At 68.5% G+C, this 57,671-nt stretch carries 54 protein-coding genes and 1 tRNA gene (1 of these 55 running past the window's edge); 28 read left to right on the top strand and 27 right to left on the bottom strand.

Going from position 1 to position 57,671, the window contains the following annotated elements:
* Window positions 1-390 carry the 3' portion of a Crp/Fnr family transcriptional regulator gene (locus ABD347_RS22460; protein WP_014046869.1) on the top strand. Its footprint begins 285 nt before the window's first position, so the window shows 390 of its 675 coding nt (coding positions 286-675); its start codon lies off the left edge, out of view; it ends in the stop codon at window positions 388-390.
* Between the two features lie 196 nt (window positions 391-586).
* Here the strand turns inward: ABD347_RS22460 and ABD347_RS22455 are convergent, their stop codons facing one another.
* From ABD347_RS22455 to sp36, 4 genes are all read right to left on the bottom strand, one after another.
* Window positions 587-1,417 carry an MBL fold metallo-hydrolase gene (locus ABD347_RS22455; RefSeq protein WP_344364198.1) on the bottom strand — a complete coding sequence of 277 codons (831 nt, stop codon included), beginning with the start codon at window positions 1,415-1,417 and terminating at the stop codon, window positions 587-589.
* On the bottom strand, window positions 1,414-2,283 hold the full coding sequence (locus tag ABD347_RS22450) for an NUDIX hydrolase (RefSeq protein WP_344364196.1): 870 nt from the start codon (window positions 2,281-2,283) through the stop codon (window positions 1,414-1,416). Before ABD347_RS22450 ends, ABD347_RS22455 begins: the two co-directional genes overlap by 4 nt.
* 106 nt (window positions 2,284-2,389) lie before the next feature.
* The gene (locus ABD347_RS22445) at window positions 2,390-2,860 is read right to left on the bottom strand and encodes a RidA family protein (protein ID WP_344364193.1); all 471 of its coding nucleotides are present in this window, start codon (window positions 2,858-2,860) and stop codon (window positions 2,390-2,392) included.
* Window positions 2,857-3,015 carry a Sp36 family protein gene (sp36, locus tag ABD347_RS22440; protein ID WP_019992579.1) on the bottom strand — a complete coding sequence of 53 codons (159 nt, stop codon included), beginning with the start codon at window positions 3,013-3,015 and terminating at the stop codon, window positions 2,857-2,859. The genes ABD347_RS22445 and sp36 overlap by 4 nt, the downstream gene beginning before the upstream one ends.
* 302 nt (window positions 3,016-3,317) lie before the next feature.
* Between sp36 and bagA the strand changes: the two genes are divergently transcribed.
* Window positions 3,318-4,292: an ATPase BagA gene (gene bagA, locus ABD347_RS22435; protein WP_344364190.1), complete on the top strand. Its 975-nt coding sequence runs from the start codon at window positions 3,318-3,320 to the stop codon at window positions 4,290-4,292.
* Entirely contained in the window at window positions 4,289-5,563 is a 1,275-nt protein-coding gene (bagB, locus tag ABD347_RS22430; protein ID WP_344364187.1) for an ATPase BagB, read from the top strand. The genes bagA and bagB overlap by 4 nt, the downstream gene beginning before the upstream one ends.
* Before the next feature lie 168 nt (window positions 5,564-5,731).
* Here the strand turns inward: bagB and ABD347_RS22425 are convergent, their stop codons facing one another.
* Window positions 5,732-6,076 (bottom strand): WhiB family transcriptional regulator, encoded by a 345-nt coding sequence (locus tag ABD347_RS22425; protein WP_344364184.1) that lies wholly within the window; start codon window positions 6,074-6,076, stop codon window positions 5,732-5,734.
* Between the two features lie 684 nt (window positions 6,077-6,760).
* On the opposite strand from ABD347_RS22425, the gene ABD347_RS22420 reads away from it, so the two are divergent.
* The gene (locus ABD347_RS22420; protein WP_344364182.1) at window positions 6,761-9,043 is read left to right on the top strand and encodes a transglycosylase domain-containing protein; all 2,283 of its coding nucleotides are present in this window, start codon (window positions 6,761-6,763) and stop codon (window positions 9,041-9,043) included.
* A gap of 312 nt (window positions 9,044-9,355) precedes the next feature.
* Here ABD347_RS22420 and ABD347_RS22415 read toward each other — a convergent pair whose 3' ends face one another.
* Window positions 9,356-9,820 carry a GatB/YqeY domain-containing protein gene (locus ABD347_RS22415; protein WP_344364181.1) on the bottom strand — a complete coding sequence of 155 codons (465 nt, stop codon included), beginning with the start codon at window positions 9,818-9,820 and terminating at the stop codon, window positions 9,356-9,358.
* 78 nt (window positions 9,821-9,898) lie between these two features.
* Here ABD347_RS22415 and ABD347_RS22410 point away from each other — a divergent pair, with 78 nt between their 5' ends.
* The 5 genes from ABD347_RS22410 to ABD347_RS22390 all read left to right on the top strand — a co-directional run bounded on the left by ABD347_RS22410 (window position 9,899) and on the right by ABD347_RS22390 (window position 17,114).
* Window positions 9,899-10,837, top strand: coding sequence for a metallophosphoesterase (locus tag ABD347_RS22410; RefSeq protein WP_344364178.1), 939 nt, complete (start codon window positions 9,899-9,901; stop codon window positions 10,835-10,837).
* 461 nt (window positions 10,838-11,298) lie between these two features.
* Window positions 11,299-11,372: transfer RNA gene (locus tag ABD347_RS22405), tRNA-Pro, on the top strand.
* Between the two features lie 417 nt (window positions 11,373-11,789).
* Window positions 11,790-12,689, top strand: coding sequence for a radical SAM protein (locus tag ABD347_RS22400; protein WP_344364176.1), 900 nt, complete (start codon window positions 11,790-11,792; stop codon window positions 12,687-12,689).
* Complete coding sequence (locus ABD347_RS22395) at window positions 12,686-13,120, top strand: DUF6375 family protein (RefSeq protein WP_344364173.1); 435 nt, start codon at window positions 12,686-12,688, stop codon at window positions 13,118-13,120. The genes ABD347_RS22400 and ABD347_RS22395 overlap by 4 nt, the downstream gene beginning before the upstream one ends.
* Entirely contained in the window at window positions 13,107-17,114 is a 4,008-nt protein-coding gene (locus ABD347_RS22390; RefSeq protein ID WP_344364170.1) for an NACHT domain-containing protein, read from the top strand. Before ABD347_RS22395 ends, ABD347_RS22390 begins: the two co-directional genes overlap by 14 nt.
* Window positions 17,115-17,279: 165 nt before the next feature.
* Here the strand turns inward: ABD347_RS22390 and ABD347_RS22385 are convergent, their stop codons facing one another.
* The 3 genes from ABD347_RS22385 to ABD347_RS22375 all read right to left on the bottom strand — a co-directional run bounded on the left by ABD347_RS22385 (window position 17,280) and on the right by ABD347_RS22375 (window position 19,662).
* Window positions 17,280-18,785, bottom strand: coding sequence for a LacI family DNA-binding transcriptional regulator (locus ABD347_RS22385; protein ID WP_344364168.1), 1,506 nt, complete (start codon window positions 18,783-18,785; stop codon window positions 17,280-17,282).
* 30 nt (window positions 18,786-18,815) lie between these two features.
* A complete protein-coding gene (locus ABD347_RS22380) occupies window positions 18,816-19,205 on the bottom strand; it encodes a helix-turn-helix domain-containing protein (RefSeq protein ID WP_425575737.1) in 390 nt (129 codons plus the stop codon).
* A 205-nt stretch (window positions 19,206-19,410) separates the two neighbouring features.
* Window positions 19,411-19,662: a helix-turn-helix domain-containing protein gene (locus tag ABD347_RS22375; RefSeq protein ID WP_344364166.1), complete on the bottom strand. Its 252-nt coding sequence runs from the start codon at window positions 19,660-19,662 to the stop codon at window positions 19,411-19,413.
* A 635-nt stretch (window positions 19,663-20,297) separates the two neighbouring features.
* On the opposite strand from ABD347_RS22375, the gene ABD347_RS22370 reads away from it, so the two are divergent.
* The 7 genes from ABD347_RS22370 to ABD347_RS22340 all read left to right on the top strand — a co-directional run bounded on the left by ABD347_RS22370 (window position 20,298) and on the right by ABD347_RS22340 (window position 26,979).
* The gene (locus tag ABD347_RS22370) at window positions 20,298-21,212 is read left to right on the top strand and encodes a hypothetical protein (RefSeq protein ID WP_344364165.1); all 915 of its coding nucleotides are present in this window, start codon (window positions 20,298-20,300) and stop codon (window positions 21,210-21,212) included.
* Complete coding sequence (locus tag ABD347_RS22365) at window positions 21,209-21,913, top strand: ATP-binding protein (RefSeq protein WP_344364163.1); 705 nt, start codon at window positions 21,209-21,211, stop codon at window positions 21,911-21,913. The genes ABD347_RS22370 and ABD347_RS22365 overlap by 4 nt, the downstream gene beginning before the upstream one ends.
* Window positions 21,914-22,007: 94 nt before the next feature.
* The gene (locus ABD347_RS22360) at window positions 22,008-23,366 is read left to right on the top strand and encodes a hypothetical protein (protein ID WP_344364162.1); all 1,359 of its coding nucleotides are present in this window, start codon (window positions 22,008-22,010) and stop codon (window positions 23,364-23,366) included.
* A gap of 205 nt (window positions 23,367-23,571) precedes the next feature.
* On the top strand, window positions 23,572-24,066 hold the full coding sequence (locus ABD347_RS22355) for a plasmid mobilization protein (RefSeq protein WP_425575738.1): 495 nt from the start codon (window positions 23,572-23,574) through the stop codon (window positions 24,064-24,066).
* On the top strand, window positions 24,063-25,796 hold the full coding sequence (locus ABD347_RS22350; protein ID WP_344364157.1) for a relaxase/mobilization nuclease domain-containing protein: 1,734 nt from the start codon (window positions 24,063-24,065) through the stop codon (window positions 25,794-25,796). The genes ABD347_RS22355 and ABD347_RS22350 overlap by 4 nt, the downstream gene beginning before the upstream one ends.
* A gap of 106 nt (window positions 25,797-25,902) precedes the next feature.
* Window positions 25,903-26,283 (top strand): hypothetical protein, encoded by a 381-nt coding sequence (locus ABD347_RS22345; protein WP_344364155.1) that lies wholly within the window; start codon window positions 25,903-25,905, stop codon window positions 26,281-26,283.
* A gap of 171 nt (window positions 26,284-26,454) precedes the next feature.
* Window positions 26,455-26,979, top strand: a complete 525-nt coding sequence (locus ABD347_RS22340) for a hypothetical protein (protein WP_344364152.1) — start codon at window positions 26,455-26,457, stop codon at window positions 26,977-26,979.
* Between the two features lie 105 nt (window positions 26,980-27,084).
* Here ABD347_RS22340 and ABD347_RS22335 read toward each other — a convergent pair whose 3' ends face one another.
* Both ABD347_RS22335 and ABD347_RS22330 read right to left on the bottom strand, forming a co-directional pair.
* Window positions 27,085-27,906, bottom strand: coding sequence for an SPDY domain-containing protein (locus ABD347_RS22335; RefSeq protein WP_344364150.1), 822 nt, complete (start codon window positions 27,904-27,906; stop codon window positions 27,085-27,087).
* Window positions 27,907-28,072: 166 nt separating this feature from the next.
* Complete coding sequence (locus ABD347_RS22330) at window positions 28,073-28,426, bottom strand: SPDY domain-containing protein (protein WP_344364147.1); 354 nt, start codon at window positions 28,424-28,426, stop codon at window positions 28,073-28,075.
* Between the two features lie 379 nt (window positions 28,427-28,805).
* Between ABD347_RS22330 and ABD347_RS22325 the strand changes: the two genes are divergently transcribed.
* Together ABD347_RS22325 and ABD347_RS22320 are read left to right on the top strand one after the other, a co-directional pair.
* On the top strand, window positions 28,806-29,510 hold the full coding sequence (locus ABD347_RS22325; protein ID WP_344364144.1) for a TIGR02391 family protein: 705 nt from the start codon (window positions 28,806-28,808) through the stop codon (window positions 29,508-29,510).
* A gap of 516 nt (window positions 29,511-30,026) precedes the next feature.
* Complete coding sequence (locus ABD347_RS22320; RefSeq protein WP_344364143.1) at window positions 30,027-30,884, top strand: hypothetical protein; 858 nt, start codon at window positions 30,027-30,029, stop codon at window positions 30,882-30,884.
* Here ABD347_RS22320 and ABD347_RS22315 read toward each other — a convergent pair.
* From ABD347_RS22315 to ABD347_RS22250, 14 genes are all read right to left on the bottom strand, one after another.
* Window positions 30,872-31,729, bottom strand: coding sequence for an aldo/keto reductase (locus tag ABD347_RS22315; RefSeq protein ID WP_344364140.1), 858 nt, complete (start codon window positions 31,727-31,729; stop codon window positions 30,872-30,874). The genes ABD347_RS22320 and ABD347_RS22315 overlap by 13 nt on opposite strands.
* The gene (locus ABD347_RS22310) at window positions 31,663-32,862 is read right to left on the bottom strand and encodes a JmjC domain-containing protein (RefSeq protein ID WP_344364138.1); all 1,200 of its coding nucleotides are present in this window, start codon (window positions 32,860-32,862) and stop codon (window positions 31,663-31,665) included. Before ABD347_RS22310 ends, ABD347_RS22315 begins: the two co-directional genes overlap by 67 nt.
* Before the next feature lie 97 nt (window positions 32,863-32,959).
* On the bottom strand, window positions 32,960-33,127 hold the full coding sequence (locus ABD347_RS22305; RefSeq protein WP_344364136.1) for a hypothetical protein: 168 nt from the start codon (window positions 33,125-33,127) through the stop codon (window positions 32,960-32,962).
* 147 nt (window positions 33,128-33,274) lie between these two features.
* Entirely contained in the window at window positions 33,275-33,592 is a 318-nt protein-coding gene (locus ABD347_RS22300) for a hypothetical protein (RefSeq protein ID WP_344364262.1), read from the bottom strand.
* A 168-nt stretch (window positions 33,593-33,760) separates the two neighbouring features.
* Entirely contained in the window at window positions 33,761-34,411 is a 651-nt protein-coding gene (locus ABD347_RS22295; RefSeq protein ID WP_344364133.1) for an L-threonylcarbamoyladenylate synthase, read from the bottom strand.
* 4 nt (window positions 34,412-34,415) lie between these two features.
* Window positions 34,416-35,183, bottom strand: coding sequence for a phytanoyl-CoA dioxygenase family protein (locus ABD347_RS22290; RefSeq protein WP_344364131.1), 768 nt, complete (start codon window positions 35,181-35,183; stop codon window positions 34,416-34,418).
* Entirely contained in the window at window positions 35,102-36,007 is a 906-nt protein-coding gene (locus ABD347_RS22285; protein ID WP_344364128.1) for a creatininase family protein, read from the bottom strand. The genes ABD347_RS22290 and ABD347_RS22285 overlap by 82 nt, the downstream gene beginning before the upstream one ends.
* Window positions 36,004-36,801 carry a class I SAM-dependent methyltransferase gene (locus ABD347_RS22280; protein ID WP_344364125.1) on the bottom strand — a complete coding sequence of 266 codons (798 nt, stop codon included), beginning with the start codon at window positions 36,799-36,801 and terminating at the stop codon, window positions 36,004-36,006. Before ABD347_RS22280 ends, ABD347_RS22285 begins: the two co-directional genes overlap by 4 nt.
* Window positions 36,798-37,289, bottom strand: coding sequence for an HAD family hydrolase (locus tag ABD347_RS22275; RefSeq protein WP_344364122.1), 492 nt, complete (start codon window positions 37,287-37,289; stop codon window positions 36,798-36,800). The genes ABD347_RS22280 and ABD347_RS22275 overlap by 4 nt, the downstream gene beginning before the upstream one ends.
* 173 nt (window positions 37,290-37,462) lie before the next feature.
* Window positions 37,463-37,909 carry a hypothetical protein gene (locus ABD347_RS22270; RefSeq protein ID WP_344364120.1) on the bottom strand — a complete coding sequence of 149 codons (447 nt, stop codon included), beginning with the start codon at window positions 37,907-37,909 and terminating at the stop codon, window positions 37,463-37,465.
* Entirely contained in the window at window positions 37,891-38,961 is a 1,071-nt protein-coding gene (locus ABD347_RS22265) for an enolase C-terminal domain-like protein (RefSeq protein ID WP_344364117.1), read from the bottom strand. The genes ABD347_RS22270 and ABD347_RS22265 overlap by 19 nt, the downstream gene beginning before the upstream one ends.
* Window positions 38,958-41,015: a phosphoketolase family protein gene (locus ABD347_RS22260; RefSeq protein ID WP_344364115.1), complete on the bottom strand. Its 2,058-nt coding sequence runs from the start codon at window positions 41,013-41,015 to the stop codon at window positions 38,958-38,960. The genes ABD347_RS22265 and ABD347_RS22260 overlap by 4 nt, the downstream gene beginning before the upstream one ends.
* A complete protein-coding gene (locus ABD347_RS22255) occupies window positions 41,012-42,055 on the bottom strand; it encodes a hypothetical protein (RefSeq protein WP_344364112.1) in 1,044 nt (347 codons plus the stop codon). Before ABD347_RS22255 ends, ABD347_RS22260 begins: the two co-directional genes overlap by 4 nt.
* A gap of 201 nt (window positions 42,056-42,256) precedes the next feature.
* Window positions 42,257-42,955, bottom strand: a complete 699-nt coding sequence (locus tag ABD347_RS22250) for an HAD family hydrolase (protein WP_344364110.1) — start codon at window positions 42,953-42,955, stop codon at window positions 42,257-42,259.
* Window positions 42,956-43,052: 97 nt separating this feature from the next.
* Between ABD347_RS22250 and ABD347_RS22245 the strand changes: the two genes are divergently transcribed.
* Entirely contained in the window at window positions 43,053-43,823 is a 771-nt protein-coding gene (locus ABD347_RS22245) for an XRE family transcriptional regulator (protein WP_344364108.1), read from the top strand.
* A complete protein-coding gene (locus ABD347_RS22240; protein ID WP_311603130.1) occupies window positions 43,810-44,277 on the top strand; it encodes an NUDIX hydrolase in 468 nt (155 codons plus the stop codon). Before ABD347_RS22245 ends, ABD347_RS22240 begins: the two co-directional genes overlap by 14 nt.
* Before the next feature lie 5 nt (window positions 44,278-44,282).
* Here ABD347_RS22240 and ABD347_RS22235 read toward each other — a convergent pair whose 3' ends face one another.
* Window positions 44,283-44,852 carry an HD domain-containing protein gene (locus ABD347_RS22235; protein WP_344364103.1) on the bottom strand — a complete coding sequence of 190 codons (570 nt, stop codon included), beginning with the start codon at window positions 44,850-44,852 and terminating at the stop codon, window positions 44,283-44,285.
* Window positions 44,853-44,976: 124 nt separating this feature from the next.
* Here ABD347_RS22235 and ABD347_RS22230 point away from each other — a divergent pair, with 124 nt between their 5' ends.
* Complete coding sequence (locus ABD347_RS22230) at window positions 44,977-45,585, top strand: nucleotidyltransferase domain-containing protein (RefSeq protein WP_344364100.1); 609 nt, start codon at window positions 44,977-44,979, stop codon at window positions 45,583-45,585.
* 332 nt (window positions 45,586-45,917) lie between these two features.
* On the opposite strand, the gene metG is transcribed toward ABD347_RS22230, so the two are convergent.
* Window positions 45,918-47,639, bottom strand: a complete 1,722-nt coding sequence (gene metG / locus ABD347_RS22225; RefSeq protein WP_344364097.1) for a methionine--tRNA ligase — start codon at window positions 47,637-47,639, stop codon at window positions 45,918-45,920.
* A 756-nt stretch (window positions 47,640-48,395) separates the two neighbouring features.
* Between metG and ABD347_RS22220 the strand changes: the two genes are divergently transcribed.
* From ABD347_RS22220 to ABD347_RS22190, 7 genes are all read left to right on the top strand, one after another.
* Complete coding sequence (locus ABD347_RS22220) at window positions 48,396-49,727, top strand: DNA cytosine methyltransferase (protein ID WP_344364095.1); 1,332 nt, start codon at window positions 48,396-48,398, stop codon at window positions 49,725-49,727.
* The gene (locus tag ABD347_RS22215; RefSeq protein WP_344364093.1) at window positions 49,724-50,632 is read left to right on the top strand and encodes a very short patch repair endonuclease; all 909 of its coding nucleotides are present in this window, start codon (window positions 49,724-49,726) and stop codon (window positions 50,630-50,632) included. The genes ABD347_RS22220 and ABD347_RS22215 overlap by 4 nt, the downstream gene beginning before the upstream one ends.
* Before the next feature lie 322 nt (window positions 50,633-50,954).
* Window positions 50,955-53,285 carry an ATP-binding protein gene (locus tag ABD347_RS22210; RefSeq protein ID WP_344364091.1) on the top strand — a complete coding sequence of 777 codons (2,331 nt, stop codon included), beginning with the start codon at window positions 50,955-50,957 and terminating at the stop codon, window positions 53,283-53,285.
* Between the two features lie 13 nt (window positions 53,286-53,298).
* On the top strand, window positions 53,299-54,960 hold the full coding sequence (locus tag ABD347_RS22205) for a DEAD/DEAH box helicase (RefSeq protein WP_344364089.1): 1,662 nt from the start codon (window positions 53,299-53,301) through the stop codon (window positions 54,958-54,960).
* A gap of 56 nt (window positions 54,961-55,016) precedes the next feature.
* Entirely contained in the window at window positions 55,017-55,583 is a 567-nt protein-coding gene (locus ABD347_RS22200) for a hypothetical protein (RefSeq protein WP_344364086.1), read from the top strand.
* Window positions 55,584-55,815: 232 nt separating this feature from the next.
* Window positions 55,816-56,412 carry a hypothetical protein gene (locus ABD347_RS22195; RefSeq protein ID WP_344364084.1) on the top strand — a complete coding sequence of 199 codons (597 nt, stop codon included), beginning with the start codon at window positions 55,816-55,818 and terminating at the stop codon, window positions 56,410-56,412.
* An 88-nt stretch (window positions 56,413-56,500) separates the two neighbouring features.
* A complete protein-coding gene (locus ABD347_RS22190) occupies window positions 56,501-56,725 on the top strand; it encodes a hypothetical protein (protein ID WP_344364082.1) in 225 nt (74 codons plus the stop codon).
* The last annotated feature ends 946 nt before the right edge of the window (window positions 56,726-57,671 follow it).

Below are 57,671 nucleotides of genomic sequence, written 5' to 3'. Positions count from 1 at the left end.
CTGACCGAGGTCAAGCTCCTCGGCCTCGGCCACGGCGACCTCCAGCCCTGGCTGAACGCCCGCCCCGAAGTGGCCACCGCCCTGCTGCGCGCGGTCGCCCGCCGCCTGCGCAAGACCAATGACCAGATGTCCGACCTTGTCTTCTCCGACGTTCCGGGCCGTGTCGCCCGTGCGCTCCTCGACCTGTCGCGCCGCTTCGGCGTGCAGTCGGAGGAGGGCATCCACGTCGTGCACGACCTCACCCAGGAGGAGCTGGCCCAGCTCGTCGGCGCCTCCCGCGAGACGGTCAACAAGGCACTGGCCGACTTCGCCGGCCGCGGCTGGCTGCGCCTGGAGGCGCGTGCCGTGATCCTGCTGGACGTCGAGCGGCTCGCCAAGCGCTCGCGCTAGTACGCCGAACGACGCATGGGCCGCCCCGGATCACCGGGGCGGCCCATCGGCGTCCGATCGGTTCTCGGCGCCGTGCCGTCCACGGTCCGGACGAGGACGGGCCGCCGCTGCCGCCGCCGCCCGCCCCGGGCCCCCGGGACCGCCGCCCCCGCCCCCGGGACCGCCGCGCCCCTGGACCCCCGGGGCGAGCGCGCCCTCAGATCAGCCCGTGCTCCGTCAGGTACTCCAGCTGCGCCCGCACCGAGAGCTCGGCCGCCGGCCACAGGGACCGGTCCACGTCGGCGTACACGTGCGCGACGACTTCCGCCGCCGTGCGGTGACCGTTCTCGACGGCCGTCTCCACCTGGGCGAGCCGGGTGGCGCGATGCGCCAGGTAGTACTCGACCGCCCCCTGGGCGTCCTCCAGGACCGGTCCGTGGCCCGGCAGCACCGTGTGGACGCCGTCGTCGACCGTCAGCGAGCGCAGCCGCCGCAAGGAGTCCAGGTAGTCGCCGAGGCGCCCGTCGGGGTGCGCCACCATCGTCGTACCGCGCCCCAGGACGGTGTCGCCCGTCAGGACCGCGCCGTCGGCCGGCAGGTGGAAGCTGAGCGAGTCGGAGGTGTGGCCCGGCGTCGGGACGACGCGCAGCTCCAGGCCTCCCACCTCGACCGCCCTGCCCGCCGACAGCCCCTCGTCGCCGAGCCGCAGCGCCGGGTCCAGGGCCCGCACGGCCGTCCCGGTCAGCTCGGCGAACCTGCCCGCGCCCTCGGCGTGGTCCGGGTGCCCGTGTGTGAGGAGCGTCAGCGCCACGCGCTTGCCGAGGCTCTCGGCGGTGTCCACCACCCGCCGCAGATGCGTCTCGTCCAGCGGGCCGGGGTCGACCACCACGGCGAGCGGCGAGTCCGGCTCCGAGAGGATCCAGGTGTTCGTCCCGTCGAGCGTCATCGCGGACGGGTTGGGCGCGAGGACGTTGACGGCCCGTTCGGTCGCGGGCCCGGAGACCACGGCTCCGCGCGGCCGGCCGGGAAGAGCGGCGGCGTCGGTCACGCGTCCCCACCCCCGGTGCCGACCGTCTTGGTGAACTCCTCGTGCCCCGGCCAGCTCAGCACCACCCGTTCGCCCTCCAGCCGCGCCTGCGCCAGTACGGGGGTGAGGTCCTGGTCCAGGGCCCCCGCCAGAGCCTCGGCCGCAGTCCCGTACCGCTCCAGCGACCGCAGCGTGGCGATCGTCGGCGGCATCATGAGCAGCTCGCCCCGGTCGTAGCCCGCCGCCGCGTCCGCCGGGCGGATCCAGACGGTGCGGTCCGCCTCCGTCGACGCGTTGGAGGCCCGCTGCCCGGTCGGGAGGGCGGCCACGAAGAACCAGGTGTCGTAGCGGCGCGGCTCGAACTCGGGCGTGATCCAGCGCGCCCAGGCCCCCAGCAGGTCGGAGCGGAGCACCAGGCCGCGCCGGTCCAGGAAGTCCGCGAACGCCAGCTCGCGGGCCACCAGGGCCGCCCTGTCGGCCTCCCAGTCGTCGCCCCTCGTGTCGGCGACGACCGAGCCGGCGGTCGGGCCCGCGAGCAGGACCCCGGACTCCTCGTACGTCTCGCGCACCGCCGCGCACACGATGGCCTGCGCCTCGCCCGGCCCCGCGACCCCGAGCCGGGCCGCCCACTCGGCCGGCGCCGGGCCCGCCCAGCGCACCGGATGTTCGTCGCGCGGGTCGACGCCGCCACCCGGATAGGCGTACGCGCCGCCCGCGAAGGCCATGGACGTACGCCGGCGCAGCATGTGCACCTCGGGTCCGCCGATGCCGTCGCGCAGCAGCAGGACGGTCGCGGCCCGTCTGGGGGTCACGGCCGTGAGGGTGCCGCCCGCGAGCGCGCGGATCCGGTCGGGCCACTCCGGGGGATACCACTGACCATTGGACATGGCCGGATGCTATGCGCATCCGGCGGGATGTTCGAGAGGAAAGGTGGATACGGCAACGGTCCCGCCCCACCCGGGGACGGGACCGCGCGGGACGGCTTGCGGACGCTCAGTCCTGGACCAGCTCCACCTGGATCTCGACCTCGACCGGGGCGTCCAGCGGCAGGACGGCGACACCGACCGCGCTGCGCGCGTGCACGCCCTTGTCGCCGAGCACCTCGCCCAGCAGCTCACTGGCGCCGTTGAGGACGGCCGGCTGCCCGGTGAAGTCCGCCGCCGAGGCGACGAAGCCGGTGACCTTCACGACGCGGGCGATACGGTCCAGGTCCCCGGCGACCGACTTCACGGCGGCCAGCGCGTTGAGCGCGCAGATCCGCGCGAGCTTCTTGGCCTCGTCGGGGGTGACCTCGCCGCCCACCTTGCCGGTGAGCGGAAGCTTGCCGTCCACCATCGGGAGCTGGCCCGCCGTGTACACGTACACGCCCGACCGGACCGCCGGCTGGTACGACGCCAGCGGCGGCACCACGTCGGGCAGGGTCAGGCCGAGTTCGGCGAGCGTCGCCTCCACACGGCCCGTCACGGCTTCTCCCGCTTCAGGTACGCCACGAGCTGCTCGGGGTTGTTCGGCCCGGGAACGACCTGGACGAGCTCCCAGCCGTCCTCGCCCCAGGTGTCCAGAATCTGCTTGGTCGCGTGCACGAGAAGGGGCACGGTCGCGTATTCCCACTTGGTCATGGAGCCGACTGTAGCCGCTGCCCGGGGCGGTCTCCCGCCCAGGCGTCCCCGGGCCCGACCGGACGGCGCCGTGTGCCGGTGGCGGCCGCCTCCCGGCTGGACTCCGCCCACGTCACCGGCTGCGCCCCCGCCCGGCTCCACACCCGGCGTCCACACCCGGCGTCCACGCCCCCGGAAGCGGAGCCGCCGTCGGGTCGCCCAAGTCCCGCGCGGCCCCGCGGGGACGGGAGCCCCCACACGGGACCCGCCCAATCCGACCCGGGGGCGAACGGCCCGGGCCCGGACTGGTTAGGCTCGAATACGTGAGCAGGCTCCAGGTCGTCAGCGGCAAGGGCGGAACCGGTAAGACGACGGTCGCCGCCGCACTCGCGCTCGCCCTCGCGACCGAGGGCAAGCGGACACTTCTCGTGGAGGTCGAGGGCAGGCAGGGCATCGCACAGCTCTTCGAGACGGAGGCGTTGCCGTACGAGGAACGGAAGATCGCCGTCGCTCCGGGCGGCGGCGAGGTGTACGCGCTGGCCATCGACGCCGAACGCGCGCTCCTCGACTACCTCCAGATGTTCTACAAGCTCGGTTCGGCGGGCCGTGCCCTCAAGAAGCTCGGCGCCATCGACTTCGCCACCACCATCGCGCCGGGCGTACGCGACGTCCTGCTCACCGGCAAGGCGTGCGAGGCGGTACGCCGCCGGGAGAAGCAGGGGGGCGACCAAGGGAGCTTCGTGTACGACTACGTCGTCATGGACGCCCCTCCCACGGGCCGCATCACCCGCTTCCTGAACGTCAACGACGAGGTGGCGGGCCTGGCGAGGATCGGCCCGATACACAATCAGGCACAGGCCGTGATGCGGGTCCTGAAGTCCCCCGAGACGGCCGTCCACCTGGTGACCCTCCTGGAGGAGATGCCGGTCCAGGAGACCGCAGACGGCATCGCCGAGCTGCGCGAGGCCGACCTCCCGGTGGGCGGCGTCGTGGTCAACATGGTCCGCCCGCACGTCCTGGACGAGGACGCGGTACGGGCGGCGTCGGGCGACCACCGCAAGGACATCACCAAGGCGCTCGCCGCGGCCGGTCTCGGCGGGTCCACCCGGCTGGTGGGCCCGCTGCTGGACCAGGCCGCCGAGCACGCGCAGCGGGTGGAGCTGGAGCGGGAGCAGCGGGAGGCGCTGGCGAAGCTCCGGCTTCCGACGTACGAACTGCCCTTCCTGGGGGAAGGGGCGGACATCGCCGGTGTCTACCGGCTGGCCAGGGAACTGAGGAAGCTCGGGGTGGGCGCATGACTCTGGAAGGGGCTCCCGGCCTGGAGGTCGACCCGCTGCTCGACAACCCGGAGACGCGCATCGTCGTCTGCTGCGGCGCGGGCGGTGTCGGCAAGACGACGACGGCCGCCGCACTGGGCGTACGCGCTGCCGAGCGGGGCCGCAAGGTCGTCGTCCTGACCATCGACCCGGCCCGCCGGCTCGCCCAGTCGATGGGCATCGACCAGCTGGACAACGTCCCGCGCAGGGTGGACGGCATCAAGGGCGACGGCGAACTGCACGCCATGATGCTCGACATGAAGCGCACCTTCGACGAGATCGTCGAGGCGCACGCGGACCCCGAGCGGGCCCGCGCGATCCTGGCCAACCCCTTCTACCAGTCCCTGTCGGCCGGCTTCGCGGGCACGCAGGAGTACATGGCGATGGAGAAGCTGGGGCAGCTGCGGGCGCGCGAGGAGTGGGACCTGATCGTGGTCGACACCCCGCCGTCCCGGTCCGCGCTGGACTTCCTGGACGCGCCGAAGCGGCTGGGGTCCTTCCTGGACGGGAAGTTCATCAAACTGCTGATGGCGCCGGCGAAGGTGGGCGGCCGGGCGGGGATGAAGTTCCTGAATGTCGGCATGTCGATGATGACGGGCACCCTGGGCAAGCTGCTGGGGGGTCAGCTGCTGCGGGACGTCCAGACGTTCGTGGCGGCGATGGACACGATGTTCGGCGGCTTCCGTACGCGGGCCGACGCCACCTACCGGCTGCTCCAGGCTCCGGGGACGGCCTTCCTGGTGGTGGCCGCGCCGGAGCGGGACGCGCTGCGGGAGGCGGCGTACTTCGTGGAACGGCTGGCGGCGGAGCGGATGCCGCTCGCCGGGCTGGTGCTCAACCGCGTGCACGGCAGCGGGGCCGTCCGGTTGTCCGCCGAGCGGGCACTGGCCGCCGCGGAAAATCTTGAAGAGGGCCGCATTGTGGATCAGGGGCACGGGAAGACTGGTGTTCGTGGCCCCGAGGCGACCTCTCCCGAGCCCGGGGCACCCCGCACCACTGCGGCACGCCCCGACACCGTCGCCACCACCACCGACGTCACCACACCGCCCGCCGTCGCGGAGCTGACCGCGGGTCTGCTGCGGTTGCACGCCGAGCGCATGCAGGTGCTCGCGCGGGAACAGCGCACGCGCGAGCGGTTCGCCGCACTCCACCCCGAGGTGGCGGTGGCCGAAGTACCCGCGCTGCCCGGTGACGTACACGACCTGGCGGGCCTCCGCACCATCGGCGACCGGCTGGCGGAAGGCCGGCACTGACCGACCGTCGCCGCCGGGCGCACCGGCGTAGCCGCTGCCGCTGCCGCTGCCGCTGCCGCTGCCGCTGCCGCTGCCGCTGCCGCTGCCGGACATCGCGGCGCGGGCCGGTGGCGTTACCGCTGCCGACGGTCCATGGGCGCCGCCGGGGCGGCGGCCGGGGCGGCGGTCCTACCCCACCGCGGCGTACGTCTCGTACGTCTCGTCGTCGTCCAGTCCCACGGGCAGGATGCCCGCACTCCGCTCGTACTCCGTGCGCGCGGTCTCCAGTAGCCGACGCCACGACGTGACCGTCGGCCGTCGCCGCAGCAGCGCGCGGCGTTCCCGTTCCGTCATACCGCCCCACACGCCGAACTCGACGCGGTTGTCCAGCGCGTCGGCCAGGCACTCGGTCCGCACCGGGCACCCGGTGCACACCGCCTTGGCCCTGTTCTGCGCCGCTCCTTGTACGAAAAGTTCATCCGGATCGGTAGTGCGGCAGGCGGCCTGCGCACTCCAGTCAGCTACCCAGCCCATACCGGCGCCGTCCTCTCCCGAATCGAGGCTCCCCCACGGCGGCAGCGGCATATTCACCGCCACCAGTTGAGGACGTTACGGAAGGTGGGCACAGCGCAACACCCCCTTCGGGCCCAATCTTGAATGGTCCGAACGGACTATGCGTAGGCGGCAGATCACCCAGGGGAGTGAGCGATGGACATGCCTCGTAAATGACGCAGGGCAGGGCGTTCCGGTTGAGCCACACAGGACACGCGCTGACGCATCAGGGGGAAACGGACACGGGCCAGCGCGGTGGGGAACGCGGGGCTCAGGCAGGGGGCACGACTTCTGTGACAGTTGTGACCAGCTTAGGCCAAGGCCTGTACGCGTGTCCGGAAAACGAGGAGGGAGCCCCCGACGAGCCGACCGGACCGGCCGCGCCTCGGCGCTCCTCCGCAGCGCTCCTCCGCAGCCGCCTCCCGGGTGCGAGCCCCCACGGGCCGCACGCTGCCCGAGCACGTCGAGCCACTCAACCGCGCCCGGACCAGGCGCGGCGGGGACGGGGACGGGAACGAGGACGGGGGGCGGCGGGCCAACGGCGCCGCACGCCGGCACCCCGGTTCTCGTGCCCCGTCATCGGCCCATGTCACAACCTGGTACGCGAACATCCCGTAAGGCACCCGCTCCCTCGGAACGCCACCCTCGACGGATTAGGCTGACCACATGCCAAAGAAGCGCTCGGACGGTGGTCTGACCGGGGCCCAGCAGGCCGCCAAGTTCGTCGGTGTCAGCGTGCTCGCCGGAGCCGTACTGGCGGGCATCGCGCTGCCCGCCGCGGGAGCGCTGGGGCTCGCGGCGAAGGGCACGGTCCAGGGGTTCGACGAGATCCCGGCCAACCTCAAGCGCCCCCCGCTGAGCCAGCGCACCACGATCCTGAACTCGCAGGGTGGCCAGATCGCGACGGTCTACTCCCGGGACCGCACGGTCGTGGACCTCAAGGACATCTCGCCGTACATGCAGAAGGCGATCGTCGCCATCGAGGACTCGCGCTTCTACGAGCACGGGGCCATCGACCTCAAGGGCGTACTGCGCGCGGCCAACCGCAACGCCCAGTCGGGCGGTGTCACGCAGGGCGCCTCGACGCTCACCCAGCAGTACGTGAAGAACGTGTTCGTGGAGGAGGCCGGCGACGACCCCGACAAGGTCGCCGAGGCCACCCAGCAGACCATCGGCCGCAAGATCCAGGAGCTCAAGTACGCGATCCAGGTCGAGGAGGAGCTCGGGAAGAAGAAGATCCTCGAGAACTACCTCAACATCACCTTCTTCGGGCAGCAGGCGTACGGCATCGAGGCCGCGTCCCAGCGGTACTTCTCCAAGCCCGCCAAGGACCTCAACCTGGAGGAGTCGGCGATGCTGGCCGGCCTCGTCCAGTCGCCCAGCCGCTACGACCCGGTCAACGACGCCAGGGAGGCGACCAAGCGCCGCAACATCGTCCTGGCGCGCATGGCCGCCGTCGGCGACATCAGCGAGGCCGAGGCGGAGCGCGCCAAGGCCACCCCGATCACGCTGAAGGTCAGCAAGCCGAAGAACGGCTGCATCACCGCCGTCGACGGCGCGGGCTTCTTCTGTGACTACGTGCGCGAGGTCTTCCTCTCCGACCCGGTGTTCGGCAAGAACCGCGAGGAGCGGAGCAAGGTCTGGAACCGCGGCGGGCTGACGATCAAAACCACGCTCGACCCGCAGGCGCAGAAGTCGGCGCAGGAGTCGATCAAGAAGCACGTCTACCAGAGCGACAAGGTCGCCACGGCCGTGACGATGGTTCAGCCCGGCACGGGCAAGATCGTGGCGATGGGTCAGTCCCGGCCGTACGGCTTCGACAAGCACGAGACCCAGATCAACTACTCGGTCAACAAGGGCATGGGCGGCTCGAACTACGGCTTCCCGACCGGTTCGACGTTCAAGCCCTTCGTGGCGGCCGCCGCCCTGGAGCAGGGCAAGCCGCCGACGCAGGTGTACCCGTCGCCGTACCAGATGCCCTACCCGTCGTCCGTCTCCTCCTGCAGCGGGAAGCCCTGGGTCAACCAGGGGGACACCGTGGAGAACGAGAACGAGTCGGAGGTCGGCCCGTACGACCTCAAGGACGCGATGGCGATGTCGGTCAACACGTACTTCGTCCAGATGATCGGCGAGATCGGCATGTGCCCGGTCGTGGAGATGACCAACAAGCTGAACGTGGTGATGGGCAACGACGAGAAGCTGCCCGAGCGCCCCTCCAGCCTCACCCTCGGCTCCAACGGCATCTCACCGCTGAACATGGCGTCCGCGTACGCGGCCTTCGCCAACCGTGGCACGTACTGCACGCCGACCGCCATCGAGTCGATCAAGACGGCGGACGGCAAGAGCCTGCGGGTCCCGAAGACCAAGTGCCATAAGGCGATGTCGGAACGGACCGCCGACACCATCAACAACCTGCTGCGCGGTGTGATCGACTCCGGTACGGGCCAGGCGGCGGGCCTCAGCAGCCGCGACAACGCGGGCAAGACCGGTACGACGGACGGCCGCAAGAACGCCTGGTTCGTGGGCTACACCCCGAACCTCTCGGGCGCCGTGTGGGTGGGGTCCCCGAGCCAGGACGTCGAGATGCAGTACATCACCATCGGCGGCGAGTACCACGACAAGGTCTTCGGCGGGAAGGTGCCGGGGCCGATCTGGAAGGACGCCATGACCGGCGCACTGGACGGCCACGAAGCGCCGCGCTTCGTCGACGTCCCCATCCCCGAGGCGCCCAAGGACGGCAAGAGCGACGGCAAGCCGGGCGACAACAAGCCCGGCGGCGACAACGGCGGCGGCGGAAGCGACGGCGGAGGCGGCGGGAGTGACGGGGGACGCGGAGGCCGCGACGATGACAAGCCCGGCGACCCCTGGGCCGGCATCACCCTCCCGCCGGACCTGATCGGCGGCGCCCACCAGCGCGGCGGCCAGGGCAACGGCGGCGGCTGGCGCTGACGAAGGCGCAGGCGCCCCACCGGAGGTCCGGTGGGGCGCCTGCTTTTTCTCGTCGCACGGCAGCGAGCCGCGTCCGGGCCTCGGCCCCCGCGCGCACGCGGGCGAACCCACCACTTGACCGCACCCGCCCGGGCGGGTGCGGTCCGCGCCCACCCGGGCGTAACACGCGAACCCTCTGCCCTGCCCCACCCGGGCGCACCCGCCCGCCCCCAGGCGGACCGGCCGCGCCGGTCTCGCCCACCCGGGCACAGCAGACGGACCGCCTGCCCCGCCCCTACTCCCCGGGCGCAGGCGGACGGGCCGGGTCCGGCCTCAACCCGCCAGCAGCTGCTTGACGACCGCGGCGACGCGGCCGCCCTCGGCACGGCCGGCCACCTTCGGGTTGACGATCTTCATCACGGCACCCATCGCGCGCGGGCCCTCGGCACCGGCCGCCTTGGCCTCGTCGACCGCCTGGGCGACGATCTGCTTCAGCTCGTCGTCACTGAGCTGCTGCGGCAGGTACGCGTCGAGGATGACGCCCTCGGCCCGCTCACGCTCGGCCTGCTCGGCGCGGCCGCCCTGTGCGAAGGCCTCGGCCGCCTCGCGGCGCTTCTTCGCCTCCTTGGCGATCACCTTCTGCACCTCGTCGTCGGAGAGCTCGCGCTTCTCCTTGCCCGCGACCTCCTCCTTGGTGATGGCGGCGAGGGTCAGCCGGAGCGTCGAGGAGCGCAGCTCGTCGCGCTCCTTGATCGCGACGTTGAGGTCTTCCTGCAGCTTGGACTTGAGCGTGGTCATGCCGACAAGTGTGGCAGGTGCGGTGACCTGCACGCCCGCGCATTTCCCGCGTCACCGCCGTTCTGGGACGATGGCCGTATGCGCGCGCGATACGGAGTTCCCCTGAAAGTCACCGCAGGAATCGCAGCGGTCGGTGCGGCCGGTCTGGCCTACGCCGCCGGGTTCGAGGCCCGCTCCTTCCGACTGCGCCGGATCACCGTTCCCGTACTGCCGCGTGGGACGCGGCCGTTGCGGATGCTTCAGGTGTCGGACGTCCACATGGTGAGCGGACAGCGCAAGAAGCGGGCGTGGCTACAGTCGCTGGCGGGGCTGCGTCCGGACTTCGTGGTGAACACCGGTGACAACCTCTCCGACCCGAACGGCGTACCGGAGCTGCTGGACGCGCTCGGCCCGCTGCTCGACTTCCCCGGCGTGTACGTCTTCGGTTCCAACGACTACTACGGCCCCAAGCTCCGCAACCCGGCCCGCTACCTGGTCGAGAAGGCCCAGGGGCGGCACGGGCTGAACGGCAACGCCCCGGCCGTGGGAGCCGTGCACAACCCGTGGGAGGAGATCCGCGACGCCTTCGACACGGCGGGCTGGCTGAACCTCACCAACACCCGCGGCCGCCTCAAGCTGGAGGGCCTGGAGCTGGCCTTCACCGGCCTCGACGACCCGCACATCAAGCGGGACCGGTACGACCGGGTCGCCGGTGGGCCCGAACCGGACGCCGACCTGTCCCTGGCCGTCGTCCACGCCCCCTACCTGCGCACGCTGGACGCGTTCACGGCCGACGGCTACCCCCTGATCCTCGCGGGCCACACGCACGGCGGGCAGCTGTGCGTCCCCTTCTACGGGGCGCTGGTCACCAACTGCGACCTGGACACCGACCGGGTCAAGGGCCTGTCCACGCACCGCGCCGGGGGGCACACCGCGTACCTCCACGTCTCGGCGGGCTGCGGCACCAACCGCTACACCCCGGTCCGGTTCGCCTGCCCGCCCGAGGCCACGCTGCTGACCCTGACCGCCCGGGACTGATCACTCCCGCCACCGTGGAGTGATGACCGCCCGCTTTCGGCGCACGTGCCCGTAGCGGGGGTCGTCCCGTCGCCTCGTCGGCCCGCCGCCCGTACGCCGCCGTCTTCCGCGCCCCTGAGCGCGGCGGCGGCGATCACGGACGTCGTGATCGACCTGGTCCTGGGGCGGTCCGGGCCGGGCGCTCGGCTACGTCACGATCCACAGCGACCTGGCCGCCGGCCCTCCCCTCCCCCGGCACCCCGGCCCGCTCCCCGTGCCCTCCCTGGACGCCGCCCCCACCCACGGCTGCGTCGGCCCGCCCCAAGGAGGCCCTGCTCCTGGGCCTCCTCTTCCACGCCCCGGGGCCTCCCCTGATCGGCCTCGACCGGATCGGCCCTGCCCGCGGGCCCGCGGGAATCGGATTTCGTCTCCGGGCGCCGGTGGGCTAAAGTAAACGACGTCGCCGGGACAAGCGGTGACATCGGGGTGTAGCGCAGCTTGGCAGCGCGCTTCGTTCGGGACGAAGAGGTCGTGGGTTCAAATCCCGCCACCCCGACAGAGAAGTACCAGCTCAGGGGCCTGATCCACTCAGTGGATCAGGCCCCTGATTCGTTCCCAGTGATCGTTTGGGAGAAATCTGGGAGAAGATCTTGGTCGGGCTCCCCCAGGAGGTGCATCGGCGGCCTTCCGCGAGGACACGTCCGGGGCGGCCGCCCGCCTACGCGTCTGCGAAGCCGAGGCTCAAGGCCCGCCCGGGCAGGGCCGAGGGCTGACGAGTCCGTAAGAGAGACCCTTCGCGGCGCGCAGCCGAGTCCTCATCACTATGGACTCCTTCGCCCTTACGCGCTGGAATGCCCCGGTAGCGCTGCGTTGTCCCAGCCGCAACGCACCTGACGCCGCGCTGAGGGCAAGACACCCACGCCCCTGCCCGGCCCGGCCCCATCCCACCGCCAGCGGTGGCATCATTCTGCCGATGAGGTGCAAGATTCGCATGTCCGCATCTGGCGTTCACTTGTTCGACCGCGTCTCCGGGATGAACGTGCTGCTCGACGAGGTGCCTGTTCCCGCTGAGCAATTCTCTCGTGCTCCGCGGTATCTGTCCGTCGCGCTGACTAACGCCTGCGAGCTCCACTGCCCCTACTGCTACGCGCCCAAGCACGCCGCCGCGCTCGACACGGAGCGTGTGCTGGCATGGGCGGTCGAACTCGATGCAGCTGGGTGCCTCGGTGTCGGCTTCGGAGGCGGGGAACCGACCGCGTATCGACGCTTCGCCCAACTGTGTTCGGACATAGCCCAGTCCACTTCCATGGCGGTGACCTTTACGACCCATGGACACCGACTCACACCTGAACTCGTCGAATCCCTGCACGGGGCCGTGCACTTCGTACGTCTGTCAGTCGACGGGGTCGGAGCCACCTACGAGCGGCTCCGCGGCAGACCGTTCGCGGCCGTGGTTCAGGCGGCGCGGCTGCTCGGTCCTCTCGCCCCGTTCGGCATCAACGCCGTCATCAATGCCGACACGGTCGGCGAACTGGATGACCTCGCCGAGTTCGCCGACAAGGCCGGCGCGTCCGAACTCCTGCTCCTGCCGGAGCAGCCGACCGCGGCAGCCCCCGGTATCAGCGACGCCGACTCCCAGCGCCTCGTCGAGTGGGCCGCGACCGCCAGGACCGGAGTTCGGCTCGCGATCTCCCGTACCAGCCTCGAAGCCGCGCTGCCCACCACGGAGACCGTCCCAGGCGAGCACCCCCTCGACGCGCACATGCACCTCGACGCGACCGGCGTCCTGCGCCCCCACGCCTACGCGCCCACGGGGTTGTCAGTCGGGGGCTCCATCATGGAAGTCGTGCAGGCGTTGAGGGAGGCACCATGAGGATCTGGAACGGCTACGGCTCGGAGCACTCGATGGACCTGGTCTTGATCGGCCGTTTCCAGACGGTCACCGGTGCGAAGGCAGCGGAGGAGCGCATGGAGGCACTGCAGGCCCTCGCCGAAGCCGCGTGGTCCGACGACCATTGGCGGACCCCCGACGAGCGCATGCCCAGCGAACTCGGTGAATCACTGCGCGAAATGAAGCTGTACGACATGGGGCGGTACGACGTCGACAACTTCGCGCTTGATCACAGCGTCACCCGCACAGCGGAGACGGTGCGGATCTGGACCGACGAGTCCGACGTCCAGGGGTTCCTGAAGGTGCTTCTCCATTACGGCGCGAAGGTCGAGATCTTCTCACGCCACGAATGGGACGAGGAAGCGATCACGCAGTCGGACGCGAGCAACCGGAGCGACGGTGGATCTGACTGATCTGGCACGCCTGCCCGGTGCCGCCGACCAGAACTTCGAAGCACTCACGCGGGCCATCGTGTCCCGCCGCTACGGCGCGCTGGGCACGATGCGAGAGCGGCGTAACCAGCCGGGCGTCGAGTTCTACCTGCACGTCGACCATGCCGGCGCCCTGGGAGATCCCGGCCGGGTCTGGGGGTGGTCGTGCAAGTGGTTCGTCCTTAACAGCAAGAACGAGCTCAGCGCAGGCCAGCGCAACCAGATCGAGGACTCGCTCTCCAAGGCGATCGAGCACGTCGCTGGGCTAACCGACTTTGTGCTCTGTCTTCCAGAGCGGCCCGCCAAGGGTGACGAGGAGTGGATCAACGGACTCGGTCGGCAGAATGTCCGCGTCAAACTCTGGTCCACCGAGAACTACGACACCGAACTGGCCGGACACGACGAGCTCCGCTCCACCTTCTTCGGTGAACTTGCCCTTACCGCGGACGTACTGGCGCAAGCCCACAAGCGATCTGTTGCGCCCATCGAGGCCCGGTGGGCGCCACGGCTGCACACCTCCCACCACGTGGAGCACCGCATCGACCGGGCCTTGCTGCGCCCAGCGTCGTTCGAGTGGCTGCAGCAGCGCACCGACGACATCGCAGCCCGGATCCAGGCCCTGCGCGCAGCCCTCGACGGCCTCAACACCACCTTCCGCCAAGGCGCCGTAGAGATCGCCGACGACCTGGACCAATTCGTCGACGACCTGCGAGAGGTCCTTGACGCCGGGAGGGGCCTCCGACCCTGGGAAGTCCGCGAGCGCCTCGCCGAACAGCGGCCGCCCGCAACCTCTCCCCGCACGCTGCGACGTCTGGTACTCAGACTGAGGCAGCGTCGCCTCCCCGAGGCGCTGCTGGTTACCGGCCTCGGCGCGGAGATCCGTGACATCATCCAGTGGCTGCACGACACGCGGGCGGACACCGAAGCCCCCCTGCTCGCCATCATCGCCGCCGCTGGACAGGGCAAGACGCACCTCGCCGCGCAAATGACATCACCGAACGACCAGCCCACGGCAGGAGTCTTCATCCAGGGCGGAAACCTGCGCGCGGGCGGGACCCTCGACGACCTCGCGCGACGGATCCCCGGACTGAAGGTGGACTACTTCGAGGACCTCCTGGAAGCGCTCAACTCAGCCGGCAACCGCGCTGGCTGCCGGGTCCCGTTGATCATCGACGGCCTGAACGAGGCCGAGCGGCCCTCGGAGTGGAGAACGCTGCTCGCCGGATTGGCACCGGCCCTGGGCGGCTACCCTCACGTGGCGGTGATCGTCACCCTACGCGAAGCGCTCGCCGACCAGGCCCTCCCGAAGGACACGGTCCCCCTGGAACTGGAGTGGCAGCGCGCGGAAGTCGACGACATCCTCCGCGTCTACTTCCACCACTACCTGATCAACCCGGCCGACGCCTGGCTACCGATCGGGGAGTTCCACAACCCGCTGTTCATCCGCATGTACTGCGAGGCCGCGAACCACGACCGCCGAGTGCCGGTGGGCGTGGAGGCACTGCCTCAGTCCCTCATCGGCGTCTTCGAGCTGTACCGCGAGGGCGTGGTCGAGCGGCTGGCCCAGGACCCGGCCCGCATCCCCGTGCCAGCCGACCAAATCCAGCGCCGCCTCGCCGCTCTGGCGAGACACATGTGGACGCAGAACGTCCGTCGGCTTCCGTTCGACGAAGCACGAAGAATCCTCGACGCCGACCAGCCGAACTGGGACGAAAGCCTGTTCCGGCGCCTCGTGGAGGAGGGAGTGATCTTCCGCGAGGAGATCAGGGGTTCCGACGACACTGAGTGCGGCTTCGTTTTTGACCGCCTCGCCGGATACCTGATTGCCGACGCGATTCTCGTGCGCATGCCCTACGGGGACGTCAACGAGCAGCTCGCGGAGGCGGCCCTCTGGCAGTCCCTCCTGGGCGACCATGCGCACCCCCTCGGCGAGGACGTCCTCATCGGCCTCATCTCGCTGGTCCCACGGCGCTTCACCAGGCACCACCTGTGGCGCGTCGCCCCGGATGAGCACCGATCGTTGGTGCTCGCCCAGGAACTCACCACCGAGTCAGGCTTTCTCGACGACGAGACTGTCGACGCGCTCGCAACCGCGCTCGTTACCGGACAACCCAGCAAGAGGAAGGGCCGACCTGCATTCGACCGTCTGTGGGAGATCCGCAGGTCCGCCCGGCACCGCCTGAACGCCTCCTTCCTCGACCGGGTCCTGCGCCAACTGCCTCTTCATCAACGCGACCTGCGCTGGACCGAATGGGTTCGAGGCCGGGCTCCAGGCCGACTCACAGCAGACCTGGAACGAGCGATCGAGAGGTGGAGCGGAAGCGGCAGCCGCGCCGAGAGCGACGACCTGGACGCGCTGGCCATCGCTTGGCTTCTGACCTCCACGGACACGAGCATGCGTGACCTGGCGACGAAAGCCCTCCAGCGCTACGGTCGGCCAGAACCCAAGCGGCTGTTCGACCTCGCCGCCCGGATGCTCGATGTCGACGACCCCTACGTCGTCGAACGCCTCGTCGCCGCCGCTTTCGGAGCCGCTGGCGCCCACCAGATGCCCGATCCCGGCGGACCGTTCGAACGCGCGCTGCGGAACTGGCTGGTGCAGCTGCGCGATCGCTTCCTCGACGGCGGGACCACACCCACCTCGCACGAGCAGTTGCGCGGCTACGTACGGGCCACCTATGAATTCGCCGGTGCCCTCCACCCCGCCACCGTCCCGCATGGGATCGATTCCTTCGCGCCGAAGTTCGCCGCCGTGGCGTCCGCCGAGGTGATGGAGGACGACGACCCCAACGCCGAGGAGTGCGACCGCACATTCGGCATGGACTTCGAGAACTACATCATCGGGGCCGCCATCAACGGCAGGAACAACTACGACTTCGACCACCCCGACTACCGCAGGGCCCGCGCCAAGATCATGGCCCGCGTCTGGGAACTGGGCTGGCGAGAGAAGGAATTCGGCAGCGTTGACCAGTCCATTGCCGCGAACGCCGACCGGCCTTACAGCACCAAAAGGAGGGTGGAGCGGTACGGCAAGAAGTACGGCTGGATCGCCTACCACGAAATGGTCGGCCGCCTCGTGGACGTCGGCCGCGCACCAGCCCCCTTCGGGGACGCAGAACGCTTGATGCCCGACATCGACCCGGCCTTCCCCGACAGGCCCCCCGTGGCGCCCGTGCCTCTTCCGCTGTGGGCGCCCGTGGAGCCCACCGACGACCAGACCTGGCTCACCTCGGGGACGGTGGCCGTCCCGGACCAGCTGTGGTCACCCGAGGAGATTTACGGAGTGGAGGGCGGCTGGCTTCTGGTTGAGGGGTATCTGGACCACCGCCACGAGGGGCGGACGGTGTTCGGGTTCTTCCGCACCCTCCTGCTGGAGCCGGAGGACGCGGAACCCGCACAACAGCTCGCCAGCGAGCGCCAGTATCTGGGAAACCACTTCTTCCCTCCGCTGCCAATGGTCCGCGACGTGCTGGCCGCTGAAATGCCGTGGAGCCCCCGGTTCGCGCTGAACTTCGACGACGATGCCCCAGGCGCCTTCCCGCACCGCGCGCTGCGGCGCGACTGGCAAGACGACGGCATCGGGCTCGATCAGGTCGCCGTGGAGTTCGCCCACGACAGCACTTCGGAGATCGGGCTCGGCGGAAGCTACGACGTGCCGTCATTCGAGTTCGCCGCACGGTTCGGCCTGCGCCAACTGCCTGGCACCGTGGACCTTGTGGGCCTGGATGGTCGACGCGCCTCCGCAGTCTTCCGCGCGGACAAGCCCTGGCGCGGCCACCTGCTCTTCCTACGCCGCGATCTCGTCGAGGGCTTCGCTGGTAATCGCCGGATCATGCAGGTGGCCTGGGGCGAGCGCGAAGTAGCCGCCGACTGGCACTCCGTTCCTTCCTGGATGCGCACAGCCCAGCGCAGCCACGCGAACGTATGGCGCCACATCCGGATGCTCCTGCCGGATCAGCGCAGCGCAGAAAAGTAAGGACCCATACGCCACGGGCCGCCGGTACTGGCCGGGCGGCGATCCCCGCCGACGTGCCAGTCGGCGACGCTGCCCGCGTGCACCTGGGTCCCCGGACCGCCATCCCTGGCAAGGGACGAGTAAAGCGACCTGATGCAGATGGTCGCAAGATCCGCCGTACGGTGCCTAGCTGCGCCCACAGAGCAGCCGGTCGAGTACCGCTACCGGAGACGTCGGGCACATCCCCTGGCGGGCGTCGAGTGCTGCCTCCCACTGCTCGGTCAGCCCCAGCATGAGACGCAGACGCATGCCGGGAGTCACGTGGGCATAGCGGGCGGAGACCGAGCCGTCGAGGTGGCCCATGCGCTCGTCCATGAGCATCTTCTCTGTACCCAAGTCTTCCATCATCGTCCGGTGGGTATGACGGAGGCCGTGGGGGGTGAGGCCCTTGGCGATCGGAAGCCAGCAGGCATCGGCGCGATCGGTGGCACCTCGTCCTCGGGCCGGGACGCCGGGCCACGGCTCCCCGAGGATGGGTACGGGTCGCGCCTCCTGTGGGGCCTTCTTCGGGTACCAGCCGGAAGCTGCTGGGGTGAACAGCCAGGTCCCAAAACCGTTTCTGCGCCAATGGGCAGCGTGCCCAGAAACAGTGCCACCTCGCACGAACCCCAGGTCCGCGATGGCCTGCTCGACCCGCCCCCGCGTGGCTTCGGCGACGCGGTCGGGGCGGTTGAGGACGTTGGACACCGTCCCCGTGGAGACCCCGGCCAACCGCGCGACGTCGACCAGCTTGGCACCCTGGTGACCACCGGTGCGAGCAGCACCCTGGCCTCGGAAGACGTACGTCCTCCCATGGCAGGTGCAGGGCGTCGGCTTCGTACGGGCTATGTGGTCGAAGACCAGGGCTGACAGCCAGTCCATCGAGTCGATGGTGCGGTAGCTGTCGTCCTTGGGCGGGCAGCGCACCAGCTCGCCGGTGTCCAGCTCGTACAACTGCCACTCGACGCGGAACGCGTCGGGCCGAACGAACTCGGTCTCCAGGCCCACGATCTCGCCCCAGCGCTTGCCGGTGTAGCCCTTGAGGACGACGGCGACGAACTCGTCGTCACGCCCGGACAGCAGGGCAGCCGGCTCCGCCGTGAGCAAGATGCCGAGCGCGTCGGTGACCACCTTCTCCGGACCACGGTCGCGCGAGCGACCAGCACGCTTGCCGCGCCCACGCCGCCTGGCCGCCGGGTTCGACGTGATCAGGCCCTCGTCGATCGCGTCCTCGAAGATCAGGTGCAGCGTAGAGCGCCAGGTCTTGACGCTGGAGGCCGCGTACACGGCCTTCTCCTTCTTCTCCCAGGCGTCGACGTCCGAGCGAAGGATGCCGGCGAGCGCCTTGTCCTCGAAGTCGGGGAGCAGGTGCTCCTCGATGTGGCGCTTGTAGTTCTGCATGGTCGAGGCGGCTAGGTCCTGGGCGTCGTACCAGCGGCTCGCGTACTCGCCGAAGGTCTCCTGGCCAAGGGCCGGGTCACGCCAAGTGCCGCGCCGGACCTTGGCTTCTTCCTCGTCTGCGGCCTGCCTGGCCTCGCGCTTGGTGGCGAACTTGACCACCGCCCCGGTGGGGTCGGTGACCGTGCCGTACTTGCCGTCCTCGATCTTGTAGCGGCCGCGCCAATAGGTAGCCCGCTTCTCCGCGTACCCCAACGTCCCCTCCCTTCTCTCTTGCAGGGTGTGCTAAGCAGCGCGTCCGTACTGAGCCTTGAGCAGGCGGCGTGGTGGCCGGGCCTGAAGACGAACGGCGGGCGACGTCGGCTCCGGCCGCTGGGAGGCGAAAGCTTTCGGCTCGGGAGGCGCAACCGGCTTTGAGCGCTTCGGCTTTCGGGCCGGCGCCTCCTCATGGGCACGGATGATCTCCGCGAAGTGGTCGGCGGTGAATCGATAGGCACCGCCGACGTAGGTGAAGGGGATGAGGCGTCGGCGGGCTCGGTCCTTTACCCACCAGACTGAGCAGCCGAGGGCTGCGGCGATCTCCGCGGGGCGGTAGAGCCGAGGCAGAACTACGTCGCGCGGGACCTCTGGTCCGCCCGTGGCCGGGCGCGTGGCGTCGAAGCGGGGGTCAGCCATGCGTGATCACCGCCTTCGCGGTGCGGAGCGGGGAGGGCAGCATGGCAGGCGGTATGGCCTCTCGGCACAAAGGAGGTTCCTTCTCTGGCGCGGCGGTGCGAAGGCGGACGCGCCGGGGTTGATCGATCGGGTACGGGCGAGGCGACGTTGGCAGCGGCTGACGGGTGTTGGCCCACCCGGCGAGCGCGCGGAGGGGCTCGGGTCGCTAGCTCGGCTCGGTGAGGAGGGCGAGCGGGGAGACGCCGAGAGCGGCTGCGATGGCGACGAGGTCGTCGACGTCGCAGCGGCGGCGTCGGCGTTCGATACGCGAGACCGTCGTGATGGTCATGGGGTGGCCCAGCGCGGTCGCGCGGGCGGCCAGTTGGCGCTGGGCGAACCCCCGGGTGGTACGGGCTCGCTCAATAGCGCGGGCGGCTCGCGTTCCGGCCGGGCCGATTTCCATTGGGCTATTTGGCATGCGTCTGTTGTAGCTCTGGATGCGCGGTTTTGGTAACCGGTGATTCGCTGCTATGTTCCGCCTCTTTGTTGTCAGGTTCCCTACCCAGCCGCTGGAAAGCGACGGAACATAGCACGGGATTGGCCGCTGGCGAAATCACCGGGAGCGTCGCTCCCTTCCTGGTTGCGTACGACCAAGAGCCGTCCTGACCTGGCCTGACGTCGGGGCCTGTGGCAGTGCGCCCCGGGAGAACTCAGTCGGGAAAGCAGTGACCAGTTGTCCGATTTGTGCCGCTCTTTCGTCAACCGGCGATTCGGGTCTACCGTTTTAGGAAAGCCCCGCACGACGCGTTCGCCGTGAGCTGTTTGCTTTCTCGGCGTAATGCTGGACTTGTGCGGGGACGGTGTGCCTGTCTTGGCTATGCCACCGCGACCTCCGGGGAGCGAGGGCATGAAGAAACCCCCGGCGGGCCAACGCCGGGGGTCAGGAAGTCCCCTACCGATGTCGCCCGCACCCGAACGACCAAGGACGGTGGCTGTCGCAACGCCACCGGGTGAGGAACCGTCTATGCACCATCACGCTACAGCCCCCGCGGCCGTAGTCGCATCCCCGTCGCCCAGCCTCGCCGCCCTGTCCGCGAAGGCGGGGCGATAGGCATGGCACGGATACGCACCATCAAGCCCGAAGCCTTCATCTCCGAGTCGCTCGCCGCGGTGAGCGTGCATGCCGAGCGGACTTTCTTCGGGCTGCTCACCCAGGCCGACGACCACGGCTGCTTCCGCGACCAGGCCGCCGTCATCGCCGGCGCCCTGTGGTCCTTGCGCCCCGAGCACGGGCCGCTGGAGGTTGAGGACGACCTCAACCAGCTCGACGGGGCCGGGCTGATCTGCCGGTATGAAGGCGAGGACGGCAAGCGGTACTTGCACATCTCCACCTGGGCCAAGCATCAGAAGATCAACCGGCCCAGTGGCAGCCGCCACCCGCTCTGCCCGCACCACCAGGGAAGCCGGTCCGCCGCGCCCTCCGCGCAGGCTCACGGAATGGGCATGCTCCCTCATGCAGGGCTCCATGAAAGCTCACGTCATCGCCGGGAGCCTTCCGTGAAAAACGAATCCGCAGGTCAGGGCGGATTCAGTGAGCCTTCACCGCAACCGCACGCAGATGCCGTGAAGGCTCACGGTCCGGATCTAGGACCTAGGATCAGGGATCTAGGAAAGGGAGCGGTGGAGGGCGCGAGCGCCCCCGCGCCCCGTACACCCGAAGCTTCCCTCTCGGATTCAGTGTCGGCCCAGGACCTCGTCGACGAGTACGCCGCCGGCTGCGCGCACCGTCCGCCCAGCGACGTGCTCGGCCAGCTCGGCCGAGTCGTCGGCAAGCTGCTCGGCGAGGGCATCGCGCCCGCCCACATCCGCGCCGGGATGGACCGCATGCGCGCCAAGGGCCTGTCCGCGAGGCTGCTGCCCGCTCTGGTGAACGAGGCCATGAACGCCCCAAGGGCTGGCGCCCCGCACCGGGCCTGGACCAACCCCGCGCCAGCTGACGTCGAGGCCGCCTACGGAGGGCAGCTGTGACCACCGCCACCGCCGTCCGAGAACCGCAGCGCGTCAGCACGCTGGTGGCCCGCCTCGACGCGATCCTCGCCGACCGGGGCATCGACGCCGCCGCCCTGCCCGCCGAGGCTCCCTCGCAGCCGGTAACCGCGCTGGAGCTGGCCGCCGCCCGCATCCCGCCCCGCTACCGCGATGCCCTGGCCTCCCACACACAGGTCAGCGACTGGGTCGATGAGGTCACTCGTGTCGCTCGGCTAGGCCCGAGTGGCATGCGGGGCATCGCGTGTGGCCCGTCGCTGCTGATCGCAGGCCCCACCGGGACGGGGAAGACTCACCAGGCGTACGGCGCCGTACGCTCGCTATTGACCGCCGGGGTGCGGCTGCGCTGGGAGGCTGTCAACACCCCCGACCTCTACGCCCGCCTGCGCCCGCGCCAAGGCCACGACGCCGAACGGGATCTGGCGGCACTCGCCCGCTGCCCCCTGTTGATCCTGGACGACCTCGGCGCGGCCAAGCAGTCGGAGTGGACCGAGGAGCTGACGTACCGGCTGATCGACCGCCGCTACACCGAGATGCTCCCCACTCTCATCACCACCAACCTCCCCACCGACGCCCTGCGCGACGCCGTCGGTGACCGCGTCGCCTCCCGCCTGGCGGAAATGACCCGCCGCGTCATCCTCACCGGCACCGACCGAAGGCGTCACGCCACGGCCGCAGCCTGACCCGCAGGCCGCCACACCCCTCACCTCCATCCCCCAGTCCGCGTGTCCGCGCCCCCCTGCCTGCGCGGACGCAGCGGCCCCTCGGAGTACCCGCATGCTTCTTGCACCCACCCGTCCGCTCGCCATGCCCGCCGCCGCGTTCGGGCACGGCACGTCTCTGTCCCTCGCCGTCCTGGCCCTCGCGGTCGGCGCGCTGTCCGTGGGCCTGCTCGTCAGGCGCGGCCAACGCCGCCACAGTGACCCGCACCGCCGTCGCTCAGCCGCAGTCATCACAGCTGCGCTAGCCGCGCTGGCGTGCACCGCCTACAGCGCCGACACCAGCTGGCGCTTCGCCGCCGACTACCTGGACATGGGCAGCACCGTCGAGCGCGCCTTCATGTTCGCCACCGCCGAGCTCGCCCTGTTCGCGACCGCCCTGATGGCACGCCAGAACCTCAACGGGCCCGCACGCGCGCCGGGCCTCCCCGGCGCCCTGGTGTGGGTAATCACCGGCGTGCAGATCATCCCCGCCTACGCCGAGTTCGGGCTCGTCGGCGGCACCGTGCGCGCTCTCATCGGCCCGGTCATGGCCGCCATGCTGTGGCACCTGGCCATGGGCATCGAGCTGCGCCACCGCACCCCCCAGGCCGCCTCCCGCAGTCTGGCCGCCGTCCTCGTCCGACAGACCCGCGAACGGCTGCTGGCCCGGCTCGGCATCGCCGACCAGGACGCCGACGCCGCCCGGCTCATCCGTGAGCGCGCCTTGAGCGAAGCCGTCGCCCTGATCCTCCGCGCCGAAGCGATGACCGAGCGACAGCGCGGCAGGCTGCGGGGCCGACGCCTCTCCTATCGCCTGCACGAGGCGCTGGAGCGGGCCGACGTCGACGGTGACCCGCTCCAAGACGAGCTGCTGCTGCGCAAGCTCGCCACTCGCAAACAAGCCCTCGGCCTCGCCTCCATCACCCTGCCCCCGCGCTGGCACGCCCCGGCTTCGTACGCCCCCAGCACTTCCGGGCAGGCCCGCCCGCGCGCCATCTCTCCGAAGCGGGCGAAGACGGCGGGCGGCTCTTCCTCGTCGAATGCGGGCAGCGAAGACGCTCACCGGGCGGCCCGCCCGCAATCCGCCCGCCCGGAACCCGCAGACCGCTCCAGCGCGAGTTCCGGTGACCGTCCGCAACACCCCGCAGCCCCGGCCGAGCGCCCGGAACCGATAGCGGGCGAGGCAGCGGGGGCCGATCCGGGCAATGCCGCGGCAGCGAAACCGAAGCGGCCGGGCCGCAAGCCCGACGCCTCCTGGGACGTCCTCGTCCAGTACGCCCACCGCATCCACCAGGACACCGAACGTCTCTCCCGCGACCTGCTGGAGGCGGCTGTACGCGCTGACGGCTACCGCATCGCCAGCGACCGCGCCGCCGAGGTCGTCCGCACCGTCAAGGCCGAGCTGAAGACCGCTCGCACCAGCCATCCCCACTGAGGCAGGCCGCAAGGATCCCGCCCCCAGCTGACACCACCCACGCCTACTCCCCCACCGATTCGGAGAGCACATGCACGATCCCACCTCCAAGGCCCTCAACGACATCGTCGTCACTCGGGAGATGACGTCTGCCCCAAGCGGAGCAAGTTGGAGGTCCGGACACTCCCCCGCGGGGGGAGTGTCCGGACCCGACCCCGCCCCGGGGGTGGCGGGGCCCGACCTGCGCCAGGGGGCGCCGGACGGGAAGGCTGCGACCGAGGGCGGACCGCAGCCAGGCAAGGCCAGCAGCCACAAGTGCAAGGCCAAGAAGGGAAAGTCACGCCCACGCGACAAGAAGCAGCGCCCCGCCCACAGCGTCCGCCTCAACGAGGACGAACTCGCCATCATCCAGGCCGGCGCCGACCACGTCGGCATGAGCGTGGCCGGGTTCCTCGCCTATTCCGCCCTGGCCGCCGCCCGCGACCAAGCGCGTACCGCGGCGGCCATCGCCACCGAGCGAGATGTCCTGACCGCGCTGTTCGGCGTACGCCGCCAGCTCGGCTGGGCCGGCAGCAACGTCAACCAAATCGCCAAAGCACTGAACTCCGGTGCCGACGCACCGCACTTCGCCGCCGCTCTCGACGATCTGCAACGCGCCGCGCAGGCCGCCCAGCGGGCAGCCGACAGGATTACCAACCGACAGGAGGAAGAGGCCGCTTGATCCCTCGGATCCACAAGCAGGGCAGCAACACCCTCGGCCTCCTGCACTACCTCTACGGCAAGGGCACCCACGAGGAGCACATCGACCCGCACCTGGTCGCTTCGTTCGACGGCATGGCCCCCGACCCCGGACGCGACCCCTCGGCGACGAAGAAGGACCTCCAGCACCTCCTCGACCAGCCCCTGTCGCTGCTCGATGCGGGCCAGCGTCCCGACAAGCACGTCTGGCACTGCTCCGTGCGCGCCGCCCCCGACGACCCGATCCTGTCCGACGAGCAGTGGGGCGATATCGCCCGTCGCATGGTCGCCGCCACCGGCATCGACCCTGGCGACGGCGCTGGCTGCCGCTGGGCAGCAGTCCGGCACGCCGACGACCACATCCACATCATCGCCACACTGATCCGCGAGGACGGCCGCCGCCCCGATCACCACCGCTCCGGCAAACGCGCCCAGGCCGAGTGCCGCCTGATCGAGAAGGAACTCGGCCTGCACCGGGTCGCGCCTGGGGACGGCACCGCCGCCAAGCGGGCCACCAGTGCGGAGCGGCACAAGGCCGAACGCGAGGGTCGGGAGCGCCCGGCGCGCGAGGAGTTGCGGGAGACCGTACGGCGTGCGGTGGCCGGCGCGACGAGCGAGGAGGAGTTCTTCGACCGGCTGGCCGCCGCCGGTCTTCTGATCCGCAAGCGCATCGCGCCCTCCGGCGACCTGCTCGGCTACAAGGTCGCGCTGCCCGATGACCGCAACGGTGAGAAGGAGCCGGTGTTCTACGCGGGCTCCACGCTCGCACCCGATCTGTCCCTGCCCCGCATCCGCGAACGCTGGGCCCTCCCGGCGGAGGCTGCCGCCTCGGCAGACAGCTTCGGGCCGGAGCAACCCGCCCTGCCGGACGTGACTGGTCCCGCGTTCGCGCGGCGCCGGGCCTCCGCCGCCACCTGGCAGGCTCTGCTGATCATCGACCACGGCGACGACGGCACAGCAGCAGCCCAAATCGCCGCAGCCGGGGAGATCCTCGACGCACTCGCCAAGACCTCCGCCGCCCACACCCGCGCTCAGCTGCGCGAGGCGGCGTTCGTGTTCGAGCGGGCCAGCCGCTCCCATGTGAAGGCCGTACGCGGGCACGACCGTGCCCTGCGCCAGGCTGCCCGCGATCTCGTCCACAGCGGTCCCGTCCTCGGCCGCGGCGAAGACGGCGCCACCACCGCCATGCTCATCGACATGGTCTTCTTCCTCGCCACCGCCGCGGCGAACTGGCACGCCAGGAAGCATCACAGCCAACAGGCAGCCGCCGCCGAACAAGCCGCCCAACACATCCGCGCCGCCTACCAAGCCGCCGCAGCCCAACCCATGGCCATCCTGCGCCAGCGAGGCCAGCGTCTGGCCCCGCGTCTTCGGCAGCAGCAAGCAGACCTTCTCCACCAGGTGCTGCCAGAGCTGGCCGAACGAATCCGGGCCGAGCCGGGCTGGCCCGCCCTGGCCACCACCCTCGACGACGCCCGCAGAGCCGGTCACGACCCGGCCGCCCTGCTCGCCGAAGCCACCCGACGGCGCGAGCTCGACACCGCCGCCTCCATCAGCGACGTGCTCATCTGGCGCCTGCGCCGCAGCGCCCATCTGCCCGCCGCACCCGAAACCCCCAGGGCACACCCGCCCGAGGCAACCCGCGCACCATCCCCGGCGCCCACTACACCACCGACGGCCAGTGCCGTGAACGACCCCAGCCGTCGTCGCTGACCGGCAAAGCGGGCGGAACATAGCCGACGATCGCCGGTTGGGCAAACCGGCGATCCTCCGGACCATTGGTGCCTCCACCCACCCGACTCCTGTGAGGAGCACCCGTATGCCCAAGACCACAGCCCGCCCCAACATCGTCGTCCTACTCTGCGACGCGGACATCAAGCGCTGGCGTGAAACCAAGAGGTGGATCCACCGCGACGGGCGCCCGTTCAGCAAGGAGGAGCAGGCACTCGTCCTCAGTGCCACTCGCGTCGAGTTCGAAGAGATACAGGACCAGTTCAAGCGATACCGGGAGTACCGGCGCACGATGGACGAAGTCCCGGAGGTTCTGGAGCGCTTCCTCGCACCGTTCATGGAGCAGCTCACCGAGAAGAACCTTGGCAACGCCGTTCAGCTCATGAACGAGGTCGAACGAGCTGAGTTCGATCGCCTCCTCGGTCTCACAATCGAACCGGTCCGTTCCTTCGCCCCGTATGCCTTCTAGCGAAGGCCGCGTCACTCAGCGACCACAGTGAAGAAGTGGCCGGCGGCCTGGTCGATTCCCGGCCGCCGGCCACTGGCGATCAGGTCCAGGACTGATCAAACCCAAGGGTCGGCCGATCAACCTGGGTCGTACCCCTCCACCCGCGCGGTGGCCAGAGCTACGCTCCCGGCCATGCCTGAGGTCATCTACGAGAGCAGCGGCATACCGCTGGAGAAGTACCAACTCACACGCAGCGATCACCGCGATCAGGAGCAGAGCGAAGCCATCGAACGGTGGGCTCACCGACAAGTCGAGAAGCGCATGGCCCAGCTCCGCGCAGCCCCCGAGCTGGCAGAGCGTGCTCGTCAGAATGCCGAAGAAACCTGGAAGCTGATCCAGTCCATGAAGACGCGTGACCACGAGATCATGCGCTGGCGAGTACGCCTGTACTGCGGCCACATCACCGAGACCCGGAGTCACCGCAAGAATGGCAAACCGACCTTGCATGGTTCCTCCTCCATGCGGTGCTCGGAATGCGGGAAGAACCCGTCCGTCATCGTGGCTTTCGAGCCCCTCGGGCTTGTCGGCCAGCCGCCAGCCTCCCGAGTCGCGCAGGCGGAGACGCCGAAGCGAGCGACTCGTGCCGAGCTTGAACGCCGCATCGCCCACTTGGAAGCGGAGAACGAGCGCCTTCGCACGACGCGCCCTACGGATTGAGGCCAGGTCCACGGACTCGGCGTGGGTAACGCGTGAGAGACGCCAAAGCAGCGCGAAGCCGGGCCTCCCAAACGGGAGGCCCGGCTTCATAGCGCGGGCCAGTTCTCAGCTGGCCGGGACGCGCAGGAGCCGGTCCCGCGTGCTCTCCGGTAGCACCCGGCGCAGCACCGGTGCGGTGGAGCTGAGCGAGGAGGCGAATGCGGCGACAAGACCGTGCGGCACACTGGCACCGAACGACGCAGCCCACAGAAACGGTGCGCCCATCGCGGGCTCCGCCCACGCCTGCCATCCGAACGGCCCTGCCTCATCCGACTCTGTGGTCAGGACGCGGGGGTCGGCGTCCTGGATGAGGGGCGGCACCTCACCGAGGCTGAGACGCGAGGTAAAGGTGGGATGCATCGCCGTCGAATGGGGCTCCTCGACGTCGCGGAGCCAGCCCTGCGCGGTGACCGCGTCGAGGACCGCCTCGGGCCCGGTCAACGCGGTGGTGGGGTGGTTGCACTCATCGAGCGCGAGGAGGAAGTCCGTGAGGAGCTCGGCCGGGACATCGGGGGTGAAGTAGGCGGACCACTCCGCGAGCGGACTGCTCGTGTCCGTACGGGCGGAGACCTGCCAGGCGATCGGCAGATTCCCCAGATGGAACGGCTCGTCCGGCAAGACCCACTGCGCCCACCGCAGCGAGTCCGAACTGATGTGAAGGACGGTGCTGCGCAGGACCTGGCGGGCCTCCGGAGCCTCGTCCGGCTCCTGGCGGCCACGGACGATCGTCAGGCCCGTCCAGCCCAGGCCAGCGAGGGTGTCAGCGACGGCGTCGTACAGACATCCGTCGTCACCAGCCAGGTGACGGGGACCGACCCAGTACGCGGACGGGACGCTGGCCGGGGTGGGTGAGTCGGCCGGGAAGTTGGGATGCAGGGGCGCCTCCAAGGGCTTGGGGGTCTCATTGCCGCCAGTGGTACCTGGCGCTGGGCATGAGTGCCGGGCCGGTTCTGCGGCGGCCTCGGATGTCCGATGACGAGCTTCGTGTTCATATCCCCGCCTCGTGAGACGGGCAAAGGGCCGCCCGAGGGGCTCCACGGGCGGGCCTCTGCTGTCACACCTGCTGAGAGGTCTCCAGCACGCGAGCGACTGCGGCGGCGACAATATCGGCCGGCGTCTCGGTGTCGAAGGACATCTGGTAGCCGCGTACCTTGGCCGTACCAGTAACGGCGATCTTCCATCCCTCGCCGTCGGTGCCCGGGCGGCCGGACGGGAACCATCCGAGATAGAAGGAGCCGCACTTCGAGTTGACGTGTACGTCCGCGTGGTCGTCGACGACCAGGTTGAAGTCGTCGGCGCGGAATTGATCCATTACGAGCGTGGGCTGCCCCGGACCGAGGTGCCACTCACGCAACCGCAGGGCCTCGATGGTGGTGGAGAATCCGGGACTCGGGGGTTCCGGAGTCACAGGCGATCATCTCTTTGACCTGGTGGTTTGCAAGAAGGTGGTCTACGTTGACATGCCCTCGCGTGCGTTGGCCAGTCATTCGTGGTTGTTCGCTGTCTGCCCCCGGCGAACTGGGCGGCGGGCCCCCACTGTGGGTTCTCAATAAGCGCGCCACATTCTCAGCGGCAATCGCATTCCGGGACCACATATGGCGTGGCGCTGATACGTGCAGCTGGGCGCCCTCACTCGTTCGGGTGTTGATAGGCGGTTGCCGAGCGCGGACGATCGGACGTCGCGATCCACGCCATCGCCGACCGACTCCACAACCTCCTCGTCGACCTCGGCGAGCCTGACTCTCAACTTCCCTCGGCGGCCACCCTCTCCGCCCTACCCTGCGGGAATGGATCGTGACTGGATGCGCCAGCAGCTCGAAAACTTTGCCAGCCTGGCCGTGCGCTATCAGGACAGCAAGAGACCCGGCGACGTGCTCGGAGACAAGGATCTGCGAGCACAGCTGCATCAGTCAGAACCCACGGTCAAGCAGATCCTGCACAGGCTTGATCCTCAGCTCGCAAAAACCGTCAACATCGACGTGATGGCCGGCGTCGCGACATCGCGCAACCAGGTGCTACGAGGGCTCGGCATCCTCGCCGACATGGATGAGTGGGCTGTTCGGCTGGCGCCTGATGCGCCCAGCATCGCTGCAGACCAGTTCCACTCATGGGTATGGGACGCTGCCCGCCCATTCTGGGAGTCTCAGCACTTCCGAGCTGCCGTCCATACTGCCGCCAGCTCCATCAACGCCCACATGCAGAACAAACTCGGCCGCAGTGATATTGCCGACGACAAGCTCGTTCAGGAGGCATTCAGCGACAAGGCCCCCGAGCCGGGCAAGCCCAGACTCCGCATCCCGGGCGATCCGACGAGCCCCACCGTCCAGAGTCGGCAGCGGGGCGCCCTGCAACTCGGGCTCGGGGTCTTCTTCGCAATCAGAAACCCAGCCGCACATGAAACCGGCGAGTGGACGGAGCAGGAGGCACTGGAACAGCTGGCTACCCTCAGCGTCCTCGCCCGCATCATCGACAGCTGCCAAGTGTCCAGATAAGGGTTCACGTGCGTCCAGAACAGAGGGGACAGCGCCCACCGGTCAGCCTCGGTAAGGCGTCGGCCCACTTCGGATCGGCGAGGACCTGCTGATCAGCAGCGCGTTCACGTGGACCAAGGCGGACCGGAGCAGATGGAGGGCGTGGACACCTCCTGGGACCCTGTCCTGCCCGGCCGGCTCTTCGAGCAGCGTCCAGACTTCGATCAGGTCCTCCGGCTCCCAGTCCTGCCGCACCGCGCTCGTCCACCACGACCGAAATCACGCGTTCAGTTCAGCGAGGCGCCCAGCCAGGGGAAACGAGGCCGCGGAAGTCACGCAGCGCTACATGTCCGTACGTCGTTGCTATACGAGAACAGGGCCGTGGCCGCCGAAGGGGAGTGAGGAAATGCAGCCCGCCCTGAGACAAGAGTGTCTGGCCACGCCATGAGACAGAGCAAAATCCTGCTGGTCAGCGCGCCGTCTTATGCCACGGTCCGCGAGTTCCTACACCCACCCAGCCGCTGCTACGGTCGCTGCATGACGCTCTCGGTCTCCACGGGTCAGGCTGTGGATCTACGGGTGCAGCCGGTTGACGAGGTTCTTGATCGCATCGAGCGATCTTTCCAAGTGCGCTTGGTCCAAGACACAGCGGTGCGCAAGCGCCGATCCGTGGGGGCCAGAACAGACCGCGATACCTGGGTGCGGATTGAGCGGCGCTTGCTCGATAAAATTCCCGAGCAGGGGTGGAACGGCACTGAAAGTGCCGCGCGGCTGGAAGGCATCGCCCAGCCCGAATGGCTCGGATGTGTGGTCTGGCGGGACCCGGATGAGCCTGTGATGTGGCGGGCCGATGAAACCGAGCTCCTGCCGGGGGCTCCCGTCGGAAGCGCCATCGTGGGTGAAGCCCCGGAGCTGCCGGATGACTGGTGGGAGGCGTTGAACGCCTCGCTGGATGCTCTGGCGGCGCAGGACACTGCGCGGGTCGCCACGCCGGACACCGTCACCATCACCCAGGCCCTCGTCACCGAGTCCATCCGCAGAGTCTTCCCAGCCGACTTCGATACGACAGTGGAGCGGTGGGTACCGGCCCACGCGGATTTGAACTGGGCGAACGTGACCGCGCCGGCATTCAGCCTCTTCGACTGGGAGGACTGGGGGAGGGCACCGCTGGGGCTGGATTCGGCCTCTCTGTGGGCGAGTTCCCTTGCTGTCCCGGCCCTGGCCGATCGTGTGCGGCGTGAGCGCCGGGCGGACTTCGAGAGCCGGGACGGCAAGCTGATGACGTTGTTCGTGTGCTCGAAGATCCTCGGGCCGCACGCGCACCCGGAGGACCCTCGGCTGGAACCTGCCCGGCGCATGGCTGAGGAGATCAGCAAGGAGCTTCAGGTTGGCTGACCGCGCGAGCGGTTCCGAAGGAGCCTCCGGTATTCCTGGATGGTCCGTTCCTCGACCTCGGCCGCCAGGGCGCCGACGAGTTCGCTCAGATGGGCGGGCTCATCGGTGCCTACGACGACGGAACCGACCTGCGGAAGGTGGTAGGCGGCTCTAAATGCCGACTGCACACGGGTGAGTCGACTGCTGTCACGGAGGAAGACGCGGGGGTCGATCCGGGCCCACACTGGGGCGCTGGTGCTGCCTCCGAAAGGGCTCATCCCCCACACGTGGCCGCCGTCGAGACCCCACGCCTTGGTGAGGGTATCGGCGGCATCCAGCGTTCCCGCTCCGACGAGCAAGCCGGCGCGGACCATGAGGACCGCCGGCTTCGCCACAGTTGTGTGGATCAAGCTGAGCAGCGGTGACGGGTCCCAGGACGCGACGCCCCAGGCGGCGCACAGCCCCTTTGCCGTCGCGTCGTCGAGGGCGGCAAATGCCTGTGCCAGCACTTCCTGGTGGTGAGGGGCGGCTTCGCGGACCGAGTGTTCCGGGTTGTGCAGGAACACTACGTCCGGCTCCCGTCCGAGATCCTCGGCCGCCTGTTCCACAGCAGCGTGCAGTCGTATGGGATCCAGGGAGTGCTCCACTCCCCCCGGCCCCGCGAAATAGCCGACCTTCGTGGAGATCGTGAACTCCGGCAGCAGGTCACCGGCCGTCCGCCCCAGAGTCTGATGTGAGCGGAAGCCGAGGTAGTTGGTGCTGGTGTCGAGCGCGGTGACACCGAGGTCCAGCGCCCCGGTCAGGAGACGGCGTTCGTGACGAGATCGGTGTAACCCGAGGACAACTCGGGGGTCAGCACCGCGCACAGCTCCTCCTTCACCAGGATCTCGGCGACGTCAGTCACGTCGGCCCCGACCACGGCGGCTGCCGACTCCAACACAACCGGCCCGCCACTCAGCAACAGCCTGAGGGAGGGCAGGGCCTTAGCTGCCAGGGTGAGCTTCTTCCCCGAGGCCACGAGGTCGACGGTCTCGTCCCCGCGTTCCTGTATCCGGGGAGGGAAATGGGTGGTGCACACCACGGCGTCGAGCGGCCCGAGTATGTCGAGGAACGGCACGTGCCGAGGCAGCGTCGTCTCCTGCTCGTACGCGGCCAGGAAGTCGGCCGGGGAGCGTTCCCCGACGAGCTGGACGGCGGCCGCGGTCAGGTCTTCGCCGCCGGTTCCGTGCCAGCGGTCGAGGTCGTGCCGGAAGATCTCCCGCTCGCGGCACCAGTCGCCTAGCCAGGCGAGCCAGCTCGCTCCCGTGCGCTTGGTGATGCCGAACGTCACATGAAGGCTCTTGCCGGAGCCGCTACCGGTCCGTGTCGCCTGGTGCCAGTGGCCGCGAGGGATGTGCATGACGTCGCCGGTCCGCATGACGCCGGACCAGATGATTTCGTCGCTCGGAGTGTTGTTGGGGTCGGAGTCCCGGTACATCGGGACCTTGCGGGAGGCCGCGCGCACCTCCCACTCCTTCTCACCCGCGAGCTGGACGATCACGACATCGTGGTCGTCCCAGTGCAGGGGGAAGCCGGCGGCGTCATTCGTCGTCAGGTACGCGTTGACCTGGACTCGCTCGCGGGACCACCACTGCAAGGCCCGGCAGGCGACCTCCATCGTCGGATCGAAGACGTTGGCCTGATCCATGATCACCGTTGCGCCCTCTTGCAGGAGCCTGCCCAGGCTGCGCATGTTGACCATGGGGATGCTCTGGCCCCGGGGGCTGACGCTGTCGGTGTAGTAGATGGCCGGGTGGACCTCCTCGCCCTTTTGGAAGCACCGGAACTGCGGGCGGTTCAGGCTCCGGCGCATCGCGATGTCGAGCAGACGGTTCGGAGTCATGATGCGGGAGACGAGTGCGGGGTCGTCCATGCTCCCGCGCACAAAGCCCTTGCCCAGCTCCTCTGCCCCGCTCCATCCGAGCGCCGTCTCGATGGCGCCGATCAACCGATGTTCCATCGCTGCGTCCTCCATGGGTTCGACCACGTGATTCGGACACGGTTGGGGGCCGAAACCGCCGACACGGCCGACCGCACCGGCCCCCACCGCTTGGGGCCTACTCGCTGTCGTGCAGGTTGCCGTCGCCACCCGGCCACGGCGAATCGCCGGAGCTGCCGGCGTTGTCCGACCGGAGGCTGTCGTACCGGTCGTGGACGGCGGTCAGCTCTTCCACCGCCACCAGGAGGTCACTCCGGGCGGGAGGCGGTGTCGTGGGCTCTGCCACCTCGTGCTCCTTCCTTTTCGGTTCTCCCGCCAGGGCTCCGGCGGGAGGTCGATGGCCGCTCCACGGCCGTGGGAGAAGGTAGATTGCCGTGGAGCGGCGGTCATTGGGGCGCGATGAGCCGCGGTCCTACACCGACGACCGAGCAGGTCAGCGATTCATCGGCAGGGCGCCCGTGTCTTGGCGCATGTTGGTCTCCAGAACGCGCTGGTCGAGCTCGTACAGACACGCCCGGCAGGCGTAGAGCGCCGCGTGCATACCGCTCGACCGGACGGGCCCGACCCACGTCACCTCGACGTCGTCGCGTCCACACCACAGCCAGCACTGCCCGCGCGTCTGCCATTCATGGCGGTCCCACAGCCCGTACTCCGTGGGCTCCCTGGTAGTGGGGTCGATGTCGCGGCGGGTGGGCCGGAAGACGACATCGGGGTCAGGAAGCGGAGTCGCTCGCAGGGCGTGTCGTCCCATCACGCGACCGCCAGAGTGAACGCCCCGGACTCGGCTACGCTCCCGAGCTTCGGCTGGAGCGCGAACAACCTGCGCAGAATGGTGGCTCGGCTGCCAGGCGCCGCTGCATGCAAGCGGATAGCCGAGTCGGCTAACAAAGATGGCTTTTGCCGTGGAGCCACAGAGACATCAGGCACGTTTGATCTCTCGACCGAGAGCCGCCGAGACGGCTCGTTGGTGGACGAGACCGGTACGTACGAGCTTCGCCTCGGGCGTGAAGCAGTCCACGATGGTCATGTGATTGGCGGCGGGGCACACACCGCCATCAACGATGACGGAGGGCGTCAGGCCCGAGGCCGCGAGGAAATCGTGGACCTCTTCGATGGTCACGGCCGGCCCCAGGTCGGCCGGGCCGGCGTCGCCAGAGATGTTGGCTGTGGTTGCGGCGACGGGCACCTTAGCCTCTGACGCCAGCGCTCCGAGGACGCCGGGAGCCACCGTGGTGAGCGCTGGTGAGCCGACCCCCGTGTGCCGAGCGGCATCCTCCGGGCTCCGCCACGGTAGGAGCAAAGCGAGGTCGCCCGGCCAGAACATGGTGGCGAGCCGTTCGGCCTCGGCACCGAGTTTGAAGTGCTCTTGGCACGAGGCCAGAGAAGGGGCGACGTAGGCGAGGGACTTGGCACCGGGGCGGCGTTTGCCTTTGAAGATGCTGTCGCATGCCTGAGCGTTGCTGGCGTCGGCGCAGATCATGTACCAGCGGCTTGTCGGGACGATGACGAGTTCTCCGGACTCGATCGCTCGGGCGGCGAGGTCGATGTCCTGAGGGGTGACGATCTGCATGGGTCTACTCCTGGCTGGCCGGATAGGAGGGAACGGACAGGAGGGGCGGGTAGTCGAGCCAGGGGTCGCGGAGGGCTTCGAGCCGGCGGCGGGAGTGTTCCGGGTGGGAGACCCGGAAGTACGCCATCACCCTGGGGAACGGCGCGAAGTTCCGCCCGACGGTGTGGGGGACGAGGTGATGCATCAGGAGTACGTCCCCGGGTGCGCCGAGGAAGGAGACACCGTCCTGGCGGTCGATCTCCGGGGGGACCTGTTCCGTTATCCCGAGCGACCACTGATCGCTGAACCACTGGGCCATCGTGCGGTGTCCGCCGGGCAGGTAGCGCAGCGCGCCGCCTTGGGGGTCGTTGATGTCGGACAGGACGACGCCGATGAGTAGGGAAAATGTGCGCAGTTCCTGCGGGTCGAGGTGGGGGCAGGAGACTCCGTCGACGTGCATCGCCTTTTCCGGCTGCGCACCAGGGAGTTCGGATTCAGGGACGCGGATCTGGATCTGGGTGGTGGAGACAGGAGAGGTCTCACCGAGAAGGTCACAGGCGAGCGTCGCGGCTTCGGTTTTCGAGTAGAGCGCGAGGACGTCGGGGTGGTTGCCCAGTTCCGGGGCGAAGGTGCGCTGCGAGTACGCGGGGATGCCCTCGGGGTCGAGGCATTCGCGGTACCAGGTGTCGATGAGGGAGATGGCGCGCCTGGTCAGGTTCGGGGCGACCAGTCCTCGGCGTATGAGGACACCGTCCCGTTTGAATGCGGCCTTCTCATCATCTGTGAGGGGCATGGGGTCCTCCGTAAGGTGATAGGTCCGTTTGCGCCAGGCGGGACAAGCCGGTCGAGGATGTCCGCGCCGGCACTCAGGGCGGCGGCGATGAGCTCCTCGCCGAGTTCGACGCTGGCCTTGCGTGGGTCGCCTCCGATGACCCCATGCGTGGAGAGCGCGGGGTCGTCGGAGGTCCAGGGCCACGTGGCACCTCGATCGAGTACGAGGCGTTGGATCGCCTCCCGCTGGCCGGGATCCGGGCGCGCCCCGGCAGGGAGGAGGTCCAGCCGTACATGCTCGGGGGCGAGGGCGAGCATGAGGGAGGTCTCGCGGATGCCCGCATGGACCTCGGGCAGTTCGCTGTCGACCGTGACCTGGCCGGCGGCGAGGGTGCTCGGGTGAAGCGCGCAGATGGCCACGTCGTGGGTGTGCCGGAGCTGGTGCACCACGCCCTCAACAACGCCCCGATTGCCGCCGTGACCGTTGACGAGGAGCACAGTCCGCACAGGTGTAGCGCGGCGGTACTCACCGACGAGCGCCGTGATGAGGCTGGCGTACAGCGGGATGTCCAAGGTCACGGTGCCTGGCGCCCAGGCGTGCTCCGGGGAGAGGCCATAGGGAACGGGCGGCACGACCCAGAGGTCGTGCCGATCCGAGACGTGTGCGGCCAGGCGAAGCGCGAAGCGCTCGGCGATGACGGTATCGGTGTCGAGCGGCAGATGAGTGCCGTGCTGTTCGAGCGACCCTACCGGCAGACAGAGGGTGGACCACTCGCTCAGCTCGGCCGCGACACGGGGTGCTGTCAGCTTCCCGTACGACCGTCCGTCGCCGTCGTCCGCCGTCACGTCTTACTCCGCCGCCCGATGCGGATGAGGAATTCGTTGTCCTCGAGGAAGGTGTCGTTGTCGCTGAACTCGGCGAGCCGGTTCTTCACCGCGGTCTCGAACTCCTCCAGCCGGTCACCGAAGAGGTGGGGTGCTGCGAAGGAGGTGGAGTAGAGGTAGCCGAGGATGCTCCCAGTGGTCCAGGTGCGCTGGACGGGTACGCGGACCTCTTCAACCTGGTTGAAGGGCGACTCTTCCATGATCTCGCTGTACGGGCGGTTGTGGTGCTGGAAGGTGCCGGAGCCCGCGCGGCGTTCCTCGCCGAGGAACGTCTTGATCACGTCGCGGATCGCCTCCTTCCAAGGACTGCCGGCGGCCCAGAAGCTGTTGTCGCCAAAGATCGCGACCACGCCGTCCGGGGCGACCTGGCTGTCCAAGAGGCGCAGTACGGCAGCCTGGTCGAGCCAGTGGAACGCGCGGCAGATCGTCACGAGGTCGGCCTTCCAGCCGGCGGGCGGGACGAAGTCCTCGGCGGTGCTCTCCACGAGCGTGAGGCGGGAGCCCTCGGGCAGCTTCGGACGGAGTGCCGACTCCGCGGTGGCCAGCATGTCGGCGTCGTTGTCGGCGGCAATGATGTCGTCGAACCTGTCCAGCAGCGCCTCGACGACGAGCCCGGTGCCCGTGCCGACGTCCAGGAGCCGTCGCGGGCCATCCGTGCGTACCGGGGTGGCGCGGTCGAGGACTGCGGCGACGTCCTGTGGGATGCCGGGACGGAACTGGCGGTAGTAGGTGGCGGTTCCGGTGAAGAGGCTCATGTGTCGCTCCGTGCTGCGAGGTGCTGGATGTGCGTGGCGGCCGCCGCCAGGTCGTGGGCGACGAGCACACCGTGGTCAACGACCAGGGATTCGTCGGGAACCTTCCGTCCGCGTGATATCCACACGGCCCTGGCACCGGCTTCAATGGCACCCACGATGTCGCAGGCCCAGTCGTCGCCGACATGGATCAGGCCACCAGGGGCGGTACCGAAGTGCTCGGCCACGGTGTGGAAGGCGCGTGGGTCGGGCTTGGTGTGGCCGATGCGGCAGGAGGGGAAGAAGTCGCTGACCCACGGCGAGAGGAGGGCGCGCAGCCCGTCGGTGTCCGCGTCCACGCAGGTCACGTTCGACAGCGTGACCACGGTCGCCACGGTGCTGATCCGCTCCAGTGCCTCCATCGTGCGCGGGAAGAGCCTGAACGGGGCGGGCGGAAGATCGCGGGGGAAGGCTTCCGGCGGGACCTGCAGGGCCTCGCATACCTCGGTCACCACGGATTCCGTGAGGGATGGACGCGTATGGAGGCCGGCCCGCATGATCTCGCGTGCGCGCGCCGCCGGTAGCGGGGACGCGTCGGCCAGCCTCATGGTCAGGCCAGGCCCGTCGGCCGTTCCGAGGGTTCCACCGACATCGACGGTGACCAGGAGTGTGGGTTGCGCCGGGGTCACTGGGGGCTCCTCATGGTGATCGGAAGGGCGGAGACGATGGCCCGGATCCGGGCCTGCCGGATGGTGGTGGTCGTGGCCTCGGAGAGGAAGGTGAGGACGTAGCGCAGCTCCGCTTCGTCGAGCGTGTCCAGGGATCTCCCCTCCTGAGTGGCGGCCTCGCGGAGGTCCGGGGGAACACTGCGCGGGCGCATCCCATGCGGCAGGTGGAGTGTCCCCTGCCACCGCGTACCTTCCGCCAGCGCGGGGAGGCTGCCCGCTGGGCGCAGCACGGTGACGTCGTCCAGGGTCAGGATGCGCACCGGGAGCGCGCTCCCTCCGATGTCGAGGCTCCCGGACAGGAAGGTGTCATGCCCGTCGAGCCGCTGGGACAGCACCAGCAGCGGGCCGTCCGCGCTGTGGCTGACCGTGCCGTCGACGCGAACGGTCATCGTTGTGCCGGGCATGTGGTGCTCCTCGGGGTCGTGCCAAGACCTGGGGAGTCCGGCAGGCGGATGTGTCCGTCCTGGGGCCGAAGGGGTTCGTCGTAGAGGCGTTGGCGTCCGGGCTCCCACTGGAGTCGGTACTCGACGGCTGGTACGGCGTCGGGGAAAGCGGCCGCGAGGTGGAGGCCAGGCAGAAGTGAGCGCCCGTGCGGGTATATGGGGACGTCTTGGGAGCGGGCGACGGTGAGGATCTGCGTCGCCCGGGTCAGACCGCCGCAGCCGACAACGTCCAGAGTCAGAGCACTCGGCCTGACGTACTGGATGAGCCCCGTTGGGTCTTCGTCGCAATGCGCGCGCTCCCCGACGGCCAGCGGCACCCGTGTTGCCGCGAGGAGCTCGTACATGTCCAGGTCGTGCTGCGGCAGCGGGTCCTCAAGCCAGAGCAAGCACGACGGATCGCAGCTCTGTGCGAAGGCCATGGACACCGATGGAGTCCATGTGCCGACCGCGTCAACGGCCAGCGGTGAGCCGACAGCTTGGGAGCAGCGCTCAACCGCCCGTGCCATGCTCGTGGCTGCCTGCCCCGGTGACTCGGCCGGATCGCGGCGGAGCCCCCACTTGGTGAACCTCCAGCCACCCGAGGCTACGTCACGCAGCACATCCAAGTTGTCGACACTGGTGAGGTTCTGGGAGAGCCACGACGCGTAAGCCAGCACGGTCGAACGGGGCTCCGCCGTAGCCAGGAGGTCAGCCACGGAACGCGAGGTAAGCCGACCGTGCAGGTCCCAGGCCGCGCAGTCGATCGTGCCGACCGCCCACGAGGCGACGTCCGACGGTGCCGTGCGAGCCACCGCGCGCAGCCGGTCCAGCAGCCCGGTGTGATCCGTGACCCGGGCTCCCTTCACGTCGGCCGCCAGCGTGTCCCTCACGTAGCGCCCGATCCGCTCGCCGACCGGACCGTACCAACCGGACCCTCCAGCGCCTTGGACGACCACGAAGCACGTGTCATCTCCGGGACCCGCAGGCAGCTCTGCGTCCAGGACCTCCACGTTCTCCACGACCCACGGGTTCATCGGACCACCTCGCGTGAGGCCATGAGGAGGCCGGCGGCATGCGCCACCCCCGCACGGTCCATCCCCAGCGAGCGGGCAAGCTGCCGCTGTGGCATGGGCCCAGCCGGTTCCTGCCAGCCGATGACATCAACAGGGCGGCGTAGCCGTCCGGACAGCAGTCCCCAGACGGCGGCCGGGTGTCCGAGAGTGAGGACAAGGACCGGGGCGTGGCTGCCCAGGTAGAGGTCGACGTCCTGGTCGCTCAGTCCTCGTGGCCACAGCTCGGGATCGCCGAGGACCGTGAGGTCGAGCAGGTTCACCACCCGGACGCGGCATCGGTGGCGGGCTCGGACGTAGTCCACCGCGTCGGCGGCAACAGCGGCCGGTATATCCCCGGCTGCGACGATGGTCAGGTCCGGCTCGCCCTCGTCGCTGAGATGCGGCCACACGGCCAGGCCCCGTCTGTGTTCCTCGGCGATCGTTCCGACAGGATGAGCGGTACGGCTGTGCTTGCCGGCGACGATGAGGTTGACGCCTTCGAGGGAGTCGAAGGCTTCGTCCAGGGCGGCAGCCGTTCTCGTCGGATCAGCCGGAGTCAGCACGCGGACGGCGGGAGCGCGTAGAGCCAGGAGTGCTGTGGCGAGGGAGGGATCACCATGGGTGTGGACGTTGTGCCAGCCGTATGAGGTGAGCAGCAGGTTGAGGCTGGGCAGCTCCCTCGCGCCATCGAGCCGCCGCTGCTTGATGTGTCCCACCAGGCCGCTGGTGAGCAGCGGGGCGAATGCCTCGTACGAGACCAGCGCGCCTCGACGTCCGCTCGCCGTCCATCCAGCCAGCCACTCCAGCAGGACTTCCTCTGCCAGCAGTTCGTGCGCCCAGTGCTCGTCGGCGAGTTCGGCGAGCCGGTTGGAGGCCAGTTCGTCCGGGCTGAGGAGCAAGAAGTCTCCGCGTGCTGCGTGTCTCCGAACGACGCCGGTGACGGCGTCGGTGAACGTGGTGGCACGAGTGCTGGGCGCCATGGTGGGGCTCCCTACCCGAGGCGGTTCGGCCGGTTCGAAAGAGCACCAGCGGGCCTCAGCGACGGCGCCCGCAAGCTTGCCTTTCGCCCGCCCGTCCTCGCCGAAGAGGTTTGCCGGCTGGTAGGACGCCAGCCAGTGAGCCAGCCGCATCAGCTGTTCCGGCTCGCTGCGCGGGCTGACCAGGGGCGTCTTGTGCAGGTCGGAGGTGCCCAGGAGATCACGGCCGCCGAGGGACACAGGTGCGCTCCATCCCTTCACGCAGCGCATGACCAGGGCTGTGGGGCGATCGTCGAGCGTCGACTCCAGCGCATCCCACAGCGCTGTCTGGAAAGCGACGTGGTCCGACTGGGAGCCGGTCGTGACGTGCACCACCCTTGCTTCCCACCCCAGGCCGCCGAAGTACGACCGAAGCGCGTCGTCGTCCATCGCGCTGAGAAGGGACCGCCCGCCCATGCGAAAACCGTTCAGGTGCACCAGGGGCAGGACGAAACTGCCAGGAAGGAGCCTCTGCGCCAGCCAGCTCGCCGCGGTCGTGGGGGTCTCGCACTCGCCGTCCCCGATGACGGGCACGGCGATCTTGCCCGGCGAGTCGAGGGCGGCTCCTTGTGCAAAGGGAAGGCAACCGCCGAGGCGGCCACCGAGGAACGCTCCGGCGGGAAGCGCGGGAGTGACCTCGGCGCCCATTCCGTCCACGTCGGGAAACGCCTGGGCCAGCCGTCGGAGGCCCTCGGCGTCCGGGCTGAACTGCGGCCGGAGCTTGCCGAGCTCGCCTGTCACCCAGGCAGCAGCGAGCTGGACGACGCCGGCATGTCCGGCGCCGAGGAGCGGCACCAGCTCAACCCTGTGATCGAGGAGCCCTGCAGTCAGGGCAAGGTGCGACAGGGCCCACGCGGTGCCGGGCACGGTTCCCCAGTGACCGGACGGGCGCTCCTTCACGTGCTGGGTGGTCAGCGGCCGATTCAGCAGCACGTTGTCCCGCAGATGGAGCTGGCACACCGACGCGTAGCAGGTGGCCCTCCACAAGGCGTCAGCCAGAGTGGCGGTATCGGAGATCACGCCGGGACCAAGGCTTCGCCGGCGAAGGTGAAGTACCACAGGGGGCGGTAGCACTCCCATGCCGCCGGGCGAAGCCCGGACGGCCCGGTGATCTCCTCGATCACCACACGGGCACGCAAGTAGTACTCCAGGTCGCGTGCGCCGGGGGTTCGCAGGCCGGCCATGACGGAGTTGTGCGCCTGGTAGACCTGGAAGTTGGGGAACTCGGTGACGTACGGGTTGAGCACGCCGACGCCTGTGCGGAGTGCGTCGATGTCGTCCAGCCCCACTATGTAGGTGAACGACGTGCCGTGGCCGGCAGCCAGGGCACGCTTGAGCACTTCCGGCATCTGCGGTGTGGCCAGGTTGGCCTTGCTGGCCTTCAGCAACAGGTCCCGGCGGGTGAAGCACTCCACAGTCAGCCGCAGGACGAAGGGTGTGGCCTCCGCGGCGAGAACGTCGAAAGCCTCCTGGGACCGAAGTACGGAGGTCAGGAAGCCGATGCGCGCCTCGATGCCGTACTCGGCCAGAACGGTCCGCAGCGCGCGCACGTGGTCGACCGCCGCAGGTTCCCGCTCGAAGCAACCGGTCGATACGGTCACCTCGCGGAGCTCCGTCAGATCGTGCCGCGGGTGCTGTTCCAGCAGCGCCGCCAGCAGCTCGCGAAGGTCTCTCTCCTCGGAGAGCCGCGGATCCGCCGCGGCCTCAAGGGTGTTGGGGCAGAAGGCACAGCCCACACACCGACTGCGGGCGTTCGGATTGAGCGTCGCGGCGGTGCCGCCGTTTCGGAAATACCCGCCCACCGCCTCGTCCGCGTCGACGCGCTCGACGGTGGCGAAGGAGACTCCGCCCAGCAGCAGCTGCCCATCCTTGAGCCGGAACGGGGAGCCGGCAGCGTTCAGCGGAACGATGAGCTGCCACGGCACCGTCGGCGCGTTCTCCAGCCTCACCTGAACGCGGGCCCGGTGACGCGGCAGTTCCGAGTCGATGCCATGGAGGTTGATCGCGATGAGCAACGCGTCTTCGACGGGTACGCGGTACCGCACCGCGAGCCGCTCCACCTCTCCGAGCGTGGAGGTCGCGCTGGTCTGCCCGCCGAGTAAAGCCGTCATGCGCTTACTCCATCCAGGAGGGAGGAGAGATCGGATAGCGCGTCGGCGGCCCGAGGGGGAGCCCGCCGCCGACGGCAGCAACGAGACTGCCGTCGGCCGACGGGACGCCGAACCTCGTCCCGGGACTTCTGCGGGACGTCCTGGGACGTTTTACGTGACGCTGGGAGCCAGCGATCGGAGGTGGCGCATCAGAGCCGGAACGTCCACCAGGTCAGGAAGCACAGCAGTGGCTCCGGCTTCACGCAGTTCGTCAGCACTGTGAATGCCAGAGGCCACCGCGACGACGTGCGCATCGGAGTCGAGGCCGGCACGAACGTCACGAGGGGTGTCGCCGACCAGGACGACGGGCGTGTCCTTGGGAAAGCCGTGAGCCGTACGGACACGGTCGCGAGCGACCTCGACCAGGGCCGCGCGGTCTGTCGCGTCCGCACCGTAGGCCCCGCACTCCATGTCGAGGAGCGTGTCCAGACCGAAGGCCCGCAGCTTCACCCGGGCGTTGGCGTAGATATTCCCGGTGAGGACCGACGAAACCATGCCAGGCTCGGCGGCGACCGCGCCAAGGGCCTCGCGCGCACCGGGAAGAGCACGGCCCCGTAGAGCCAGGTCAGCCTCACGCGCCGCGCCGGCCGCCGTAAGCGCTTGAAGGACTTTCTCCCACGCCGGGGCACTCACATCATGGTCCCGGAACATCTCGGCGAGGATCAGACGGTCGGTTCTGCCTTCCGTACGGGCCGGCCGGACAGCGGCATGGCCAGTGGCGGCAGAGAAGGCCGCCGCGTAGATCTCCTTGCTCACGCCGGAGTTCTCGATGAGCGTGTGGTCGATGTCCCAGAGCACGATGAGTGGCACAGGATCAGCGTAAGCCGACAGCCAATTCCGGCCATGACCGCACGACAACGCCCGACGCCCTTGCGGCCTGGCCGTTCTGTCCGGTTGGGTTGCCTGAGTGAATGAGCGACTTCGTTCCGCACTCGTGCAACGCGGGCTGACCGTGGATGAGGTGGCCGAAGCCTGTGCGGTCGATCCCAAGACCGCCAGCCGATGGATAGCCGGCCGTGTGCCCCACCGCCGACACCGCTGGACCGTCGCCAACCTGCTCCGGGTTGATGAGACGTACCTCTGGCCGGAAGCGGGGCAGCGAACACCACGGCTGGGCGCCACCCAGTCGGAACTGGTCGACACCTATCCGAACAGGGCGAGCGTGCCGCGCGACGTCTGGATGTCCCTGCTGTTAGGGGCGATGAAACAGGTAGACGTTTTGGTGTTCTCCGGCACCTTCTTCGCCCAGACGAACCCGCACATCGCACGCATGCTCCAGGAACGAGCGCAGGCCGGCGTGCGCGTGCGGCTCTGCTTCGGCGATCCGGACGGTGACGCCGTACGGATCCGTGGCCGCGAGGAAGGCATCGGCGACGCTCTGGCTGCCAAGATCAGGGCCTCGCTCACTTACTACCGCGATCTCGTGGGCCATCCAGGCTGTGAGGTGCGCCTCCATGACACGACGCTTTACAACTCGATCTTCCGCTACGACGACCATCTCTTGATCAACCCCCACATCTGGGGCCAGCCGGCCAGCGCGAATCCGCTCCTCCAGCTCAGGCGCACGACCAACGCTGAATGGTTCGAGCGGTATGGCGAGAGCTTTGACGCCGTCTGGTCATCCGCGCGCCCCTGGGCGCCCGACAGGCAGGAGCAGCACCACCGTGGGCAGGACTGAGTATTACCACGACCCCAAGGCCCCCAAGGCCAACACCTTGATCCCCGCGAGCAACATGCTCGTCGTCAACGATGACGGCGCCATCCTGCTGCAACGGCGGCGCGACACCGGCCAGTGGGCCCTGCCCGGCGGCGCCCAGGACATAGGAGAGAGTCCCGCGCAATGCGCGGTCCGCGAGTGCGAGGAGGAGACAGGCATCGTCGCGGAGGTCACCGGCTTCCTCGGCGTCTACTCCAACCCCGAGCACATCATCGAGTACACCGACGGCGAGATTAGGCAGCAGTACGAGGCCGTGTACATCGGCCGCCCGGTCGGCGGGAAGCCCACGGTCAACGAGGAGGCGGACGGCGTTCGCTGGGTCCGCCCAGAGGACTTCGGCGAGCTCGACATCCACCCGAGCATGCACGAACAGCTCGGCCACTACCTAGCCGGCGACTACCCGCATCTGGGATAGCCCTCTCAGAGCACGACGTCTGCTTCAACCGCGGCCGCCCTCACGCGCTCCACGCTGCTGTGGATCGCGGGGGCGGCCCGGCGGATGAACCGCCCCACGACACTGTCCTCGCCATAGCGGCCGAGGATCTCGCCCACCCGCTCCTCCGACGTCGTACGCCCGCCGTCAGGTGTCGTGGTCATGTCGCAGTACACCAGCGCGTCCACGAGCAGCGGATCATCCAGCAACGGAAACTCCTCAGCCAGCTCCATGCGGAGCCCACGCTCCTCCGCCTCCAACAGCGCGAAGGAGTGGTTCGCCACCAGACGCACCACGCGCTCGGGCGCGCTGCGGACCTCCAGCAGATGGCGCGCACCGTCGAGAGGGTGAAAGCCGGTATCGACGAGCGGCGGCGCGTATCCGATGTCATGGAGCACCGCCGCCGCCTCCAGGACCCCGGCCTCCTCCCGCATGAGTGGCGCGAGCCGTCTGGCACACGCGGCAACCCCCTGCGTGTGCGCCCATCTACGCGGCAGACTCTCGGCCAGCAGCCCACCTGCCAGGTTGTACGCCCAGTTCACTTCGCAGTTCGCCACGTTCGGAGGATACGTCTGAAGGGGCAATCTGACGGGGGCGCTCGGGGGCGGCGCTATCGCGACAGAGGCCCGGGCATTCACGGTGATGCCTGCCGGCTTGTCGCTCTGCTGACAGGATGACTTCGTGACAAGCAACGATCCTGGCGAGTGGAGCCCCGCTCAAACCAGCGAACTGGTACAACTGTTCAAGGGTGCCGACTTCCCGTGGTGGGTTGCAGGCGGTCGTGCGATCGAACTTGCCGTTGGGCGTGAGCTGCGGACGCATGGAGACCTTGACGTTCTCGTGCTGCGGCGCGATCAGGCACAAGTCCAGGAGAGCCTCTCAGGCTGGGATCTCCACGTCGCAGACCCACCAGGTACCGGGAAACTCCGCGTATGGCGGTATGGCGAGGTCCTCGAAGAGCCCCTTCATGACATCTGGTGTCGCCGAACGCCGGACGCGCCATGGTCTGTGCAGCTCATGCTCGACGAGGCCGTCGGAGATGAATGGGTATCGAGGCGCGACCGGCGGGTGCGGATGCCACTCGCGCGTCTCAGCCGCGTCGCCGCGGATGGCACCCCGTACCTCGCACCTGAGGTGCAGCTCTTCTACAAGGCGAAGCACACCAGGGAGAGGGACGAGGTGGACTTCGAGGCGGTTCTGCCGCTGCTGGACGGCGACCAGCGGGTTTGGCTGCTGGACGCCCTCGCGACGACCGCGCCACGACACGCGTGGCGACAGAAGCTGCAGTAGGCCCTGACCGTCGCTCTCCGTCGGCTTTCGTAGCCTTGCTGCTCAACGTCGACTCTCGGTCAGCCTCGTGCGAGAGTGCCCGCCGAATGGTCCGTACCGATAGGACGGAACCGACGTGGTGAGGGCGTGGCGCCAGAACCGGCGATAGGGCAATTAGTCGGATGCCGGTCGCCGTACTGACGTTGAGCCGCGTGAGAGCGGACCGCACTGCCGCAGCCACCACGGGTCGGACTGGCCATGGGAACGGGTGGCACTGATAGGCAGAACAGCATCACGCGGCACGGTCGGACATCATCCGGCAGGAACGGACGGGACAGCTTCAGGAGACACGGTCAGGCGTCCGGGGCACCGCCGAAGCGCTCACGGTAGGACTCCAGGTCCTCTTCCGTGATCTTCGCGAAGAGCACCGGCGGCACGGTGAACGCGGTGCCGGCCGGGACGGCGTCCAGGGCCTTGGCCTGCTCGGCGGTAACCCAGGTCGCGGTGTCGCTCTCCAGCGCGAAGGCTCCCCGCATGGCGGCCGCCGTGGCCGGGATGAAGGGCTCGGAGACGACCGCGTACAGGTGGATCAGGTTCATCGCGGTACGCAGGGTCAGCGCCGCGCCGTCCGGGTCCGTCTTGATCTCCAGCCAGGGAGCCTTCTCCTCCAGGTAGGAGTTGCCCGCGGACCACAGGGCGCGCAGAGCGGCGGCGGCCTTGCGGAACTGGAGCGCCTCCATGTGCTCCTCGTACTCGGCCAGCAGACGCGCGATCTCCTCCCCCAGCTTCGCCTCCACCTCGCCGGCGGCGCGGCCCGCCGGGACGTCGTCGCCGAACCGCTTGCGGGAGAAGGACAGCACGCGGTTGACGAAGTTGCCGAGGGTGTCGGCCAGGTCCTTGTTGACCGTGGCGGTGAAGTGCTCCCAGGTGAAGGAGGAGTCGTCCGACTCGGGGGCGTTGGCGATCAGGAAGTAGCGCCAGTAGTCCGCGGGGAGGATCTCCAGGGCCGCGTCCGTGAAGACGCCGCGCTTCTGGGAGGTGGAGAACTTGCCGCCGTAGTACGTCAGCCAGTTGAAGCCCTTGACGAAGTCGACCTTCTTCCACGGCTCACGGACACCCAGCTCGGTGGCCGGGAACATCACCGTGTGGAAGGGGACGTTGTCCTTCGCCATGAACTCGGTGTAGGTGACGTCGTCGGCCTCGTACCACCACGACTTCCAGTCGCGCCCCTCGCCGTCCGGGGCGGCGTCCGCCCACTCCTTCGTCGCGCCGATGTACGCGATCGGCGCGTCGAACCAGACGTAGAAGACCTTGCCCTCGGCGGCCAGCTCCGGCCAGGTGTCGGCGGGGACGGGCACGCCCCAATCCAGGTCACGGGTGATCGCGCGGTCGTGCAGGCCCTCGGTCAGCCACTTCCGGGCGATAGAGGAGGACAGGTGCGGCCACTTCTCGCTCACCGCGTCGATCCACGCCTCGACCTCGTGCTGGAGCTTGGACTGCAGCAGGAACAGGTGCTTGGTCTCGCGGACCTCCAGCTCCGTGGAGCCGCTGATCGCGGAGCGCGGGTCGATCAGGTCGGTCGGGTCCAGGACGCGCGTGCAGTTCTCACACTGGTCACCGCGGGCCTTGTCGTAGCCGCAGTGCGGGCAGGTGCCCTCCACGTACCGGTCCGGCAGGAAGCGGCCGTCGACCGGCGAGTACACCTGCCGGATCGCGCGCTCCTCGATAAAGCCGTTCTCCTGCAGCTTGCGCGCGAAGTGCTGGGTGATCTCGCGGGTCTGCCGGGAGGAACTCCGGCCGAAGTAGTCGAAGGCCAGCTCGAAGCCGTCGTACACGGCCTTCTGCGCGTCGTGGGCCTGCGCGCAGAACTCGGCGACGGAGAGCCCCGCCTCCTTGGCGGCCAGCTCGGCCGGCGTGCCGTGCTCGTCGGTGGCGCAGATGTAGAGGACGTCGTGACCGCGCTGGCGGAGGTACCGGGAGAACACATCCGCCGGAAGCATCGACCCGACCATGTTGCCCAGGTGCTTGATCCCGTTGATGTAGGGCAGCGCGCTGGTGACCAGGTGTCGAGCCATCCTCGGATGCTCCATTTCATACGTACGGCGCCGGTGACAGTGCCACGGCGGGCCCAAGTCGGGAGGCTGCAGCCGATGCGATCACTCGGATCACACACTGGCGTCACGCACGGTGACGGGATGGGCCTACAAGCCGCCGCCATCGTATCGAAGCGGGCGCTTCCCCATCCGACGGGTTTCCGGCCGACCCAGGCGGAGCGCGAAACGCACTCGGCCGCCCAAGACAGGCGGCCAAGCGAGTCTCGGTACGGCCGAGGCGCTCCCCATCTTAGAACCACCACCTCGCCACAGCTCCGCGTCCGCCACACCCATCCGCACGCCCGCAGCACGAGGTGAATCTTGGATCAAGCGTTCTGCGGCATGGACGCGCCCACCTCGCCGTGCCGCCCACCCTGACTGGTTATGGGACCCGTGTATCCCTGCTGGACGTGATCCTGAGGTCGAGACATCGACTGGCCTTCGTGTCCGCAAGGAGCATGCGTCCGCTCGCACCGGCATGTCCGCACTCCCAGGCTGACAACAGCCGCCTGCGAGCGCTCTTGCCGACGGTTACCCCCGTAGCGCTTCAGGACGGGGTCTCCGCGACAATGGGCTGGTTTGCGCCCTCGGCCAATGAGGACGGCCTCCAACCGGCCGACTGTCGAGGACTAGCGCCTCGGTGATGGCCGAGCGATTGCGCTTGACGCCTGCGAAATTGTGGTGAACATCTACGAGATTCGCCAGTCAAACCCACCTACTCCGCGGTATGCTTTTCCAATGCTTGAGCAGCAAGAAGACCGATCCCGTGACCGCACGGCAGTGGAGCTATTCGCTGGCGGGGGCGGCCTGGCCATGGCCGTCGAGCGTGCGGGCTTCAGGCCGCTGCTCTTCAACGAGGTCGCTAAGCGGGCTTGCGAGACTCTGGAAGCGAACGGCGCCAAGGAGCGTGGGGACGAGGAGTGGATTCCTGAGCCCGGTAGCCCTTGGCCGCTCTTCTCGCGCGATATCCGGACCCTGGATATGCGCTACCTCAGTGGCAAGGTGGACGTTCTGGCTGGCGGGCCGCCCTGCCAGCCGTTCAGCTTGGGTGGCATCGCCAAGGGCGATGAGGACAAGCGCAACATGTTCCCGGAGATGTTTCGTGCTGTGCGGGAGATCCAACCCAAGGCCGTGATCTGCGAGAACGTTGTCGGTCTGCGCAGGAAGTCCTTCGAGCCGTACTTCCAGTACATCCTTAACGAGCTGTCGTTCCCCTATCTAGAGCGTCGCCCAGACACCACGTGGCAAGAGCACGACCGGCTCCTACGAGAGTACGACGCCGCTCTGAAGGACGGCCGCGCGGTGGACCCCTCAGGCGGTTTCGAGCTGTACGACGTGTTGGCGACCACCGTGAACGCGGCGGACTATGGGGTTCCTCAAGTGAGGAACCGCGTGATCATCGTGGCGTTCCGCCGGGATCTCGGCGTCGACATGAAGGAGTTCATGCGGAGCGTGCGGCCGACACACTCCCAGGCGGCGCTGATCCGGTCGATGCGAGACGGTGAGTACTGGGAGCGGCATCCAAGCGTCCCTGACCATGTGCGCGACCGAGTGATGGCTGGGCTCCCCAAGCAAGCTTCCCTTGCGATCGAGGACGGGCTGCTTCCCTGGCTCACCTTCCGTGACGCCCTCGCTGGCCTCGACGGGGAGCCGTCGCTCCCACCGGTCCCATGGGAGCACTTGGACCGCAAGGAGCGTTACCTCGGTGGCGTGACGAACCACATTGGGTGGCCTGGAGCGCGGATATACAAGGGACATACGCCGAACGAGCTGGACCGGCCGGCGAAGACCGTCAAGGCTGGAGTGCACGGCGTCCCGGGTGGGGAGTCGGTCATGCTGACCGATGATCGCTTCCGTGACTCCACAGCCCCGGGAGGTTGGGCCTATCGTCACCGGTACATGACGGTGCGCGAGACGGCGCGCGTAATGACGTTCCCTGACACCTGGGTGCTAGAGGGGCCGCGAGGCGAGCAGATGCGTCAGCTCGGCAACGCGGTGCCTGTCCGGTTGGGTGAGGTCTTCGCGAAGGCGGTGGCCAGCGCTCTCGATAAGGCCGGGGACGCACCATGACCACCACCACGAACGCGGGCGGACAGAGCCGTTGGAAGGACAAGCCCCCACCCGCCCGGGCTTGGAAGGGGCGCTCGGGCAGGACCCGGGCGCAAGCTTCGGCCGAGCAGGACCGCGCTGCTGGGGGCACTGGCAAGCGCTGGGTAGACCTCGGCGACGGGCGCCGGGCGCGAGCCTCGGTGGAACTCAAGGTCCTGGCCAAGACCAGGCGGATCCGGGCTTATCTGCGTTGGTCGGACCAGGGGACCACACGTCGTCCGATCTATCTGGGCGAGGTCGAGCACGACCGGCGCCGCGAGAATCTCGCCGAGGCTTGGCGCCGGGCCAGGGAGCGCGGCCTCTTGATCGAAGAAGAAGAGCCGCCGGAATCGTCGTGGGCCGAGACGCCAGCGGTCCGCGCCTCCATGCAAGGGAACCGGTCACGCGACACCACACCGGAGAAGTCGCTGCGCAAGCTCTTGTACGAGCGAGGCGCCCGCTACCGCGTCTCCTATCGGCCTCTGCCCGGCCTGCGGCGGACCGCGGACGTCGCGTTCCCTGGCGCGAGAGTGGCTGTGTTCGTCGACGGATGCTTCTGGCATGGCTGCGAGGAGCACTGCCGGTGGCCAGGGACGAATGAGGAGTTCTGGAAGCGCAAGATCGACGGCAATCGAGCACGGGACGCTGACACGAATCGGGCCCTGACGGAAGCGGGTTGGACCCCGGTGCGCGTGTGGGAGCACGAGGACCCCGCAGCGGTTGCTGACCGGATCATCGCCCTGGTACGGAGTAGGAAATCCGCTCGCCCAGGGGGCAAATCACAAGGTGCCGTCCGCCAGAAGGTCGGCGATCGCATCGTCAGCGCGGCGCAGCATGATGCAACCGTCGCCCGCGCTGTAAGCGAGCACGCGGCTGCCGCATCCTAGGCCAGCCTCCGCGAGCAGGCCCATGGGCAGCTCGACCCGGCCGTCCTCATCAATGGTGATCTCGGCAGGCTCTCGGATCATGGGACCTAGTGTGGCACGCTCCTGCCCAATCCGGTCGTGCTGGACAGCAGTTGAACCGTCTGGGAAGGGATCTCTCTAAGCGATTTTGGTGGGGCTGTCAGTGCGGGTCAGTAGGGTGGCACCATGCTGACAAGAGGCTTTTCGGGGGGCGAAGCGCCCGCGCTGTGGGGCTCTGGCCTCACTGGTCCACGGCACTACTCAACGCGTGACGCGCTCTCGTCGGAGTGGCAGGAGGCGACGCATGCCTGAGGCTACGTACATCAACGTCACGCCGCATCCCCGCATCCTCGGTGTGCTAGGTGACATCGAGTTCGCGGCCTGGCAGTGCCTCGCCGAACTCGTCGACAACGCTTTCGACGAGTTCCAGTCGTCCCCCGAAGAGGTGGGCAGTCGCCCGACCGTGAGCATCTCATTGCCGACCGCGCAGGACACCCGCGCGAACGCCGAGGTGATCGTCCAGGACAACGGTCGTGGAATGAGCCTCGACGCGGTCAGGAACGCCATCAGCGCGGGTTGGACCGGCAACGGCCGTCACGGCGCGCTGGGCCTGTTCGGTATGGGGTTCAACATCGCGACCGCGCGACTCGGGCGTAAGACCACGGTGCGTACTGGCCGGGCGGGGGATCCGTTCTGGACGGAGGTCACGCTTGACCTGCCGGAGATCGAGGCGTCCGCCGAGTATCGGGCCCCGTACCGCCAGGTGCCTAAGGGGAGCCCTTCCGAGCACGGAACCACTGTCACCATCAGTGATCTCAAGGGCGAGCAGTTCGAGGCACTTCGCCGCGCGAACGCCCTGAAGGTGATCCGCGAGAAGCTAAGTGACGTCTACAGCTACCTGCTCACCGAGCGTGGCTTCCTGCTCACCATCAACGGCAGGAAGCTCCCTCCTCGCAAGCCGTGCCTCTGGGACGAGAAGCGCACCGTCACCCGCCACGGGGTCGAGATCAGCGCCGTGCAGAAGATAGACGTCCCCTTGTCCGACAAGAAGGCGTGCATGGCCTGCGGCTACTGGAACCCCCTGGACGTGGACCGCTGCCGCGAGTGTGATCAGGAGCGGCTTGAGGTTCGTCCACGACGAATCTGGGGCTGGCTCGGCGTGCAGCGCTACGTGCACTCCAGCGATTACGGCATCGACTTCCTGCGTAACGGCCGCAAGATTCTCCTCAAGGACAAGCGCGTCTTCTACTGGACGGACGAGGACGGCCTGGGGGAGCCGGAAAAGGAGTATCCGATCGACTCCAAGGCGTCCACTGGGCGCATCGTTGGAGAGATCCATTGCGACCACGTCACTCCGAACTACCAGAAGACGGCCTTCGAGTTTGAAACGGCGGAGTGGCACCAGGTGCTGCGGGCCATTCGGGGCGAGAGCCCCTTGAGGCCCGAGATCGCCAAGAGGCGTCAGCTTCCCGAGAACCGAAGCCCGCTCGCCCTGCTGTACACGGGTTTCCGTCGACAAGACGCGGGCTTGAAGTACCTGGTGCCTGGCAACGGCAAGGACGCCATCCACGAGAAGACCATCACCTGGGCGAAGCTGTTCCGGGACGGGCACCCGGACTACCAGACCGACGACATCTGGTACGAGGCTGCGTATAGTCATGACAATCCGGCGCAAGCCGAGCCCGAGCCCGAGCCCGATGATGACGCCAGCCCGCTCCTCCCCGGTCTCGATCTTGTGCCGACGGGCGAGGGCATTGACAGTGAGACCACCGACCCGGCGACCGCTCCCGCTCCCGAAGATCCGGAGCCCGTGGAGACCTTCGAGAAGCGGCTGCAGCGCTATCGCGATCACGCCGACCAGTTGCCCGACCTCGCTGGCGAGTACATGATCCCCGACCTGGGACGGGTCGAACTGAAGGTCTGGGCAGTGCGCGAACAGCGCCTCTCCAACGCCAAGGATCAGGAGACCCCGGCCTTCTCTGTCATGTTGCGCGCCCCGTTGCTGGAGGTCTTTGTCGACTCCGATCACCAGCTGTACCGCGAGCACGGGGCGGATATGCGCGACGTCGCACTCTTGGAGGCCGCTGAGTACATGAGGGTCAAGAGAGGCGGCCCCTCCGCGCCGCTGGCTCAGCTTCTCCTCCTCTTCAAGGAGCGTTCCTCCAGCCCGAGGCTTACCCCGACCGCGATGGCGGACGAGGCGGAGCGGCTGCTGGAGAGGATTCGCACGCTCATGGTGCCGGTGATCGCGGAGACCCCCGCCGTGCACTGGCTACAGCTTCGGGCAGACGAACGTGAGGCCGCCGAAGAGCGTTTCGCCCTGGAGGCAGACCCCGGCCTGGATTGGAACGAAGCGGTCAACAACGGCGACTTCATCCGCTTCGCGCCGGCCAGTGCGGTGCTACGTGTGATCAACGAGTCTCCCGCTCTCTTCATGGATGGGAAGGTGTTCCGCCGCTCCTACACCGCCTTGTCGGCGTCGGACGCTCGGGACTTGGTGGTGGAACGGTTGATGAATCCTCTGAGCGACCTGGCACTGCTCGCGCAGCATCGTCCGAAGATCACTCCGGAGGAGCTGGCCCGTATCAGGGTCAGCTGCCGCCTGATCACACGCGACCTCGCGGACGACAGCTAAGAACCGGAGCGCCATGTACAACTTCCTCGACCCGGGCCCCCTCCTCGACGCCGGACCGTTGCAGTTCCCAAGGCGCATCGAGCGACTCCTGTGGCACCTCGGTTTCACGGACGTCGCCGTCATCGACGGTTCCGGCGACGAGGGCGGCGACGTTCTCGCCCGTCAGCGGGGGAAGCTTTGGGTCTTCCAATGCAAGTGGAAGCGACGGGGAGTCGTCGGCGCTGACGCCGTCAACGAGGTCAACAATGCTCGTGACCATTACCGTGCGGACCAAGCCGTCGTCGTCACCAACAGTAGGTTCAGCGCGGACGCGCGTCGTCGGGTCGACGTACTCGCGCGTATAAGCCCCACCATCCACCTGTGGGAGGGCGGTCACCTAGCCCGTTGTTTCAAGGGCATCGACGCTCGGTTCGGACAGGTAACCCCGCGGCCGTACCAAGCCGAAGCTTTGTGGGCGCTGGGGAAGGACCTGGACTCATCGGGACGTGCTCTCCTGATCTTGGCCACCGGCCTCGGCAAGACGGTGGTCGGCGGTGAGGTCATCGCGACCCATCTCCGTCGGCACCCTAAGGACCAAGTGCTCGTCGTGGCGCACGCCAAGGATCTAGTCCAGCAACTGGAGCGAGCCCTGTGGCGGCACCTCCCCAAAGAGGTGCCGACACGACTCCTGACAGGAGACACGCGACCGGACGATCTCTCCGGGGTGACTTGCGCAACTGTGGGCTCGGCGTTGCCTGCCGCCCGCTTCGGCTACCGGCCTGCGCTCGTGATGGTGGATGAGGCACACCACGTGGGCGCTGACGGGCAGTACGACGAGCTGCTCGACGTCCTTGGAGAGTCCCGGCAGTTTGGTGTCACCGCCACGCCCTGGAGAGGCGACGCGCACGACATCACCCACCACTTCGGTCCAGCCAGCTTCACGCTCGGTATCGAGGATGGGATGCGTAAGGGGTATCTCGCGCAGGTGGATTACCGGTTGTTCGTCGACAACATCGACTGGGACGTCGTAAAGGCCGCTAGCCAACACGAGTACGGCCTCGCGGAGCTCAACGCCCGGCTCTTCCTGCCACAGCGGGATGAATCCATTCGGGATGAGTTGGCAACCGCCTGGGCCGCGACAGCCAACCCGAGAGCCATAGTCTTCTGCCGCACGATCGAACACGCGGAACGGCTCGCGGAACTGCTGCGCCGTAATCCGCTGTGGGCAGGGGCATTGGCATTGCACGCCGGCTTGTCCAAGCGGGAACGGCAGAGCCGCCTGCTCGCCTTCCGATCTGGTGATGTACCGATCCTCACGTCGGTGGACATTCTGAACGAGGGCGTGGACGTCCCTGACGTCAACATCCTGTGCTTCGCAAGGGTCACGCACTCGCGACGGATCTTCGTCCAGCAGCTCGGCCGTGGGCTCCGGCTGAGAGAAGGCAAGGAACGTGTCACGGTGCTGGATTTCGTCAGCGACCTTCGCCGCATCGCGGCAGCCCTCAACATCAAGCGCAACCTTGAGGCCGGGGCTGACGTGGAGATCCTCGATCGGGTGGCCCCCTCACGGATCGAGTTCAACGACCAGCGCGTTGCCACCCTGATGCAGGAGTGGATCAAGGACGCGGCTAGCCTCGAGACCCAGTACGACGAACACCGCCTGCAGTTCCCTTCCGCCCTCGCTGCACTGGAGTAGCCACCTTGCCCCAGCTCAACCTCCCGGACGATCTCCGCCGTCGCATCCTCCTCAGCATGTACCGCACCGCCGATGAGTTGGACTGGGAATTCCTGTCCAACCCCGGGAAGACCGCCCAATACGGGCGCTGGATCGACGACCCGGAGATCGGCGGCCAGCTGTTGGCATTCGCCAGCGAGAAGGACGTCCGCGTGTGGTTCAAAGACGTTCCGATGAAGGAGTACGCCCGCGCCCAGGAGGGCATCGGGAACTTCGTACCGTACGTACGACGTCGCTTTCGCGGAGCGGAAGAGATCGTCCAGGCGCTCTGTGGCGCGGGCTGGTCGGTCGTTCCGGGGTCGGTCGAAGGCAAGCCCAACCACTGCCTGGCCACGGACGGGGCCACGACCCGGTACATCTGCTGGGGCAGGAGCGGGCGCCTCAGTGACCTCATCTGGGCAACGGTTAATAAGGCCATCGACTCAACGACGCGTCCGGGCATTGTGGTCACGACGAGGGATGGCGAGACCATAACGCAGCGTGAGCGAGACCGGCACGTCCGGGTGGCAGATCACTGCGGCGTCGACCTGACACACCTGCACCGCACCATGATCGATAACCCGGATTTGCTCTCCGCGCCCTGATCTCGCCGTGCCGCTCGCATCTTCTCTTCGGCACGGTGAACTGCTTACCGCGAAGGCCGCGCCACCTCTCATGAAGATGCTGGCGTGCGTGGGCGCCGCGTGAGTGGACAGGGTGGCATCTTGAACGTTCTCCTGTCGCGTGAGCACCGCGAGCGGTACGTTCTGTGCGCCTGGCGTACATCACCGGCCATATCTCGTCGTACGCAGAGATGGAGCACAGATCTTGAGGCTCGTGGACGATCTCACCCTGGAGCGCGGTATCACCCTTCAGGCGAAGTCAGGCACGACGTGCAGCGGAGTATCAGCGATAGGCCGGGCCGTGGCGTGGGAACTACGCCTCCCCGGCCGCCCGTTGTTGACGGTGCACGACAACCGTTGGGACAACGGCGAGCGAGACCTCGTGCTCTACCAGCCCACGGTCGTCCCCGAGATCCCCGCAGCGCTCTCCAACCTGCACAACCGGCTGCGCGTCGGCATAGATCTCGCGCCTGAAAACACCGCCACCCTGCGCATCATGGCCTTCCCCGCCTGGGTAGACGGGGAGCGCCCCAGGATCAATAAGTCCCTTACCACGGCTCAACTGGCAGCCAGGTACGGCCTGCAGCAGCTGCGTGACCTGGTCGCTCGCCCGGGCGTTGCGCTGCACTCGGCCGGCGGCCGGGCCGACGTTCCCGGGTACGACGTGGACGATCCGCAGGACGAGCGCCGTATCCAGCACGCCCTGTACTTCCCGGGGGAGGACGACGAGACCCCCGTGATCGCCTTCGCCCACCTCCGCGTCGTGCCCGTTCTCCGCCATGTCGGATGGTTGCCCACGGTTACCGTGTGACACACGCGCTGGCCGTCAGGTGCATACGTCGCTCCTGCCTGCTTAAGCAACCATGAACCGTGCAGCACCTGACATTGAGGGGTTCCCCGTGAGCGATCAACGACCGAGCCAGCGCGTCAGTCTGGAGAAGGTAATCCGCGCGCTTCGCGGCCCATGGGACACCCAGCGCGCAATTACCGCGCTGCGGGACGCGGGTCATGAGCCAGAGGAAAAGCACACGAGACAGATCCTCCGCGACCTCGCAAGCAGCGGCCTGCTGGTCAAGGTGCAGGGCCGGCCGGTCCAATACCGCACAGAGTCTATGAACGAGTGAGGCAGGCCCTCACGCTCACGGTGCCCCGAAGGGCAAGAGGCTGGCGAACTGGACCGCTGTTCCTAGTGCTGTGACCGTCTTCCTTCACTGCGTCGGTTGGAAGAAGCGGCAACTCTGCTGGGCACGGGGAGGTTCGACGCTCATGTGGACGGTTACCTATTGTCGCGCCAGCCCGTCGCTGAACGAGCTGGTGTACGACTGGCCGATGGGGTTTGGGCGGTTCGAGCCCGTCGAGCGGTGCAAGCTCCGGAAGTGGCCGCCATGGCGTGAGCGATGCGTGAGCGGACTGATCGGTACCCGTTGGACTAGGCGTCACGGCGTCGAGGGTCAGCAAGGCCCTGAATAGGTAAGACGGGATTGAGCGCGATCACTTATCACGGCCCGACATGGTCTCGCAGAGGCCAACCGGCGGCACCCAGCTGCCCCTGCAGATCACATCTGCCAGCTACTGTCCGCTTCCACTGCGGTCACCCACCTGCTGGTCCGCAGCTCACTCGCCTCCGGCACCGCCGACCTCCTCTCCGACGCGACCTCGTGGTCAGTGTCCACGACGCACACCTGGCCGCCTTCGTGCCACCCTGCAGGGGCACCCGAGTCGCCCTGACCAGCGTGCAAACTTGCTATCGCAAGGCGGCCCACGGAGGCAGCGCGCTGACGGGCCACCGCCCAGAACCAGGCGCTGGGAGAAATCTGGGAGATGATCTTCTCCCGGAGACCACGCGAGCCCGCGCCACACCAGCCCAGACCAACCCTCTGACCTGCACTTTCAGCAGATGCGCAGGTGTCGATCTTGGGTGGACCTCATTCGGGACGAAGAGGTCGTGGGTTCAAATCCCGCCACCCCGACAGCTGAAACACCAGGTGAGGCACCTACTGACTTAGACCTTGTTTCACTTGGTGAGTCGCCGGTAGTTGATGAGGCTGGTGGCGATGGCTGTGAAGGCGA

It is taken from the genome of Streptomyces gobitricini (genome assembly GCF_039532985.1).
GTDB lineage: Bacteria > Actinomycetota > Actinomycetes > Streptomycetales > Streptomycetaceae > Streptomyces > Streptomyces gobitricini.
Note: the sequence above shows the minus strand (reverse complement) of the source record. Positions and strands in the feature narration are given on the sequence as shown.

Coding starts and splice junctions, on each gene's coding strand:
- ABD347_RS22290 (WP_344364131.1), bottom strand. CDS start 35,183: ATGCCCCTCACAGATGATGAGAAGGCCGCATTCAAACGGGACGGTGTC.
- ABD347_RS22320 (WP_344364143.1), top strand. CDS start 30,027: ATGACGCTCTCGGTCTCCACGGGTCAGGCTGTGGATCTACGGGTGCAG.
- ABD347_RS22360 (WP_344364162.1), top strand. CDS start 22,008: ATGCTTCTTGCACCCACCCGTCCGCTCGCCATGCCCGCCGCCGCGTTC.
- ABD347_RS22310 (WP_344364138.1), bottom strand. CDS start 32,862: ATGGAACATCGGTTGATCGGCGCCATCGAGACGGCGCTCGGATGGAGC.
- ABD347_RS22345 (WP_344364155.1), top strand. CDS start 25,903: ATGCCCAAGACCACAGCCCGCCCCAACATCGTCGTCCTACTCTGCGAC.
- ABD347_RS22210 (WP_344364091.1), top strand. CDS start 50,955: ATGCCTGAGGCTACGTACATCAACGTCACGCCGCATCCCCGCATCCTC.
- ABD347_RS22205 (WP_344364089.1), top strand. CDS start 53,299: ATGTACAACTTCCTCGACCCGGGCCCCCTCCTCGACGCCGGACCGTTG.
- ABD347_RS22270 (WP_344364120.1), bottom strand. CDS start 37,909: ATGCCCGGCACAACGATGACCGTTCGCGTCGACGGCACGGTCAGCCAC.
- ABD347_RS22215 (WP_344364093.1), top strand. CDS start 49,724: ATGACCACCACCACGAACGCGGGCGGACAGAGCCGTTGGAAGGACAAG.
- ABD347_RS22375 (WP_344364166.1), bottom strand. CDS start 19,662: ATGCCAAATAGCCCAATGGAAATCGGCCCGGCCGGAACGCGAGCCGCC.
- ABD347_RS22415 (WP_344364181.1), bottom strand. CDS start 9,820: ATGACCACGCTCAAGTCCAAGCTGCAGGAAGACCTCAACGTCGCGATC.
- metG (WP_344364097.1), bottom strand. CDS start 47,639: ATGGCTCGACACCTGGTCACCAGCGCGCTGCCCTACATCAACGGGATC.
- ABD347_RS22420 (WP_344364182.1), top strand. CDS start 6,761: ATGCCAAAGAAGCGCTCGGACGGTGGTCTGACCGGGGCCCAGCAGGCC.
- ABD347_RS22400 (WP_344364176.1), top strand. CDS start 11,790: ATGAGGTGCAAGATTCGCATGTCCGCATCTGGCGTTCACTTGTTCGAC.
- ABD347_RS22300 (WP_344364262.1), bottom strand. CDS start 33,592: ATGGGACGACACGCCCTGCGAGCGACTCCGCTTCCTGACCCCGATGTC.
- ABD347_RS22295 (WP_344364133.1), bottom strand. CDS start 34,411: ATGCAGATCGTCACCCCTCAGGACATCGACCTCGCCGCCCGAGCGATC.
- ABD347_RS22410 (WP_344364178.1), top strand. CDS start 9,899: ATGCGCGCGCGATACGGAGTTCCCCTGAAAGTCACCGCAGGAATCGCA.
- ABD347_RS22325 (WP_344364144.1), top strand. CDS start 28,806: ATGGATCGTGACTGGATGCGCCAGCAGCTCGAAAACTTTGCCAGCCTG.
- ABD347_RS22220 (WP_344364095.1), top strand. CDS start 48,396: ATGCTTGAGCAGCAAGAAGACCGATCCCGTGACCGCACGGCAGTGGAG.
- sp36 (WP_019992579.1), bottom strand. CDS start 3,015: ATGACCAAGTGGGAATACGCGACCGTGCCCCTTCTCGTGCACGCGACC.
- ABD347_RS22280 (WP_344364125.1), bottom strand. CDS start 36,801: ATGAGCCTCTTCACCGGAACCGCCACCTACTACCGCCAGTTCCGTCCC.
- ABD347_RS22450 (WP_344364196.1), bottom strand. CDS start 2,283: ATGTCCAATGGTCAGTGGTATCCCCCGGAGTGGCCCGACCGGATCCGC.
- ABD347_RS22340 (WP_344364152.1), top strand. CDS start 26,455: ATGCCTGAGGTCATCTACGAGAGCAGCGGCATACCGCTGGAGAAGTAC.
- ABD347_RS22380 (WP_425575737.1), bottom strand. CDS start 19,205: ATGGCTGACCCCCGCTTCGACGCCACGCGCCCGGCCACGGGCGGACCA.
- ABD347_RS22425 (WP_344364184.1), bottom strand. CDS start 6,076: ATGGGCTGGGTAGCTGACTGGAGTGCGCAGGCCGCCTGCCGCACTACC.
- bagB (WP_344364187.1), top strand. CDS start 4,289: ATGACTCTGGAAGGGGCTCCCGGCCTGGAGGTCGACCCGCTGCTCGAC.
- ABD347_RS22265 (WP_344364117.1), bottom strand. CDS start 38,961: ATGAACCCGTGGGTCGTGGAGAACGTGGAGGTCCTGGACGCAGAGCTG.
- ABD347_RS22200 (WP_344364086.1), top strand. CDS start 55,017: ATGTACCGCACCGCCGATGAGTTGGACTGGGAATTCCTGTCCAACCCC.
- ABD347_RS22370 (WP_344364165.1), top strand. CDS start 20,298: ATGGCACGGATACGCACCATCAAGCCCGAAGCCTTCATCTCCGAGTCG.
- ABD347_RS22395 (WP_344364173.1), top strand. CDS start 12,686: ATGAGGATCTGGAACGGCTACGGCTCGGAGCACTCGATGGACCTGGTC.